Raw genomic sequence first — 56381 nt, 5'->3', positions numbered from 1 at the left:
GGGCGCCGCCGCGGGCCTTGGCCAGGGCGTCGGAGTAGGCCGCGGCCCATGCCTGGTGCCGGGCGGCCGGGGCGGCGTCCCAGGTGGCGAGGGCCGCGGTGACGGCGGGCGGTTCCGGGACGTCGCGCAGCGGACGCAGCACGAAGTCCTTCGCCGTGTCCACCGGGATGCGGACGCCCGCGGCGCTCTGCAGCCCGACCGGGCCGAGCTTCTGCGCCGCGCCCGGCGTGTGGTTGTACGGCGGCCCGTACTCGGCCGTTCCGCTGGTGCCGCCGAGTTCGGTCACGGCGGTCGCGGTGAAGTCGGCGCCGTCGGCCCGCGCCCAGGAGGCCAGGGTCACCGGCTTGACGTCGGGCGAGGAGAAGACGGCGGCCAGGACCGCGGTGAGCAGCGCGACCACGACCAGCGCGATCGTGAACTCCTTGACCAGGTCGTACGGCCTTGTGGGGAAGGCAGCCGGGTCCGGCACGGCGGACTCACGGTGGCGTCCTTTCATCGCGCTGCCTCCCGCGTGGTCGCGTCCGCGGGACCGGTGGTGGCGTCGATCGGTGGCACGATCCCGCGCAGCCGGACCAGCAGGATGTGCCAGACCGTCAGCAGACCGAGGACGAAGGGCAGCAGGACGATGTGCCACATCAGCATCTGGCCGAAGTCCAGCACGTTGAAGAACGCGCCGATGCCGACCGAGTTGAGCCCGTCCTTGGCCTGGCCGGCGATCCACTGGGAGTCGAAGTTCTGCTGGACCAGGTAGCCGGTGAAGGCAGTGCCGATCGAGGTGAAGAAACACACCGCACCGGTGATCCAGGTCGCCGCCCGCCGACCGCGCCAGGCGGCCATGAAGAACTTGCCCCACAGGTGGATGACCATGAAGAACATGAACAGCTCGACGCTCCACAGGTGCAGGCCGTTCACGTACTTGCCGGTTCCCGAGACGTGCCACCACGCGGGCCCCTTCAGGGCCAGGACCCCACCGGTGACCAGGACGACGATCAGCGCGGCCACGGTGAGCACGCCGAAGACGTAGATCCACGAGGCCATGTATGCGGGCTGGGTGTCCGGCAGCAGCTTGTCCGGGGGCAGTGCCCGTACCGCCCGTCGCCGGAGTGCTCCGGTCCAGCCTCCGCCGACTCCGCCTGCCTCGCTCATCCTCGGCCTCGCCCTCGGGGGAACGGGAGGAGCAGAGCCGCCACGAAGACCACCAGCATCACCCCGATGACCACCAGGTTGGCGACAGACAGCTGCACCACACCCCAGTGCACATAGAGCCCGGTACCGTTGAGATCGATGGGCGCGGCAAGGACGCGTTCGACGGAGTGCGGGTGTCCTGTCATGATGCGACTCCTCTCAGAGGCCAAGATCAAGTAGAGCGCCTTGCGAGTCTCCCGGCCTCCCGGCCGACCGGACCGTAGGCCGAACGGCTCAATCGCACAGGAGCGGCCCTGCCCGGGGCGGACCTCTTCCTTCGCCGGCCACTCGCCGGCCACTCCGTGTGAGTCGATGATCGAGATGGATGACGAAAGAGGTGATCGGCGATGCCACCGCATTGCGATTCTCTCGACGGTCCCGTTGTCACGGCCGCGCGTCTGGCATTGGAAGACAAGAACATCGATCACGTGTATCCCTACGTGTCCGCGGAGGGAGAGCCGGAAGTCCGTGAGGCCTTCGGTCTCGCTCTCAAGGCGCGGGCGCTCGGCCGGGAGGCACGGGAAGTGGCCGATCGCTGGTTCTTCGAGACGGCGGTCCGTGTGCACCGTGCTGGTGAGGGCGCTCCTTTCACCGGGCTCAAGCCGGCGGGGCTCGACATCGGTCCGGTGATTCCGGCTGCCGAGCGTGCTCTCGACACCGGTTCCGCGGACGAGCTGACCGCGGTGCTGTGCGAGATCGTCCGGGAGCGGGTAGAAGATCGTCTCGGAGCTGCACTGGCCCTCAAGGAGCACGTCGGTGAGGGAGTGGCTGCCGCTCGCGCATATGTGGAGGCCGGGCTCGGACTGCAGGTATGGGCCCATGGCCTGTACAAGCAGGCGTGTTCCACCTCCGCCACCACGTGAACGGGGATACTGCCTGCCACGCGGTGGTGGCCGGGGTCGTATGTCGGCTCGTCCGGCTCGGCTCGACGGCCGGGCCGGGGCCGGGTCTCAGAGGCGGCTGTACTTCTCGATGTCCTCGGTGAACTCCTTGATCGCCTGTGCGGTGAGCGTCGGCCGGGTGTCGGCGATGGCGGTTATGTAGTCGTCGGTGTTGGCCGGTCGGCCCTCCCGCTCCATGACCTCACGCTCGAACGCCGCCTGCGCGCCCTTACGGGCGGCGAACTCGATGTCGGCAGGGGTGAACAGCTCGCTGGCCTCGACCAGTTGGGTGAGGTCCACCGAATCGCCGGCGGTCCTGAGATAGCGGGTCCAGATCGCCGCGCGGGCGGTCGGGTCCGGCGGGCCGATGGGAATGACATAGTCGAACCGGCCCGGCCTCAGGAAGGCCGGATCGAGCGAACGCACGGAATTGGTGGCGCAGGCCAGCAGCCGCGCGTCGTGCTCGCGGAAGCCAGGGATCAGTTTGAGCAGCTCGTTGGTCACCCCGTGCCCTGGGTCGACCGCTTTCCCGGACCGCACGCCGGCGATCTCCTCGACCTCGTCGATGAAGAGCAGCACCGAGTCCAGTTCCGCCAGATCCGCGAAGGCCTCCCGAAGCGCCGCGGCCAGCCCCTCGCTCGTGTCGGCCGCGAGCCGGGACGGAAAGAGCTCCACGAACGGCCAGCCGAGCCGCGAGGCGACCGCTTTGGCGAAGCTGGTCTTCCCGGTGCCAGGGGGGCCGAACAGGATGATCGCCTTGGGAGGGGCGACACCGTAACGGTCGGCCAGCGCAGGCTCCGTCAGCGGGAGCACGACACGGCGTTCGACCACTTGCTTCTCGCGCTCCATGCCGGCCATGGCGTCCCAGAGCCCCTCGGGGAGCATGCGACCGCCCAACGCCGCGAGAACGTCGGCGTTGGCGGTTCCGGGGGGTTCGAGCTTCTCGTAGTAGGTCAGGTCGTCGCGGAACCGGTAGCCGGAGTTCTCCAGGGCCTTCGTCCCGGCGGCACCGGCGGGCAGAAGCGCGCTGATGTGGCGCGTGCCCAGTGCTCGTAGGCGCCGCTCCAGCTCGGCGAGGAGCGCACTGCCGATCCCGCGCTCGCGCCATCGGGAGGCGAGCGCCACCAAGAGGATCCACCCTCGCTTGCCGTGCGCCTGGGCCACGGCCATGCCCACGAGTTCGTCCCCGACCACTGCGACGACCGCCGTCTGACCGCCCTTGGCCGCAGCCATGACCTCGGATACGGGAAACACCCGGTCCTCGTAGCCCCGGCGGCTCTGGTCCCAGATCTGAATGGCCTGGTCGAGATCGTCGTCGCGATAGTCGCGCAGATGCCAAGCGGGCATGGCCACCACCCTCACCCGGCGGGAGAGTCCCATTATCCCAGCCAGGGCGTTCGGCGACGAACCCAGCCAGTCATCCTTCGGCGGGAGCGACACCTATTGAGGAGCGGGGTGCCCAGGACGCCTGGCACGTCGTCCAACGGCCCGGACCTCCGCCGCATTCCGGTCAGGCCTCTGCCGCCACCGCCCGCACCGTGTCGTTGCGGACCTGGCAGTAGTACGCCGCCGCGCCGTCGCCCCGGTAGCTCCACGGCAGTGCTTCCACGTACCCGTCGACCAGCTTGAACTGCTCCAGCGCCGCCTCGTGCCGGTCCTGGAGGTGGAGGTAGAACGCCAGCAGGTGGCGCAGCTGTGCCAGGCCCGGGTGGGTGGGGTCGGCGGCCGCCGCGTCCGCGAGGCCCGCGTCGACCCTGGCCACCATCTCGGGCGTGTTGTCGGCCGCGGTGTCGGTCGACTCGTCGTGCTCGAAGTGCGCGATGAGCGGCAGCGCCGTCAGCAGGCTGCCCAGCGGGGCCTCGGCGGCCGCACGCTCGGCGAAGTCGAACGCCAGCTGCCGGGAGCCCCGCCACTTCGCGCACCAGTACTGGAGAGCCGAGAAGTGGGCCCCGAAGTGGTGCGGGGCGCGGGTCTTGATCTCTGCCCAGAGCTTGTCCAGCTCGGCGTTCGCGTACCCGAGGCCGAGCGCCACCCAGATCTCCGCGACGTACGGCGTGGGGTCGTCGGGATTGAGGGCGGCCGCCCGCGCGATCTCCTCGCGTGCGCCCACCAGCGTCCGGTGGAAGCCCTGGAACTGCTCCTGCGTCGTGTACTTGGCCTTCTTCGCACCCCGCAGCTCCCAGGCGAGGTACACCGTGCTCTGCGCCCGGACCACGGCCGCGTCCGGGTCCTCGGGGCGCGCGGCCTCCCAGGCCAGCAGCCACTCGTCGTCCTTGGCCGCGAGCGTGGCGAGGTGGCCGGTGAGCGTCGAACGGCGCTCCCAGTCCCGGCCGACGGCGCGCAGCGCCGTCGCGGCGGGCTGCCAGTCACCCCGGCGCACCGCGTCGAGGGCGGCGGCCCAGTCGGCGGGCAGCGGGGCGGAGTGGTCCATGTTCTGCCGTTCGGCGGGCAGCAGCCCGAGCTTCTCGGCGGCCTGCGCGGCCTCGGTGCCGTCATCGGGGCTCGGCTTGAAGAACTCCTTCAGGAACACCCCGGCGATCCACACCACGAAGATGAGCGTGGGGACGGCCAGGACGGCCAGGATCCAGAGCAGCACGGTCATGGAGGGTGCGGTCCGTTTCGTCGAGGGTGAGTCGAGGGGGAGTCGAGGGGGAGTGGCGAAGGGGCGGCTACGGCGCGTAGGGTCTGCCGCTCACGCGGGCTGGGGCGCCACCGGTGGCAGCAGTGCCCGCAGCGGTGCGGTGTCGGGGTGGTCGGCGAGCGCCGCCTCCACCGCCGCGTCGAGCGCGGCCTCGGGGCCGTCGTCCGGTGTGTTCTCCGACGTCCAGCCGGGCAGCCGGACGGTGGCCGCGCAGGACCAGGAGAACTCCCAGTGCAGCAGCGAACGGGCGCTGAACTCGGCCAGCACCATCGTCCGCAGCGAGTCGCGCAGCCGGGGCCGGACGAACTCGCGGAAGGCCCGGCCCTTCGCCGCGGACGCCTCCTCGGACAGCGGCAGCCGCTCCGCCACCCGCCACAGCCGGCCGTCGTCGATGACCTCCAGCAGCGCGGACAGCGTCGCCGGCTGCCCGGTGTAGTCGGCGAGCGCCCGGTGCAGCGGGGTGCGTACGGAGGACATGCCCTCGGCCATGGAGGCCTCCAACAGCTCCTGCCACGTGGCCGTGCGCCCGAAGGCGAGCACCTCGTCCGTCAGGACGGTGTCCTCCAGCGCGGTCAGGGTGCGCCGCGGGTCGGTGAGCAGGGCGAGGGCCGCGACCTCGGCCTCCTCGGTGCGTCCGTCGTCGGGCAGCGCCTCGATCCGGCGCACTCGTTCGGCCGTCGGCGGATGGGAGTCGTACGGCGAGGCGGGCTCGGTCGGCAGATCGGTCCGCAGCTCCGCCAGTTCCTGTTCGCGGGCCGTCAGCAGCCGGCCGAAGCCGCCGAAGAACTCGCCGCGCGGCGGCAGCAGCCGTACGGGCAGGCCCAGGGCGGCGTAGGAGTCGAGGTAGAAGTCGTGGGAGGAGACCAGGGCGGGGATCTCGCGCAGCGCCGAGGCGGTCGCGTCGCGCCCGGCGATGCGGGCGGCGGCCAGGTCGGCCGCGTGCTCCTGGGCGCGGGCCGTGGACAGGGAGGCGCGCAGGTAGAGCTTGCCGTACGCGGCGTAGATCTTCGCCATCATCCTGTACGTCGCCCCGACCCCGCTGGTGTCGACCTGCTTCGCCTTCCTGCCCTTGGCGACCCGCTTGGCCGAGGTCCTCTCCTGGCGGGCGCGGTCGGCGGCCACCTTGTCGTCGGCCTTGGCGTGGAACTGCCCGATGACCCGGGCGATCTGCACCCGGCCGCGCACCACGAGCGCGGACAGCCGGGTGTCGCCGCCGGTGAAGTGGCCGTACTCGTGGGCGAGCACGGCGCGCAGCTGCGCCTCGGTCAGACCGGTCAGCAGCGGCACGCCGAGGTAGAGGCGGCGCGGGCCGGGGAGCAGGCCGAGCAGGCGGGGCTCCTCGCTGACGGCCGCGTTGACGTCGGCGGTGAGCAGGATCCGGTCGGGGGCGCGGGTACCGGTCGCCGCCGCGAGTTCCCGGACCAGCGCCCACAGCCGGGGCTCGTCGGCCTCGGTGACCGGGATGCCGGCCGGCTCCTCGCCCCAGGGCGTGCGCAGCATGAACATGCCTCGTACGACGGGCACGGCGAGCACCGCGGTGACGATGAAGAGCTTGACGGCGGCGGGGCCGCGCAGCCCCCAGCCGAACGCGGCGACGTCGACACCGACCAGCGCCGCGAGCAGCAGCAGGCTCAGCAGATAGAAGCCGCACAGCAGGACCAGGGCGCGCAGCGCGCGCAGAGTTGCGCCCATCGGGCAGATCCCCCCACAGGACCCAGAGACATGGACATGGCGAACACCGCACCACGGTGCTGCCGGTGAGTGTGGGGGGACTCGGAGCACACCCGGAGCCGACCCAAGGCAAAGCAAGAGCAAACTCGGAGCATGCGGAGTATGCCCTACCGCAGGTCAGCAGGGCAATCCACTTGATCCAGGGCCCGGCAGGTCAGCCGGGCAGGGTCGCCGGGCTGCCGCCGTTCGCCTCGTACCCCGCCACCGCCAGCGCGCGGTAGACCGCGAACGCGGCGGCCGGCTCGGCGGACAGCGTCCACGGCAGCGCGCCCACATGGCCGTCGACGTGTATCAGCTGGTCCATGGCCTCCGCCCAGCGCTCGGCGCGGACCAGGAAGAAGAGCAGCAGATGGCGGACGTGCGCCAGCATCGGGTCGTCTGGGCGGGCCGTGTGCACCGCGTGCAGCGCGCCGTGCATCGCCTTGGTGACGACCTCGCTCTGGTAGAAGCTCGCGACCAGGTTCACCTCGGGGAGGTGCTCGAAGACCGCGAACAGCGGCAGCGCGGCGAGCAGCGAGCCCTCGGGTGCGCGGGCCGCCGCGGCCTCGGCGAACGCGTACGCCAGCTCGCGCGAGCCGTGCCACTTCTCGCACCAGTAGTGCAGCGCGGCCAGATGCGCGCCCATGTGGTTCGGGTCGCGGTCCAGGATGTTCAGCCACAGCTTCTCGAACTCGGGCTGCGGATAGGCGAGACCGCGGGCGACGGACAGCTCGACGATGTACGGCACCGGGTCGCCGGGGGCCGCCAGCGTCGCCTGCGCGCAGGCCTGCCTGGCCTCCTCCATGATGATGCGGAAGTCGTCCGTGCCCGGCGTCGACGTCCGCCACGCCTGCTGCACCAGGAACTCGGCGTGCACCGCCGCGCCGCCCGCGTCCTTGGGCTGCTCGGCCCGCCACACCCTGAGCCACTGCCCGCCCGGCGTCTCGTGCACCCCGCCCGGCCGCTGCCTCAGCTCCAGCGCCGCCGCACCGGCGAAGGCCTGCACCCGCTGCCAGCGCGCCTCGCCCTCGGCCTCGGTGCCGGCCAGCAGCTGGGCCGCCGCGCGGTAGTCCTGCGTGCGCTGCACCAGCTCCAGGACCTCCAGCAGGTCCTGGTCGGGGCCGGGCATCCGCACGTCCAGCTCCTCCTGGCGCACGAAGCCGTAGTCCGCCGGGTCGGCGGCGTCCGGGTGGCCCGGGGGCACCAGTCCGACGGCCCCGCGTCTGCGCCGAATGATCGGGAGCAGCACGAAGCCCAGCAGGACCAGCGCCATGAGCAGCCAGAGAATCGACATGACTCCAGCGAACCAGACGCCGCCGACAATTGGCCAACCCCGCCCGCCGGGCCTGTGGAAAACCTCGATGCCCGTGTGCGGACACCGGCATCCGGTCGGGCGCACTACGCTCGGTGGACATGAGCGACAGGCACATCAGTCAGCACTTCGAGACTCTCGCGATCCACGCGGGCAACACCGCGGATCCCCTCACCGGCGCGGTCGTCCCGCCGATCTACCAGGTCTCGACCTACAAGCAGGACGGCGTCGGCGGCCTGCGCGGCGGCTACGAGTACAGCCGTAGCGCCAACCCCACCAGGACCGCCCTGGAGGAGAACCTCGCCGCACTGGAGGGCGGCCGCCGCGGCCTCGCGTTCGCGTCCGGCCTGGCGGCCGAGGACACCCTGCTGCGCACGCTGCTCAGCCCCGGCGACCACGTCGTGATCCCGAACGACGCCTACGGCGGCACCTTCCGCCTCTTCGCCAAGGTCGTCAGCCGGTGGGGCGTGGAGTGGTCCGTCGCCGACACCAGCGACCCGGCCTCCGTGCGGGCCGCGATCACCCCGAAGACCAAGGCCGTGTGGGTGGAGACCCCCTCCAACCCGCTGCTCGGCATCACCGACATCGCCACCGTCGCCCAGATCGCCCACGACGCCGGTGCCAAGCTCGTCGTCGACAACACCTTCGCCACGCCCTACCTCCAGCAGCCGCTGTCGCTCGGGGCGGATGTCGTCGTGCACTCCCTGACCAAGTACATGGGCGGCCACTCGGACGTGGTCGGCGGTGCGCTGATCGTCTCCGACCAGGCGCTGGGCGAGGAGCTGGCCTACCACCAGAACGCGATGGGCGCCGTCGCCGGCCCCTTCGACTCCTGGCTGGTGCTGCGCGGCACCAAGACCCTCGCGGTGCGCATGGACCGGCACAGCGAGAACGCCACGCGGATCGCCGACATGCTGACCCGGCACCCGCGCGTGACCCGCGTCCTGTACCCGGGTCTGCCCGGGCACGCCGGCCACGAGGTCGCCGCCAAGCAGATGAAGGCGTTCGGCGGCATGGTGTCCTTCCAGGTCGAGGGCGGCGAGGAGGCCGCCGTCCAGGTGTGCAACCGCGCCAAGGTGTTCACCCTCGGCGAGTCGCTCGGCGGTGTCGAGTCGCTCATCGAGCACCCCGGCCGGATGACGCACGCATCCGCGGCCGGTTCCGCCCTGGAGGTCCCCGCCGACCTGGTGCGCCTGTCCGTGGGCATCGAGAACGTCGACGACCTGCTGGAGGACCTGCAGCAGGCCCTCGGCTAGACGAGGTTCACCAGCCGGTGATCGGTGGAGTCGTCTGCGAGGGCGGCTCCACCCAGGGATGGACGTTCACCGCCCAGACGGTGAACGCCACCGCCGCGGCGCACAGCAGCAGCCACCACAGGCGGCGGGCGAGCCGCCGGCGGCCCAGCATGCGGTCGCCGCGGCGCACGGCCTCGCCGTACAGGTCCGGCGGCAGGGGTGCCGGGGTCTGCTCCAGGATCCGCCGTACGGCGGCCTCTCGCTGGGGACGGTTCACCTGGGCCTCCCGGCGGGCCGCGAGGCCCAGGACGGCGTCGCCCTCGTCGCGCGCGGGGCGGGCGCGGGCGCCGGATGCAGCACGGTGGCCGTGGCCCGGTCGCAGATCGAGTGCACCCGCTCGACGGGCAGGCCGAGCAGGGCCGCCGCCTGTTCCTCGGCGACTCCCTCGTACATCCGCAGCACCAGGACCAGCCGTTCCTGCGGGTTCAGTTCGACGAGCGGGCTGCGCGGATGCGGCCGGGCGCGGCCGACGGCGCCGTAGTGGTGCCAGGCCCCGCGCTGGAATCGGGTGGCGAGGTACTGGCGGGCGCAGTCGTAGGGGTCGTCGCCGTGCAGCCGGTCCCAGCCGGCGTAGGTGTGGGCGAGCGCCAGCGTCAGCAGGCGCCGCGCGCGCGGGTTGGCGTCCGGCGCCTCCGCGGTGAGCAGCGTGGCGGTGTGCAGCAGCCGTCCTGCCGCGCCCGCGACGAACGCCTCGAACTCCCGGGCCCGACGGGCAGCACGGGATGCCTGCCGATCACGCACCGTGCCTCCCCCCTGAGGAGGTCCTGTCCGGTACGGGACAGGCGAACCGCGCACGACGCAGGACCCGGTCTCATATGAGGCCAGCGGCGGCTCGAGGTCAAGACTCGGGACCGCACCAGTGCGGTCGGCCTCAGGACGTCGGCGGCTGCTCCGAGGACGGCACGTGGACCGCCATCCGCGAGGAGAGCGCGGTGTTGAAGCGCGTGAGGAGCGTGCAGAACTGCTCGCGCTCCTCCGGCGCCCAGTCGTGTGTCAGCTCGGCCATCAACCGACGCCGTGACGAACGCACTTCCTCCAGCCGCGAGGACCCGCGCGGCGACAGCTGGAGCACCACAGCCCGCCCGTCCTCCGGGTGCGAGGTGCGCTTGACGAGCCCGGTGTCGACCAGCGGGGCCACCTGCCGGGTGACCGTGGAGGAGTCGATCCCCATGCTCGCGGCGAGCGCCTTGACGCCCATCGGGCCTTCCTTGTCGAGGCGGTTGAGCAGCAGGTACGCGGCGCGGTCCATGGAGTTGCGCACCTGTCCGACGCCGCCGAGCCGGGTCTGTTCGGCACGGCGGGCGAACACCGCCACCTCGTGCTGGAGGGTGTCGAGAAGACCGGTGTCACCGACGGTCGTCATGTCCATCGACATTTCAGGTGTTGTGGGCATGGCCGGAGGCTCGCTTCATGAAGGGCTGCTGGGTTGGGGGACAGGGTACGCGGCCCGGGGGCGGGCCGTACCGGCCCGGGCCAAACCGGTCTCGGAGCTTGGTCACACCCGCCGTGTGCGACCGTGAACTGCGAGACTTGAGTCATGAGCTACGGCACGACTGACTCCTTGCGTTCCGTCACCCTCGACGATGTGCGCGGAGCCCAGAAGATGCTCTCCGGTGTGGCACGTGTGACGGCGATGGAGGGCAGCCGCCACCTGTCCCAGCTGGTCGGCGCGCCGGTGCACTTCAAGTGCGAGAACCTGCAGCGGACCGGCTCGTTCAAGCTGCGCGGCGCCTACGTCCGGATCGCCGGTCTGCTGCCGGAGGAACGTGCCGCCGGGGTGGTGGCCGCGAGCGCCGGGAACCACGCGCAGGGTGTGGCGCTCGCCTCCGCGCTGCTCGGGGTGCACGCCACGGTGTTCATGCCGAAGGGCGCCCCGCTGCCGAAGATCAGCGCGACCCGGGACTACGGCGCCGAGGTGCGCCTGCAGGGCCAGGTGGTCGACGAGACGCTGGCCGCCGCCCAGGAGTACGCGGAGCGTACGGGCGCGGTGTTCATCCACCCCTTCGACCACCCGGACGTCATCGCCGGTCAGGGCACGGTCGGCCTGGAGATCCTGGAGCAGTGCCCGGAGGTGCGCACGATCGTCGTCGGCGTCGGCGGCGGCGGGCTGGTGGCCGGTATAGCGGTCGCGGTGAAGGCGCTCAGGCCGGACGTGCGGATCGTCGGGGTGCAGGCGGAGGGCGCCGCGGCCTACCCGCCCTCGCTCGCGGCCGGCCGTCCGGTGTCGGTGGAGAACCCGGTGACGATGGCCGACGGCATCCGGGTGGGGCGGCCCGGCCTCGTGCCGTTCGGGATCGTCCAGAAGCTGGTGGACGAGGTACGCACGGTCAGCGAGGACCAGCTGTCGGCCGCGCTGCTGCTGTGCCTGGAGCGGGCCAAGCTGGTCGTGGAACCGGCCGGGGCGAGCCCGGTGGCGGCCCTGCTCGGCGATCCCGGAGCCTTCCCCGGCCCGGTCGTCGCGGTGCTCTCCGGCGGCAACGTCGACCCGGTGCTGCTACAGCGGGTGCTGCGCCACGGCATGGCCGCGCAGGGCCGCTACCTGGCCGTTCGGCTGCGGCTGACGGACCGTCCGGGCGCCCTCGCCACGCTCCTCGGGGTGTTGTCGGCGGTCGACGCCAACGTCCTCGACGTGAGTCACGTACGCACCGATCCCCGGCTCGGGCTCACGGAGGCGGAGGTGGAGCTGCACCTCGAGACGAAGGGACCGGCGCACTGCGCCGAGGTCGGCCAGGCCCTGCGCGAGGCGGGCTACACGGTCATCGACTGAGGCCGGCCGGGGCCTGGAGCGGGCGGGCACTCGGTCGGGGAAAACCAGCGAGAAACGCGTCATGTCGCGTTATGGTGTGTCGTGTGGCGCCGGTCCGTCGGCCGCCTGTCCGCCGGTTCGCGCACGGAAAGCCCCAGGTGGAAAACCGCAGGCGGCGCCGAGCGGACAAACCTGGCCTTTCCGCAGCCCCGCCGTCCGTACGTACCGCTCGGCGACCGCTTGACGACATGGCTGCGCCCCCGGTGTCACGCGGACGCCGGGGGCGCGAGGCGAAGCGGTGAGTGGGATCAGCCCGAGTACGGGTCGGCCTTCAGGATCCGCACCGAGGCCTTCTTGCCGTTCGGCAGCTCGTACTCCGCGTCCTCGCCGACCTTGTGGCCGATCACGCCGGCACCCAGCGGGGACTGCGGCGAGTACGTCTCGATGTCGGTGCTCGCGTACTCGCGGGAGGCGAGCAGGAACGTCAGCGTGTCGTCCTCGTCACCGTCGAAGGCGATCGTGACGACCATGCCGGGCGCGACGGCACCGTCCGCGGAGGCCGGAGCCTCGCCCACCTGGGCGTTCTCCAGAAGCTGGGTCAGCTGGCGCACACGCAGCTCCTGCTTGCCCTGCTCCTCCTTGGCAGCGTGGTACCCGCCGTTCTCGCGCAGGTCGCCCTCCTCGCGCGCGGCCGCGATCTTGGCGGCGATCTCCGTGCGCGCAGGACCAGTAAGGTACTCAAGCTCGTCCTTGAGCTTGTTGTACGCCTCCTGGGTCAGCCAGGTGACGTTCTCGCTGGTCTGGGTCACAGGGTGCTCCTCGTCGGTACTGGGAATACAAAGCATCGCCCTACCCAGAAGAATGTTCCTTCTTGGATGGGCGAAACCACGAGCCTAACAATTCAATGGCGGAAGGGGGAGGACATAAGCCATCAGATTCTCATCAATGCAGCTCAGGGCGTATGCATTGCGAGTGAAGGATCAACCGGTGTGGCAGCCGAGCAGCTCGGCCGTCGTCCCCTTGGCCGTCGTACGGAGCGTGACGACCTTGTCGATGCGCGTGGCCGAACCCGTGAAGCGGAAGTCCGCCCGGCCCACCTCGGCACCGTCCGCCGACTGGGAGCGCAGGGTGCAGTAGCCGTCGGCCCCGGAGTCCTTGTGGACCTCCAGGTGCACCTTGACCGCGTCGTCCGAGGCCCGGAAGGTGATCACCTGGGCGCTGATCTCGTTCTGCGCGACGTAGTGGTAGGCGAAGTATCCGACCAGCGCTAGCAGGGCCGCGCCCAGCACCGAACCGGCGATCTTGAGCTTGCGGTCGGCACGCTCGTCCGAGGAACGGCCGTAGCGGCCCTCGGGCAGCCGCGCGCTCGCCGTGCTCATGATCGTCCTCTCCGCGGAATTATTCGCCCCCCGATTCGGTCACTATAGAAGCCGCCGAACGCACCCCAGGACGCGGGGGCGCCGACATACGAGGATCGAGTCTTGACTGACCAGCTGCGACTGATGGCCGTGCACGCGCACCCCGACGACGAGTCGAGCAAGGGCGCGGCGACCATGGCGAAGTACGTGTTCGAGGGGGTGGACGTGCTGGTGGTGACCTGCACCGGTGGAGAGCGCGGGTCCATCCTCAACCCCAAGCTGCAGGGCGACAAGTACATCGAGGAGCACATCCACGAGGTACGCAAGAAGGAGATGGACGAGGCCCGCGAGATCCTCGGGATCAAGCAGGAGTGGCTCGGCTTCGTCGACTCCGGCCTGCCCGAGGGCGACCCGCTGCCCCCGCTGCCCGAGGGCTGCTTCGCCTTGGAGGACGTCGACAAGGCGGCCGGTGAGCTCGTCCGGAAGATCCGCTCGTTCCGCCCGCAGGTGATCACCACCTACGACGAGAACGGCGGCTACCCGCATCCCGACCACATCATGACCCACAAGATCTCGATGGTGGCGTTCGAGGGCGCGTCGGACACCGAGAAGTACCCCGAGAGCGAGTACGGCTTGGCCTACCAGCCGCTCAAGCTCTACTACAACCAGGGCTTCAACCGCCCCCGCACCGAGGCCCTGCACCAGGCGATGCTCGACCGCGGCCTGGACTCGCCCTACGGGGAGTGGCTCAAGCGCTGGAAGGAGTTCGAGCGCACCGAGCGCACGCTGACCACGCACATCCCGTGCGCGGACTTCTTCGAGATCCGCGACAAGGCGCTGATCGCCCACGCCACGCAGATCGACCCCGACGGCGGCTGGTTCAAGGTGCCGCTGGAGCTGCAGAAGGCGGTCTGGCCCACGGAGGAGTACGAGCTGTCGAAGTCGCTCGTCGACACCTCCCTCCCCGAGGACGACCTCTTCGCGGGCATCCGCGACAATGCCTGACATGAGCGCAAGCCTGGCACTGACGCACCTCGTCCCCCTCGCCAAGGAGGTCGACGAGAACAAGGTCACCCCCGGCGTCCTCGGCTTCATCGTCTTCGCGGTGATGGCCCTGGCGGTGTGGGGGCTGATGAAGTCGATGAACAAGCACATGCAGAAGGTCGCCTTCACCGAGTCCCCGGCCGCCGGGGCCGACAAGACGGCCGACCCCACGGAACAGCGGGCCTGACCGCTCAGCGCCCGGCCGGAACCGCCACCCCCATCACCTCCCGGGCGTGGCGGTCCGGCGTCATGCGCAGCCGCCACGCCTGCCAGCCCGCCTCCAGGCTCACGCCCCGCTCCAGCAGCAGGGCGTAGGCCGGCACCCACTCGGCCAGCTTCTCGTCCCGCAGCGGATGCGTGGCGCGGGCCAGCTGGGCCAGTTCCTCCTGGGCGACGGCCGTACCCACGTCGACCCCGCCCGGCGCCGCGTACGGCAGCAGGGTGCAGCGCAGGAAGCGGGCCCAGTCCTCGCCGCGCCGGTCGCCGTAGGACGTGAACAGGGTCAGCGCCTCGTCGCACAGGGCCAGCGCCTGCGGGATCCGGGCGTTGCCCGCGTCCACCACCGCCAGCTCCAGGCAGGTCCAGGCCTCGCCGTGGGCGACGCCGATGCGCTGGAAGTCGGCGCGGGCGTCCACGAGCAGCTGGCGGGCGAAGCCCGAGTTGCGCAGCGAGCCGGTCTGCGCGGCCCGCTGGTCCCGGGTGGCCCGGGCGGAGTGGTGCCGGGCGCAGGCCAGGCCGTAGACGTCGCGCATCCGGGAGAACATCTGCCGGGAGCGTTCGAGATCGCGGACCGCGTGGTCCAGTTCGCCCGTCTCCTCCAGAGCCTGGCCGAGGTAGTACAGCGTCCAGGCCTCGCCGCGCGCGTCCTCGTTCTCCCGGTGCCTGGCCGCCGCTTGGCGCAGCCCCTCCACGGCGGGGGACGCGTCGCCGTCGACCAGCCGCGCCCGGGCCAGCTGGGTCAGCGCCCAGGCCTCCCCGCGCGCGTCGTGCGTACGGCCGTACCGCTCCAGGGCGGCCCGCAGCTCCGTCTCCGCGCGCGGCACGTCACCCATCCGCAGGGCCAGCTGGCCGAGCTGGAAGTGCGCCCAGGCCTCGCCGTGCAGGGAGCCGCCCTCGCGGTGCTGGACCAGGGAGCGGGTGAGCAGGTCCAGGGCCTCCGACAGCCGGGCGCGGTCGCGCTGGACCGCCGCCAGCGCGTGCATCGTCCAGGCCCGGTCCGTCGCCAGCTCCTCGGCCGCCTGCAGATCCAGGGCCTCCTGGAGCCTGGCGGCCGCCTCCGTGAGGTTGCCCTGGTGGTGCAGGGTGATCCCGAGGGAGCACAGGGCGCGGGCCGCGCCCGCGTCGTGGTGCGCCTCCCGGTAGAGGTCCACGACCGAGGCGAGCGTGGTGCGTGCCTTGTCCAGCTCGCCCAGCTGGCGGGCCGCGATACCCGTGCGCCACTGCACGGAACGCACCAGCAGGCCCTCGTCGACGGCTTGGGCCAGCTCGCTGATCTCGCCCAGCCGGTACAGATCCCCGCGCAGCAGGCAGTAGTCGCACAGGGCGCCGAGCAGGTTCTGCACGGCCGCCTGGTTCACGCCCTCCGCGTGCCGCAGGGCCGCCGTGATGAAGCTGGACTCGTCGTCCAGCCAGCGCAGCGCCTCGTCCAGCGAGGTGAAGCCGTGCGGGCCGAACCGGTCCGAGCGCGTCGACATGTTGCCGTCGACCAGCCGCAGCACCGAGTCGGCCAGCTCCGCGTAGTTCACGATCAGCCGCTCCTGCGCGGCCGTGCGCTCGGCCGGGTCCTCCTCGTCCAGCAGCCGGGCCTGCGCGAAGGCACGCACCAGGTCGTGCAGCCGGTAGCGGCTGCCGCGCACATGGTCGATCAGACCGGCCCGGGCGAGCGCGGCCAGATGCCGGGTCGCCTCCGGCTCGTCGGTGGCCAGCAGGGCGGCGGCCGCCGCCGCGCCCAGCGAGGCCCGGCCGGCCAGCGCCAGCCTCCTCAGCAGCCGGCGCGCGCTCTCCGACTGGTCGGTGTAGCGCAGCCACAGCACCCGCTCCACCGGCTCCACCGGGCCGTACGCGCCGAGGTCCGTGGCCAGCTGCCGGGGCGAGCGCGGGCCCAGCGCCGAGCCCGCGACGCGCAGCGCCAGCGGCAGGCCCCCGCACAACTGCCGGATCCGGTCGGTGGATTCGGCGTCGTACGGTCCCGACGCGTCCTGCGCGGCCGCGCCCAGCAGCTCCTCGGCGCCCGCCGCGTCCAGCGCCTCCACCGGCAGATGGTGCACCCAGGCCACCAGGTCCGCGGGCAGCTCCAGCGGGGTGCGGGCGGTGACCAGGACCAGGCTGTCGGAGTGCTCCGGCACCAGCGCCCGCACCTGCTCCGGGTCCGAGGCGTCGTCCAGCACGATCGTCACGGGCAGGCCGGTCAGATGCCGGTGGTACAGCTCGCCGAGCCGCTTGACCTGCTGGTCGGGGGAGGAGCGCTCGCGGAACAGCAGCTGCTCGCGGGGCGCGCCGAGCCGGTTGAGCAGGTGCAGCAGGGCGTCCCGGGTGGGCAGCGGCGGCTCCTCCCGGCTGCCGCCGCGCAGGTCCACGACGACCGCGCCACGGAAATGGTCCCTGAGGTCGTGCGCCGCACGGACCGCGAGCGTCGTACGGCCCGAGCCCGGCTCTCCGTGCAGCACGACCACCGTCGGCCGGGTCTCGGTGGCCGCCCGGGCCGACTGCGCCCACTGCCTGATCCGCGCCAGCTCCTGGCGGCGCCCCGCGAACGGGCCGTCCGGCTCGGGCAGTTGCCCGAACGACTGCTCCAGCACCGTACGCCTGCGGGCCGCCGCGCTCTTGTCCGCACCGCGCAGCGCCGGGCCGCTCGACTTCTTCGGTCCCGTGGAGGCGCTGAGCACCCGCTGCTGGTCCAGGAACGGGCGGATGCCGCGCACCTCCAGCGCGGTCAGCCACTGCAGCCGCAGCTGCTCCGGGCCGCCGGGCTGGCCGGCCGCGCCCGCGTGATGGTGGGCGGCGGGCAGATGGGAACCGGCCACCTTCACCACGGTCGCCGCGGCCCCCGCCACACCCACGGCGACACCCGCGCCGACGGCCGTACCGGTGCCGGTGCCGAGGGACAGGTCGGCGAGGGCGGCGGCCGCCGCGGCAACGCCCGCCACCAGTAAGGCGGTTCCGGCGCCCTCGCGTGCGTACCGCTGGCCGAAGGTGAGGCGGCCTGCCTCGGCCTCGTCGAGCGCGTGCGTGTAGGCCTCGTACTCCTCGGCGGCGGTCTGCGCCATCGCGTCCAGTGCGCCGCGCCCGCGCGACAGGAGCAGCTGCGCGTCGGACCTCCCGCCGGAGCGCCGTACCTCCTCCTCCACGGCCCGCCCCAGCAGCCGCTCGGCATCCGCCCGGTGGCTGTCCCGCATGTCCCGTCCCCCTCCGGTGGCAACTCCTTTGCCTACGAGTGTCCTTCGGGGATGGCGGGAACGCGAGGGGCGGAGATCAGGGGGTGGGTGAGGGTTTTGTGGGCGTAACTCCCTTGTGTGCGGCCGACTTCCGGTGTGCGGCCGACTTCTGGTGTGCGGCCGGTTTCTGCGGCTCCGACAACGCCATGGCCACGCACGCCCCTGCCAGCGCCGTCTCCACCACCGCACACCCGAGAGCCATCGCCAGGTCGCCGCCCGACCGGGACGTCGTCACGTCGAACCACGCGTCCAGCACTGCCGTCGCCGCCGTCGCCGCGGCCGTGAGGCGGGCCCGGGGGTCGGCGCGCAGGCCGAGTAAGGCCGTTGCGGCGCAGCCCGTCGCCATGAGGACGTCGAGGCCGATCCAGGCCAGCGACCAGTGCCGAACCTCCGTGCTGCTCGGCAGGGTCAGGGCGAGCACCACCACCCACGGCACGAGCAGGACGGCTCCCGTCCCGAGCAGGATCAGCGTCCACTTCTTCAGCGTTGTCTTCATCGCGGCCCCCGTTTCGTCCTCGTCTGCCCTCACCGTAGACCGCAGAGAATATTCTGCAAAGAAAATTCGGCAGACATCAGGGACGCCTCAGGGTTCTCAGGGTTACGGTGGCCGCATGACCGACGGCATGCCCGAGATGACCAGCCTTGAGCGCACGGCTCTCTACAAGTCCCTCGGCAACCCCCTGCGCCGCCGGATCCTCGACTACCTCGGCCGGCACGGCGAGGCGAACTCCACCGTCCTCGCCCGCGAACTCGGCGAAAGTTCCGGCACCACCAGCTACCACCTGCGCAAACTCGCCGAGCAGCGGCTCATCGAGGAGATCCCGGAGAAGTCCGGCGGGCGCGAGCGCTGGTGGCGGGCGCTGCCCTTCAGCCACACCACACCCGACCCCGCCACGATGTCCCCCGAGGAGTACGCGGCCGCGGCCCAGCTTGCGCATCTGAAGATCGAGTTCGACACCGCCCTGTACCGCCGCGCCCACCAGGAGTACCGCGGCCCCGAGGGCTGGGCCCAGGTCCAGCGCCACGGCACCTGGATGACCAGGGAGGAACTCCTCGCCTTCATGCGGGAGTATCACGCCCTGCTCGACCGGTACGGCCACCCCCGCGAGGAGGCTCCGGACGGGGCGCGCCCGGTGCTGGTGCGTTTCTACGCCGTCCCCGAGCCCGTGGACGAGCGAAGCGGCGAGCCGGTCTCCGACGGCGCCTCCGCCTGACCGGGGATCTGGCGCCCCCAGCCAGAGCGCCCCACTGCCCGGCTCGGGAGCCCCCGCCCACCGGTCTGGCGAAACTCGAGGTCACCGTCTGGGCCTGACGTCCGCGTGCGGGGTACTGCGGCAGGATGGGGTCATGCCCAACCGACTGGCCCATGAGACGTCCCCGTATCTGCTCCAGCACGCCGACAACCCCGTCGACTGGTGGCCCTGGTCGGCCGAGGCCTTCGACGAGGCGCGGGAGAGGGGTGTGCCCGTGCTGCTGAGCGTCGGCTATTCGAGCTGTCACTGGTGTCATGTCCTCGCGAGCGAAAGCTTCGAGGACGAGGTGACCGCGGCCTTCATGAACGACCACTTCGTCAACATCAAGGTCGACCGAGAAGAACGCCCCGACGTCGACGCCGTCTACATGGAGGCCGTCCAGGCGGCCACCGGCCAGGGCGGCTGGCCCATGACCGTGTTCCTCACCCCGGACGCCGAACCCTTCTACTTCGGCACCTACTTCCCGCCCGTGCCCCGGCACGGCATGCCCTCCTTCCGGCAGGTGCTGGAGGGTGTCCGGCAGGCGTGGGGCGACCGGCGCGACGAGGTCGGCGAGGTCGCCGGGAAGATCGTGCGCGATCTCGCCCAGCGGGAGATCAGCTACCAGACCGACCGGGTTCCCGGCGAGCCGGACCTCGCCCAGGCCCTCCTCGGGCTCACCCGCGAGTACGACCCGCAACGCGGCGGATTCGGCGGCGCGCCGAAGTTCCCGCCGTCCATGGTCCTGGAGTTCCTGCTGCGCCACCACGCCCGCACCGGCGCCGAGGGCGCCCTGCAGATGGCCCAGGACACCTGCGAGCGGATGGCCCGGGGCGGGATCTACGACCAGCTCGGCGGCGGGTTCGCCCGCTACTCCGTCGACCGCGACTGGGTCGTGCCGCACTTCGAGAAGATGCTGTACGACAACGCTCTGCTGTGCCGCGTGTACGCGCATCTGTGGCGGGCCACCGCCCGCGGCGGAGCCGCTGATGGACACAGCGACCTGGCCCGGCGCGTCGCGCTGGAGACCGCCGACTTCATGGTGCGCGAACTGCGCACCGGCGAGGGCGGGTTCGCCTCGGCGCTCGACGCCGACAGCGACGACGGCAGCGGGCGGCACGTCGAGGGCGCGTACTACGTGTGGACCCCCGAGCAGCTGCGGGACACCCTCGGGGACGAGGACGCCGACCTGGCCGCCCAGTACTTCGGGGTGACCGAGGAAGGCACCTTCGAGCACGGGCAGTCGGTCCTCCAACTCCCGCGGACCGATCGTGTCTTCGAAGCCAAGAAGATCGCGTCGATCAAGGAGCGCCTCCTGGAGAAGCGCGCGCAGCGGCCCGCACCCGGACGCGACGACAAGGTCGTCGCCGCCTGGAACGGGCTGGCGATCGCCGCCCTCGCCGAGACCGGCGCCTACTTCGGGCGGCCCGACCTCGTCGAGGCCGCCGTCTTCGCCGCCGACCTTCTCGTGCGCGTGCATCTCGACGACCACGCGCGGCTCGCCCGTACCAGCAAGGACGGACGGGTGGGCCCGAACGCCGGCGTGCTCGAGGACTACGCGGACGTCGCCGAGGGCTTCCTCGCGCTCGCGTCCGTGACCGGCGAGGGGGTCTGGCTGGACTTCGCCGGACTGCTCCTCGACCATGTGCTGGCCCGCTTCACCGACCCTGACAGCGGCGCCCTCTACGACACCGCCTCCGACGCCGAGCGGCTCATCCGCCGGCCCCAGGACCCCACCGACAACGCCACCCCGTCCGGCTGGACCGCGGCGGCCGGCGCTCTGCTGAGCTATGCGGCCCACACCGACTCGGAGCCCCACCGGGCGGCGGCGGAACGGGCGTTGGGCGTGGTGAAGGCGCTCGGGCCGCGCGTGCCGCGGTTCATCGGGTGGGGACTGGCCACCGCCGAAGGGCTGCTCGACGGGCCCCGGGAGGTCGCGGTCGTCGGGCCGTCCCTCACCGACGAGCGGACGAGCACCCTGCACCGTACGGCACTGCTCGGCACCGCGCCGGGCGCCGTCGTCGCCGTCGGGACTCCGGACAGTGACGAGTTCCCGCTGCTCACCGACCGTCCGCTCGTGGGCGGTGAACCGGCGGCGTACGTCTGCCGTAACTTCACCTGTGACGTCCCGACGACGGATCCGGAGCGGCTGGGGGCAGCGCTGAACACTCGCTGACCGGCCAGAATGCGCGGGGGAGCGGGCCATGCGAACTGTCCAAATGTGAGCAGGTGTTCGGAAAGATCCCGCTACCCGTAGCACCGTTCCGAAACACGTTATTTATCGGAACAGCTCCCGCGCTTCACAGATCCCCCCTAGTCTCTCCACAGCGGCGCGACGGGTGTGACTGACCGTTGCGCGCACAGGGGGTATCGGGGATCTGGGGGGATCTTTTTGCTGACGTCTGTCTTCATTGCTGCTGTCTCGCTGGCTCTGTTCTGGATGGCGGCCTTCACTCTGTGGTGGCAGATGCACGCGTGGCGCACGCCCGAGGTGCTCGCCTCCACCCGGTTCAGCAGACCGGACGGGGACGAGCACCTGTCCTTCTCGCTGCTCCTGCCGGCCCGGCACGAGCAGGCCGTGCTCGACCACACCATCCAGCGGCTGCTGGAGTCCACGCACACCGACTTCGAGATCATCGTGATCGTCGGGCACGACGACCCGGAGACCACCGAGGTGGCCCGGGCGGCGGCCGAGCGCGACGAGCGTGTCCGCGTCGTCGTCGACACCCACGAGAAGAAGAACAAGCCCAAGGCCATGAACACGGCGCTGCCGCACTGCCGCGGCGACGTCGTCGGGGTCTTCGACGCCGAGGACCAGGTCCACCCGGAGCTGCTCGCCCACGTCGACCACGCGTTCCGGACCACGGAGGCGGACGTCGTCCAGGGCGGCGTCCAGCTCATCAACTTCCACTCCAGCTGGTACAGCCTGCGCAACTGCCTGGAGTACTTCTTCTGGTTCCGCTCCCGGCTGCACCTGCACGCGCAGAAGGGGTTCATCCCGCTCGGCGGCAACACCGTCTTCGTGCGGACCGACGTCCTCAGGGAAGCGGACGGCTGGGACCCCAACTGCCTCGCCGAGGACTGCGACCTGGGGGTTCGCCTGTCCAGCGTCGGCAAGAAGGTCGTCGTCGCCTACGACTCCGACATGGTCACCCGTGAGGAGACCCCCGGCTCGCTGATGTCGCTGCTGAAGCAGCGCACCCGCTGGAACCAGGGCTTCCTGCAGGTCTACCGGAAGAGGGACTGGAAGCAACTGCCCGCCCTCAGGCAGCGGTTGCTCGCCCGGTACACACTCATGACCCCGTTCCTGCAGGCATTCTCCGGTGTGATCATCCCGGTGAATGCGGCCGTCGCGCTCTTTCTCGACGTGCCCGTAGGGGTCGCCTTCCTCACCTTCCTGCCACTGGTCACCGCCGCCGTCACCTTCGTCTTCGAGGTGGTCGGACTGCACGACTTCGGCAAGCAGTACGGGCTCAGGGTCCGCTTCGTCCACTACGTGAAGCTCATCGTGGGCGGCCCCTTCTACCAGGTCCTCCTCGCCGGAGCCGCGATCCGCGCCGTGTGGCGCGAGCAGCGCGGCCGGAACGACTGGGAGTTGACCACTCACGTCGGCGCGCACCTCACCGCGGCCGAGCCGATCCGAGAGGACGTTCCCGCGTGACCTCCACTCTTCCCGCGGTGACCACTCCGACGGTCCCCGCGCAACGCAAACCTGCGCCTGACAGGCGTTCGACCGGCCGAACAAGCCCCCCGGAGCGGCTCCGCTCCTCCCGCTCCGACCTGCTGCTGTGCGGTCTCCTGCTCGTGGCGATCCTCGTCGTCCAGGGCTGGAACATCGCCGACTACCCGACCCTCAGCGACGACGAGGGCACCTACCTCGCCCAGGCCTGGGCCGTCCAGCACGGCAAGGGCCTGGCCCACTACACCTACTGGTACGACCACCCGCCGCTCGGCTGGCTCCAGATAGCCCTGCTCACCTGGATACCCTCGGCGATCAGCCCCGGCTCGATGACCGTCGGCTCCATGCGGATCACCATGCTGGTGATCAGCGGCATCAGCGCGGTGCTGGTGTACGTCCTCGGCCGCAGGCTCTCCCTGCCCCGCTGGGCCGCCGGGCTCGGCATGGCCCTCTTCGGGCTCTCCCCGCTGGCCGTCGTGCTCCAGCGGGAGATCTTCCTCGACAACATCGCCGTGATGTGGCTGCTGCTGGCGTTCTGCCTGGCCGCCTCGCCCAGTCGGCACCTGTGGCACCACTTCGGCGCGGGCCTCGCGGCCGCCGCGGGCGTGCTCACCAAGGAGACGATGCTCGTCGTCCTGCCCGCCCTGTTCGTCACCATGTGGCGGCACAGCCACCGCGACACCCGCAAGTTCGCCCTCACCGGAGCCGTCACCGCCTGCGCCCTGATCGGCTTCTCCTACCCGCTCTTCGCCCTGCTGAAGGGGGAGCTGCTCCCGGGCAGCGGGCACGTCTCGCTCTGGGACGGCATCAAGTACCAGATGTCCAGGCCCGGTTCGGGCTTCATCCTGGACACCTCCTCCGGCTCCTACGGCGTCCTGCACTCCTGGCTGTACTACGACCGGGTGCTGCCCCTCGGCGGCCTCGCCGGAGCCCTGCTGCTGATCGTCACCTGGCGCTGGTCGGTCACCGCCCGCGCCCTCGCCGGACCCGCCCTGACCGTGGCGATCCTGGCCGCTGTGGCCATGCGGCCCAACGGCTATCTGCCCGCCATGTACATCATCGGCGCGCTGCCCTTCCTCGCCCTGGTACTGGCCGGCGGCGCCGCCTCCGTCACCCACGCGGTCGTGCGTCGCTGGCGCGCCGACGGGGAGAACCGGTACGTCACGGGCGGCCGGTACGCGCTGGCCGCCGTCCTGGCCGTCGCCGCCGGCGCCTTCGTCGTACCGCACTGGTACGACGGCGACCGCACCGCCCTCACCGCCGACGCCAACAGGCCCTACCGGCAGGCCTCGAAGTGGCTCGGCAGCAAGGTGGGCGACCCGGAGCACACCCGGGTGCTGGTCGACGACGCGCTGTGGCTGGACCTGGTCCAGCACGGCTACCAGCCGGGGCTCGGCGCCATCTGGTTCTACAAGGCCGACCTCGACCCGGCCGTGACCAAGACCATGCCGCACGGCTGGAAGGACCTCGACTACGTGGTCGCCTCGCCGACGGTCCGGCGCGACGCCCGCGACCTGCCCAACGTACGGGCCGCCATCCGGCACTCCACCCCGGTCGCCACCTTCGGTACCGGACCCGACCGCATCGAGATCCGGCAGATCCAGACGGCAGCCGCGGGAGGCGAGCGATGAGCAGCCACGAGTACACCGTTCCCGGCGAGCTGGGCGATCCGGCCGTACAGGCGGCCGAGGTCGCCGAGCCCGGGGCCGTCACCATCGTCGTACCGACCTTCAACGAGTCCGCGAACATCCGGCAGTTGCTGCACCAGATCACCGAGTCGGTGCCCGCGCGGTTGCCCTGCGAGGTCGTCTTCGTGGACGACTCCACCGACGACACCCCCGAGGTGATCCGCGCGGCCGCGCAGGACTGCCCGTTTCCGGTGGCCGTGCTGCACCGCGAGGAGCCGGTCGGCGGGCTCGGCGGGGCGGTGGTCGAGGGACTGAAGGCGGCGTCCTCGGACTGGATCGTCGTGATGGACGGCGACTGCCAGCATCCGCCGTCCCTCATACCGGAGCTGGTGGCGACCGGCGAGCGGACGAACGCCGGGCTCGTCGTCGCCTCCCGGTACATCAAGGGCGGCAGCCGGGCCGGGCTCGCCGGCAGCTACCGGGTCGCCGTCTCGCGCGGCGCGACCTGGCTGACCAAGGTGCTCTTCCCGCGCCGGCTGCACGGCATCAGCGACCCGATGAGCGGCTTCTTCGCCATCCGGCGCAGCGCGGTCACCGCCGACGTGCTCAAGCCGCTCGGCTACAAGATCCTCCTGGAGCTGGCCGTACGCAGCCGTCCCCGGCAGGTCGCCGAGGTGCCGTTCGTCTTCCAGGACCGGTTCGCGGGCGAGTCCAAGTCGACCGCGCAGGAGGGCTTCCGCTTCCTGCGCCACCTGGTCGGGCTGCGCACCGCCTCGCCGGTCGCCCGCATGGTGGGCTTCGGGCTGATCGGGGCGAGCGGCTTCGTGCCGAACCTCGTCGGGCTGTGGGCGCTGACCGTGCTCGGCCTGCACTACGTCCCCGCCGAGATCCTCGCCAACCAGCTCGGCGTCGCCTGGAACTTCCTGCTCATCGAGCAGTTGCTGTTCCGCGACCGGCGGGCGCACCGCCGCTGGTGGGACCGGCTCGGCCGGTTCGCGCTGCTCGCCAACGCGGACCTGGTGCTGCGTATCCCGCTGATCGCGCTGCTCGTCGACCGGTTCGGGATGGGCGCGCTGCCCGCCACCGCGCTCGCGCTGGTGACGACGTTCGTCCTGCGCTTCGTCGGGACCGAAGCGCTGGTCTACCTCCCGCGCCGTGGGGCGGGCGTAGGGGCGCGTCGGCGTCGAGAGACCGAACGCGCGGAGGCTCGAAGGGCTGAGCACGATCGGGCTCTCGACGGCGACTGGAGCGCCCCGGAGTCCGCCCGATGAAGGGCAGCCGTACAACCGCAAGGAGAGCCGTGTGAACAAGCACCGCAGACGGACCGCGCTGGTCGGGGTGGGGGCCCTGACCGCCGGTCTGCTCCTCGCCTCGCCGCAGAGCGCCGAGGCGGCGAACCTGGTCAAGAACCCGGGCTTCGAGACCGCCGGCACGGACGGCATGCCGTACTGCTGGGAGAGGTCCGGCTGGGGGGACAACGACTTCAGCTTCCAGACGACCTCCGACGCCCACTCCGGCACCAAGGCCATGAAGGTCACGCTGACCCGCCGGGTGGACGGCGACCGCAAGGCGCTGATCACCGAGTCCACGGACTGCGCGCCGGTGGTGTCGGCGGGCAAGCAGTACGACCTGGGGCTCTGGTACAAGACCACCACCCCGGACGCCGGCATCACCCTGTTCCGGCACGACACGACAGCCGGCTGGCAGTACTGGACCGACCTCAAGACCCTGGACATGACGTCGGGTTGGACGCAGGCCACGGTCCGCACACCCGGGATCCCGGACGGCACCGACCGCATCACCTGGGGTGTGTCGGTGTACGGCACCGGCTCGGCGACCACCGACGACTACACCATGGAGCAGGTCCCGGACACGCTCCCGCCCCCGTCGTGCACGGCCACGAAGCAGATCTGCGCCAACGGAAGCTGGTCCGTGCTGCCGACGCAGAACCCGGTCCGTTCCATGCACTCCGTCGTCCTCAACAACGGCAAGGTGCTGCTGATCGCCGGCTCCGGCAACAGCGAGGAGAACTTCGACGCGGGTACGTTCACCTCGGCGGTGTACGACCCGGCCAACGGCACCTACAAGGTGATCCCGACGCCGAAGGACATGTTCTGCGCGGGCCATGTGCAGCTCCAGGACGGGCGGGTGCTCGTCATGAGCGGCAACAAGGCCTACCCGGTCCCGGGCGGGCACGGCTACGAGGGGTTCAAGGACTCGTACATCTTCGACCCGAAGACCGAGACCTACAGCAAGACCAACGACCTCAACGACGGCCACTGGTACCCGTCGGCGACCGAGCTGGGCAACGGTGACGTCGTCTCCTTCGGCGGTCTGCGCGAGGACTCCAGCGGATCGGTGACCGCCGAGCGCTGGTCGGACAAGGACCAGCAGTGGCTGCCGCTGTCCCAGGTCAACCAGACCTGGTCGTACTGGGGTCTGTACCCGTCGATGGTCCTCATGCAGGACGGCCGCCTCTTCTACACGGGCAGCCATGTCTTCGGCAACAACATCCCCGGCACCGGCTCGGCGATCTACGACTACGACGCCAACACGGTCACCCAGATCCCTGGGCTGCAGAACAAGGACGAGCGGGACCAGTCGGCGAGCGTGCTGCTGCCTCCGGCGCAGGACCAGAAGGTCCTCACCATCGGCGGCGGCAACATCGACTCCAACCCCGAAGCCAACCGCCTCACCGACCTGATCGACCTCAAGCAGGCGAACCCGTCGTACGTCGCCGGCCCGCCGCTCCCGCAGGGCACGGTCGACCTCGGCAACGGAAAGGTCGCCGAGACCGGCAACCAGGGCAAGATGTACGTCTCCGCCGTCCTGCTGCCCGACGGCAAGGTGCTGGAGACGGGCGGCGCCCTGCACAACCGGGCCAACCCCGTGTACGAGTCCTCGATCTACGACCCGGCCACCAACCGCTTCGAGGCCGTCGCCGCCGACCCCGAGTCCCGCGGCTACCACTCCTCGGCGTTCCTTCTGCCCGACGGCCGGGTGATGGCCACCGGCGACAACCCGGGCAACGGCACCTGGAACCACAACGTGTCGATCTACACCCCGCCCTACCTCTACAAGGGCACCCGGCCGACGATCACCTCGGTGATCAACCAGGAGTGGAAGTACGGCGACACCCAGCGGATCACGGTCGACCGGCCCATCGCCAAGGCCGAGCTGATCCGCCCGGCCGCGGTCACCCACTCCTCCGACCCGAACCAGCGCTTCGTCGACCTGCCGCTGTCCGTCGACGGCAACAACGTCGACCTGAACGTGACGAGCAACCCCAACCTGGCCCCGCCCGGCTGGTACATGCTCTTCGCGGTGGACGCCAATGGGGTGCCGTCGGTGGCCAAGTGGGTGCACCTGCAGGGACCGGCCGCTCTCAGCGCCTCCGCCGCCTCCCCGCACGTCCACTCCTTCGCCGACGCCCTGTCGGGCAAGGTCTCCGGGCCCGGCAAGAAGCGGACGTCGCAGCAGGTCAGCCCGACGATCTCCGGCTGCGACCGGCACTACGGCTCGGTCAACGTGTGCGTCCCTACGGTCTTCCCGGCCCAGGTGAAGAAGACGACCGCGGCCCGCTGCACCTGGCTGAAGCAGAACCACTACGGCCGGCTGAAGGTCAACGGCGGGGACGATCCGCTGGGACTGGATCCGAACCGCAACGGCGTCGCCTGCGACCGGACGGACCTCAGGCGCCGCTGAGGATCATCGCCCCCAGGGTGAGCTGAGCTCCCCACTGCACCAGCACGGCCCCGAGCCTGAGGTGGGTCCACCGGGCCCGGGGCCATGCCAGTGCACCCACACCGGCGGCGAGCGCCAGCCAGAAGGCTCCGTAGAGGGCCGGGCCGGGAATCGTCGAGCACTGCTCGCCGTACATCAGGCAGCGGCTGCCGCGCTCCCCGGAGAGCACGACGATCCAGGCCAGGCCGACGATCGGCAGCAGCGAGGCCAGGCCGGTGACGGCCAGCCCGGTGATGAGACCGTCCTTCTGCCGTGCGGTGAGCGCGACCTGTTGCGGTGTCGTGGTGTCCATGGACACCATCCCATCGCGCCGCCCGGCCCCCGGGGATCGGCGTGCGTACTCAGCCGTGCTGGGTACGCATGCTCAACGCCCGCTCCACGACCGCCTCCAGCTGGTCGTGGTGGGCGCCCTTCCAGTAGGCGCGGCCGCATGCCGAGCACTGCGCGAAGACGTCGTACGACCGTTGCGTGCCGCCCTTGAGCTGGTGGGCCACCTCTTCCTTGGTGGCCTCCTTCAGCAGGCCGTTGCAGGCCGTGCAGCGGGTCCAGGGGCGGAGGTCGGGGTCGAAGCGGTCGAGGACGTCCCGCAGCTGGTCCTCGGGGCGGGTGCTGTAGACGTACGCGCCGGCCCACAGCTCGCGGCGGCGCAGCAGGCCCCGGTCGCGGCTGAGCATGACCCGCTTCTCGGCCGCCGAGCGGGCGGCCAGTGCCGGGTCGCCGATGTCGGTCGACTCGTACGCCGTGTCCACGCCGAGCAGGCGCAGCCGGCGGGCGAGGGTGCCGAGGTGGACGTCGAGGAGGAAGCGGAGCGGGGCGCCGGGGACCTGCTGGGGGCGCTCGACGGAGCGGACCTCCACCCGGTCCCCCGCAGCGGGGACGTACGACGTCGGTACCTCGCGGCCGTTGACCCACAGGGCCCCGACCTCGGTCAGCGGGACGCCGGCCGACTCGACGACGTGGCCGAGGGTGGAGGCGCCGTCGGTGGTGAGGGGGGTGGAGCCGCGGCGCCGGGCGCTCGGGACGAACAGGGCCAGGCCGGGGGCGAACTCGACGTGGATCTCGGGACCGTTCACCCGGTCAGGATGTCACGCAAGCGATCGCCGGGCTCAGCGGTTTTCGGTGGGGAGACCGTGCTCCAGGACGTCCAGCGCCCGCTCCACGCGGTCGCGGAGGTCGCCCTCGAAGTCGTTCTCCGCCCAGTACATGTAGACCTCCATCAGACCGCCGATGAGGGACATCGCGTAGACGCGCACCTCGAGGCCGTCCGGATCCAGGCCGGACCGCTCGGCGAGGGCCCCGCGGAGCAGGCGCCCGGTCTCCGACATGCTCTCGAACATGCGGGCGCGGACGGCGGGGACCTGGACCCCGAGGTGCGCCCGCATCCGGAGCACCTCCGGGTCCTCGTTCACGCTCGCGTTCAGGGCCCTGTGCATCACGTGCCGCAGCGAGTCCGTCAACGACTCGTCGGCGGGCCGGGCGCGCAACTCCTCGGCCAGCAGCGGGTCGTACTCGTCCGTGAGGACGATGTCCTCCTTGGTCGGGAAGTAGCGGAAGACGGTCGACGGCGACACCTCGGCCCGTTCGGCGATCTGCTCGATCGTCGTGGCGTCGTACCCCTGCTCCTTGATCAGCCCGTACGTGGCGGCGCGGATCGCCTCGCGGGTCTTGATCTTCTTGCGTTCCCGCAGGCCCAGCGGGGGGCGGTCGGCGGGGGAGAGGGGAGAGCGTGCGGCCGTCATGGGGTTCATTGTCGGGCATCCTCCGCCGGGGCAACCAGGTCGGGCCCGGCGCTCTCCGCGTGCCGCTCGGGCGTCGCCCTGGGCAGGAAGGCCGCCGCCAGCAGCGCGGCGACCAGGGCGGCGATGCCGCACACCAGCAGAACCACGCCCATGCCGTGGACGTACGCGCCGTCCGCGGAGGCGCCGAGACGGGGCGCTCCGGTCCTCTCGGCGATCAGGTGGGCGGCGACCACGGAGTCACCGGCGGCGTCGGCGGCCTGCGCGGGCAGGCCCGCGACGTCGAGCCGGTCGCGGAAGATGCCGGCGAGCAGGCTGCCCAGCAGGGCGATGCCGATCGCGGCGCCGACCTGACGCAGCGTCATCAGCAGCCCCGAGCCGCTGCCGGCCCGGTCGCGGGGCAGGGTGCCGAGCGCGCCGTCCATCGCCGGCACGACCGAGAAACCGAACCCGACGCCGGCGATCGAGAGCCACAGCGCGGTGAAGCCGTAGCCGGAGTCGACCGTCGTACGGCTGCCGAGCAGCGCGGCGAAGGCCAGCACCACCAGGCCGGCACTCACCACGGCGCGCGGGCCGAACCGCGTGACGACCGGCTGTGCACCCCTCGCGGCGACCAGCAGGCCGCCCATCATCGGCAGCAGGCGCAGGCCGGTGCCGAAGGCGTCATGGCCGAGGACGGCCTGGAGGTACGGGGGCAGCACGAACAGCAGGCCCGACAGGACGAACATCACCAGGGTCGCGGCGAGCGTGTTGAACAGGAAGCCGCGATGGGCCAGCAGCGTCATGTCGAGCATGGGGCGTGCGGCCCGCCGCTCGCGCAGCACCAGCGCGGTGAGCAGCACCACGGCCGCGCCCGACATCGCCGGCACCAGCGGGTCGCCCCAGCCCCGGTCGGGCGCCTCGATGATCGCGTAGACGAGGGTGCCGAGCCCGGTCGCGGTGAGCGCTGTGGACAGGGTGTCGACCTTGGGGGAGGCGGGGTCGCTGGTCTCGGGGAGCAGGAGGACGCAGGCGGTGATGCCGATCGCGGCCATCGGGATGTTGACCAGGAAGACCGAGCCCCACCAGAAGTGGTTCAGCAGCCAGCCCCCGATGATCGGGCCGAGCGGCAGGCCGAGCGCGGAGGCGGCCGAGATGATCCCGATGGCCTTGGTGCGCTCGTCGGGGCCGAAGAGCGAGGGCAGCACGGAGAGCGCGAGCGGGGTGACGAGCGCGGCGCCGATGCCCATGGCCGCGCGGGCCGCGATGACCCAGTGCACGTCGCCGGCCAGTGCGCCCACCAGCGAGCCGGCGAGGAAGACGCCGAGTCCGGCGATCAGCATCCGGCGTCGCCCGAAGCGGTCGCCGAGTAGTCCGGCGGGGAGCATGAGCGCGGCGAAGACGACGACGTACGCGTCCGCCGTCCACTGCTGCTCGCCGGTGGTGGCACCGAGTTCGGCGGCCATCGTCGGCAGCGCCACGTTGAGGATCGTCATGTCGAAGCCGAGCGTGAGCATGCTCGCGACCAGGGCCCCCAGGGCCCACCAACGCCGAGGATGGTGCGTGACAGTAGCCATGGAATGACAGTAGCTGTCAAAATGAAGTGACTGTCAATAGGTTGATGGCGTCAGCATGGCGGATCTGCTGCGGGCAGGCGAAAGAAGGCCACACGAAAAATGGCCACGGCTCGCCAGCCGTGGCCATGGGGTGGGAAGGGTTTACGCGTGCTGGTACGCCACCAGTGAGATGCCGACGTAGTGGACGACGAACGCGGCGAGGGTGAAGGAGTGGAAGACCTCGTGGAAGCCGAACCAGCGCGGTGAGGGGTTCGGGCGCTTGATGCCGTAGATCACGCCTCCGGCGCTGTAGAGCAGACCGCCGACGATCACCAGGACCAGGACGGCGATACCGCCGGTGCGCATGAAGTCCGGCAGGAAGAAGACGGCGGCCCAGCCCATCGCGAGGTAGCAGGGGGTGTACAGCCAGCGAGGCGCGCCGACCCAGAAGACGCGGAAGACGATGCCCGCGGCGGCCGCGGCCCAGATGCCCCACAGCAGCCACTGGCCCTTGGCTCCGGGCAGGAGCAGCATGGTCAGCGGGGTGTAGGTGCCCGCGATGATCAGGAAGATGTTGGCGTGGTCGAGGCGGCGCAGGACGCCGTCCATCCGGGGGCTCCAGTTGCCCCGGTGGTAGAGCGCGCTGACGCCGAAGAGCAGGCATGCCGTCAGGACGTAGATCCCGCAGGCGATGCGGCCTCTGGTGGAGTCGGCGAGGGCGGTGAGCACCAGCCCCGCGATGAGTACGGCCGGGAACATTCCGAGGTGCAGCCAGCCGCGGAGCCTGGGCTTGACCGGATGCGACAGGGAGAGCGCGGTGGGACCGCGGCCGGCGGCCGGCGAGTCCGTGGGCGCGTCGGGGACGGGCGCAGTCATGCGGGGCATGGTACCTACGGCTCCGTAAGTCGCGTGTCAGTGAGCCCTTGTGAGTGGTCGTAACGCAAAAAGTCCTCCTGTTGAACTTCATGTGCACGCAAAGAATCACGGAAACCGTGGGATTCCTCACGTCGCTCACCTGTGATGCCCTCTGGACAGATGCGCACTAGAATCGGATGATCAAATGAGTGCGGTCGGCACCGGATGAGCAGCTACGAAGCGTCCGGGTCGCAGCCCCCACGGGGCGACAAGACAAAAAATCCCTCAATTAGGAGCAATCGTGGCGCGCGACATCGCGGCTCCCACCGTCATCCCCACCAACCACCAGGAACTGATCTCGTGGGTCAACGAGATCGTCGAACTGACCCAGCCGGACAACGTGGTCTGGTGTGACGGATCCGAGGCCGAGTACGAGCGACTGTGCGAGGAGCTCGTCGGCAAGGGGACCTTCAAGAAGCTCGACCCGATCAAGCGCCCGCACTCCTACTACGCCGCCTCCGACCCGACCGACGTCGCGCGCGTCGAGGACCGGACCTTCATCTGCTCGGAGAAGGAGGAGGACGCCGGCCCGACCAACCACTGGAAGGCCCCCGCCGAGATGCGGGAGATCTTCGCCGGTGAGAAGGGCCTGTTCCGCGGCTCGATGAAGGGCCGGACGATGTACGTCGTCCCGTTCTGCATGGGCCCGCTCGGCTCCCCGCTGTCCGCGATCGGCGTGGAGATCACCGACTCCGCCTACGTCGCCGTCTCCATGCGCACGATGACGCGCATGGGCCAGGCCGTCCTGGACGAGCTGGGCGACAGCGGCTTCTTCGTCAAGGCCGTCCACTCGCTCGGAGCCCCGCTGGAGCCCGGCCAGGCGGACGTCCCGTGGCCCTGCAACCAGACCAAGTACATCTCCCACTTCCCGGAGAGCCGCGAGATCTGGTCGTACGGCTCCGGCTACGGCGGCAACGCGCTGCTCGGCAAGAAGTGCTACGCCCTGCGCATCGCCTCCGTCATGGCCCGCGACGAGGGCTGGCTGGCCGAGCACATGCTGATCCTCAAGCTCACCCCGCCGCAGGGCGAGTCCAAGTACGTCGCCGCCGCCTTCCCGAGCGCCTGCGGCAAGACCAACCTCGCCATGCTGGAGCCCACGATCTCCGGCTGGACCGTGGAGACCATCGGCGACGACATCGCCTGGATGCGGTTCGGCGAGGACGGCCAGCTGTACGCGATCAACCCCGAGGCCGGCTTCTTCGGCGTCGCGCCCGGCACCGGTGAGCACACCAACGCCAACGCGATGAAGACGCTGTGGGGCAACGCGGTCTTCACCAACGTCGCGCTCACCGACGACGGCGACGTGTGGTGGGAGGGCATGACGGAGGAGACTCCGGCCCACCTGACGGACTGGAAGGGCCGGGACTGGACGCCGGAGTCCCCGGAGCCCGCCGCGCACCCCAACTCCCGCTTCACGGTCTCCGCCGCCCAGTGCCCGATCATCGCGCCGGAGTGGGAGGACCCGAAGGGTGTGCCGATCTCGGCGATCCTCTTCGGCGGCCGCCGCGCCACCGCGGTGCCGCTGGTGACGGAGTCCTTCGACTGGAACCACGGCGTCTTCCTCGGCGCCAACGTGGCCTCCGAGAAGACCGCCGCGGCCGAGGGCAAGGTCGGCGAGCTGCGCCGCGACCCCTTCGCGATGCTGCCGTTCTGCGGCTACAACATGGGCGACTACATGGCCCACTGGGTCGACGTGGCCAAGGACAAGGACCAGTCCAAGCTGCCGAAGATCTACTACGTCAACTGGTTCCGGAAGAACGACGAGGGCAAGTTCGTCTGGCCGGGCTTCGGTGAGAACAGCCGCGTCCTGAAGTGGATCGTGGAGCGCCTGGACGGCAAGGCCGAGGGCGTCGAGACCCCGATCGGCATCCTGCCGACCCGGGACGCGCTGGACACCAACGGTCTGGAACTGGCCGAGTCCGACCTGGACTTCCTGCTCACGGTCGACAAGGAGATCTGGCGCGAGGAGGCGGCCCTCGTCCCCGAGCACCTCAACACCTTCGGCGACCACACGCCGAAGGAGCTGTGGGACCAGTACCGCGCGCTGGTCGAGCGCCTGGGCTGAGACCCGCGGACAAGACTCCACGGCCGGTTGGGATGCCCTGACCAGCGATCGTCACGGCCGGCCGTGGTGACGGCAGCACGAAGAGGCCCGGGGCCCGCACCGTACAACGGCGTACGGGGCGGGCCCCGTCGACGTACGGCCCGGCGCAGACGCAGGTCGGTACGCGCCACGCGTCGCGCAAAAGGTGTATCTGTGGGCAATTCGCCTATGGTGATCCCGTGCGCGGAATTCTGCTGGCCGGGGGTACCGGCTCAAGGCTGTGGCCGTTGACCCGTTCGGTGTCGAAACAACTGCTGCCGGTTTTCGACAAGCCGATGATCTACTACCCGCTTTCCACACTGCTGATGGCCGGCGTCCGGGAGATTCTGATCATCACCACCCCGGAAGACCAGGACCAGTTCCGCCGGTTGCTCGGCGACGGCACTCAACTGGGCCTGCGGCTGGAGTACGTGGCACAGGAGCACCCGAAGGGCATCGCTCACGCGCTCGTCCTGGGGGCCGACTTCATCGGCGGCGAGCCGGTCGCGCTGATTCTGGGTGACAACATCTTCCACGGCACCGGCCTCGGTACACGGCTGGCCCGTTACGACGATCTGAAGGGCGGCAGGGTGTTCGCCTACCAGGTCGCCAACCCCTCGGCCTACGGCGTCGTGGAGTTCGACGAGCGGGGCCGGGTGCTGTCCATCGAGGAGAAACCGGTCCGGCCGAAGTCGCGATACGCCGTGCCCGGACTGTACTTCTACGACAACCGGGTCGTGGAGATCGCGCACGGCCTTCGGCCGAGCGCCAGGGGCGAGTTGGAGATCACCGACCTCAACCGCGTCTATCTGGAGGCCGGAGAACTGAACGTCACCCGGCTCGACCGGGGCACGGCCTGGCTGGACACCGGGACCTTCATCTCCATGGTTCAGGCGTCGGAATTCGTCCGGGTGATCGAGGAGCGCCAGGGCTTCAAGGTCGGCTGTATCGAGGAGGCTGCCTGGCGGGCCGGCCTGATCGACGACGGCCGGCTCCGGGAGCTGGCCCGGCCGCTGCTCAAGAGCGGGTACGGCCATTACCTGCTGGGGCTTTTGGAGGAATACCCGTGCCTCGTCGCGCCCCGACGGAGTGGCGGGGGCACCGGATCGCGTGACGAGGAACTGCTGGGCACCGGTCCGGGAGTTCTTGCGTGACGGCATCCTTCTCCTGACTAAAGTCTCGCGGCTGATGTCCCGAAGACACGGACGTCAAGTTCGGCAAGAACAGCTGCGTGAGGGAAGGAAGTGGTCACGTGCGACCACTGGGCATTGAAGGAGCCTGGGTGGAAACCCCCACTGTCTTCGCGGACAACAGGGGCCGGTTCCACGAGTGGTTCAAGGCCGAGAGATTCCTCGATTCCCTCGGCCAGGGGCTCCGCCTCGCGCAGGCCAACTGCTCCCGCTCCGTTCGCGGTACTCTCCGCGGTATCCACTACGCGTCGGTTCCGCCGGGACAGGCCAAGTATGTGACGTGCGTCAGCGGCGCCGTCCTCGACGTGGTGGTCGACATCCGCACCGGTTCCCCGACTTTCGGGAAATGGGAGGCGGTTCGGCTGGACGACACCACACACCGTTGCGTCTATCTGTCGGAAGGGCTGGGTCACGCCTTCATCGCACTGGAGGACAACTCCACGGTCATCTACCTGTGTTCGGAGGGGTACGCGCCGCAGAGGGAGTTCGGGATCAATCCGCTCGACCCTTCGCTGGCCATCGCCTGGCCTGAGGATCTCGTGCCGTGCCTTTCCGGCAAGGACGCGGCGGCGCCCACGCTGGAGGAAGCCGAACGGGCGGGCCTGCTGCCCTCCTTCGAGGCCTGCAGCGCGTATCGCGGAAGTCTCGCAGTCGCCGAGTTCCATTGAGCCGGAATTCTTGCCGCCCGGTGCACTATTTCGGCTCACTGCAGCCACCCGGGTGATTTTGGACTATGCCAGGGGCTGATGCCTAATCATTCCGTGGCCGGATGTGAACAATAGCTGTGCCAGTGACCGCGGCCGTGTGAGCGTATTCAGCGCGTGCACTTCCGGTGCGGTCACTTCACCCAAGTTCCGCGAGGAAGGTTCTCAGTGAGCCGTAGGACAATGCGAAGTTCACGCGTGAAATCCGCGACCATGGTCTCGGTGGGCGCGCTCGCCGTCGTGCTCAACATCGCACCGAGCGCGGTGGCCGTCGCCGACGCGATCCACCGGTCTGGCGCGGCCAGCGGTGTGGGGCTGCCCGGCCCGAACGGCGCCGTGAGTGCCGACCGCGACCAGGGCATGAGCAGCAGCACCAAGGCCGGCCGCGACCGTGGCCCGCAGGGGCCGCGCGGCGAGAGGGGCCCCCGGGGCCCGCAGGGGCACGACGGCGAAACCGGCCCTCAGGGTCCGCAGGGCTTCCAGGGTGTCCCGGGTGTTCAGGGGCCGAAGGGCGACAAGGGCGATAAGGGAGACAAGGGAGACAAGGGCGACACCGGTCCGCAGGGTGCTTCCGGGGGTGTCCAGGGAACGCCCGGCGTCCAGGGTCCGCGGGGCTTCCAGGGCTTCCAGGGCTTCCAGGGCGGCCCGGGCGCGCAGGGTACTCAGGGGGTCACCGGTGCCGCGGGTGCCACTGGTCCTACCGGCCCGCAGGGTGACACGGGTGCCACGGGTGCCACGGGTGCCACTGGTCCTACCGGCCCGCAGGGCGCCACGGGTTCGACCGGTCTGACCGGTCTCACGGGTCCGCAGGGTGTTCAGGGCGATGTCGGTGTCCAGGGTGTTCAGGGCGATGTCGGTGCTCAGGGCTTCCAGGGTGATGTTGGTGCTCAGGGTGTCCAGGGTGACGTCGGTGCTCAGGGTGCTCAGGGCTTCCAGGGTGATGTTGGTGCTCAGGGTGTCCAGGGCGATGTCGGTGCTCAGGGCTTCCAGGGCTTCCAGGGCTTCCAGGGTGATGTTGGTGCTCAGGGTGTCCAGGGTGACGTCGGTGCTCAGGGCTTCCAGGGCTTCCAGGGCTTCCAGGGTGATGTTGGTGCTCAGGGTGTCCAGGGTGACGTCGGTGTCCAGGGTCCGCAGGGCTTCCAGGGCAACACCGGGGCCACGGGTGCCTCGGGTGCCACCGGTCCTACGGGTCCGCAGGGCGCCACGGGTTCGAGCGGCCTGACCGGTGCCACGGGTCCGCAGGGTTCTCAGGGTGCCACCGGCAGCACGGGTGCCACCGGTCCCACGGGTTCGCAGGGCGCCACGGGTCCGCAGGGCACCCAGGGCACCCAGGGTGTCCAGGGCGCCCAGGGTTCTCTGGGTACCACCACCGTCGTGACGGACCCCGCCGGTCCGCAGGCGCAGTCGACTGCCACGTGCCCCGCGGGCCAGGTTGCCGTCGGCGGCGGATACCAAGGCGCTGCCACCACCAGCACCGCGTACCAGAGCCAGCCGGTCGGCGGCAGCCCTGCCACCGGGTGGCAGGCCGCCACCACTGACCCGGCAGGACTGACGGCCTACGTGATCTGCGGTCCGTGACCGCCCGTGGGGCGGGCTGCGGTGCGATATCGATGGCCCGCCCCACCTCGGAAGAGCGACGGTGCCCCAGGCTTCGGCCTCGGGGCACCGCCCGCGTTCTCAGTACGAGGCGGTCCAGCTTGCCGGAAATGTGTCGCGGGCCTGAGTAGCGTGAGAGGCAGGTTCCGCGGAGCGGACAGGTCCCCGATTCCGGACGCTGGACGGCAAGAAAAACGGAGAGCCATGCATATCCTTGTGACCGGCGGCGCCGGATTCATCGGTTCGGAATATGTCCGCAGACGGATGGAATCCGACCCGGCGGCGCGGATCACCGTTCTCGATAAACTTACTTATTCGGGAAACGAGTCCAATCTGGCGCCGGTGGCGGAAAACCCGGGTTACTCGTTCGTCCGGGGCGACATCTGTGACCCGGACCTGGTCGACCAGGTGATGGCGGGCCAGGACGCGGTGGTCCATTTCGCCGCCGAGTCGCACGTGGACCGGTCGATCGACGGGGCCGGTCCGTTCGTCCGTACGAATGTGATGGGCACGCAGGTGCTCCTGGACGCGGCCCGCCGCCATCGCGTCGGCCGCTTCGTCCACGTGTCCACCGACGAGGTGTACGGCTCGATCGGCGAAGGCTCGTGGACCGAGGGATGGCCGCTCGCGCCGAACTCCCCTTACTCCGCCTCGAAAGCCGGCGCCGACCTGCTGGCGCTCGCCTACCACCGCACCCACGGCCTGGACGTCGTGGTCACCCGGTGCACGAACAACTACGGGCCCTATCAGTTCCCCGAGAAGGTCATCCCGCTCTTCATCACCAACCTGCTCGACGGGAGGACGGTCCCCCTGTACGGCGACGGCCGCAACATGCGTGACTGGCTGCACGTCTCCGACCACTGCCGGGGCATCGACCTGGTCCTGAACGGCGGCAGGGCCGGAGAGGTCTACCACATCGGCGGCGGAACCGAGTTGAGCAACCACAAGCTCACCGGCCTGCTGCTGGACGCGGTCGGCGCGGGCTGGGACCGGGTCGCGTACGTGGCCGACCGCAAGGGCCACGACCTGCGTTACTCGCTGGACGACAGCAAGATTCGCGAACAGCTCGGATACGCACCGCAGGTGGACTTCGCCGAGGGCCTGGCCGCCACGGTCTCCTGGTACCGGGCACACCGCACCTGGTGGGAGCCGCTCCAGGAGAGGGCCGGGCTCCGGTGAGCACCGCATGGCTGGTGACCGGAGCCCGCGGGCTCCTCGGGCAGGACGTGCTGGCCGAACTCGCCGCCCGTCCGGACGACGTGGTGACGGGACTGGGCCGTGACCAGTTGGACATCACCGACCCGGCCGCCGTCCGCGCGGCCGTCACGGGCCACCGCGTGGTCGTCAACTGCGCGGCCTGGACGGACGTCGACGGCGCCGAGCGGTCCGAGGCAGCGGCCACGGCCGTGAACGGCACGGGCGTCCGCCACCTGGCACAGGCCTGCGCGGACAGCGGCGCGCTCCTGCTGCACGTCTCCACCGACTACGTGTTCCCGGGCGACAGCCGTCGGCCCTACCCCGAGGACGCGCCGACGGGGCCCGTCAACGCGTACGGGCGCAGCAAGACGGCGGGGGAGCAGGCCGTCGCCGAACTGCTGCCGCACTCCGGCCACATCGTGCGCACCGCCTGGCTCTACGGCGCGCACGGCCCCAATTTCGTGGCCCGCATGCTCGAACTGGCGGGCCGGCGCGAAACCCTGGACGTGGTCGCCGACCAGTACGGCCAGCCGACCTGGTCCCGTGCGCTCGCCCGGCAGCTGGCCGCCCTCGGCCGTGCGGCCCTGGCCGGGCGGGCGCCGGCGGGGATCTACCACGGCACGGCGGCCGGCCGCACCACCTGGTACGGCCTGGCGCGGGAGACCTTCCGCCTCGCCGGCCTCGACCCGGAGCGGATCCGCCCGGTCGGCTCGGAGAAGTTCCCGCGCCCGGCCGCCCGCCCCGCGTTCGGTGTCCTCGGTCATGGAAACTGGGCCCGAGGCGGCCTCGCCCCCCTCCCACGGTGGGACGACCAGCTGACCGCAGCACTGGCCACGCCCCCCTTCGCCGCCCTGGTCGCGACGGCGCGCACGAACAGCGCACGCCTGTCGTCCTGACCGGTGAGAGTGCGGCCCCGAACACCGGAGCGCCCTGCGGAACCTGACGGCTCGCAGGGCGCTCCTTTCCACCTACGGGCCCTAGACCAGCAGCGGCCCTCCGCACCGCTCGGCGCCCTCCTTCATCGCGATGAGGTTGGCGACGACGTAGGAGATGTTGTTCCGGGAGTGCCACTCGGTCGGGAAGTAGGTGACCAGTCGTGACGATTGGAACTTGGCCTCGATCTCGGGCACGAAGGCGCGGTACTGGTTGTCCGTGTAGTACCAGAACGAGTTCTCGTTGTAGTAGGCCACGTGGGTCGGGTCCTGGTACGCGCCGCGGCCGTCGGAGCTGGGCGTCATGGTGAGGAGCATGCCGCCGGGTGCCAGCAGCCGGTACAGCTCGTTGATCAGCGGCACCTTCGCCGGCACGTGCTCCAGGAAGTCCACCGCCCGCATCAGGCCGACCGAGTTGTCGGGCAGGTCGAGCTTTCCGGGCAGGGTCGCGACGATGTCGACGCCCTCACCGGGGTACTGGTCCACGCCCAGATAGCCGGGCGGCTTCCGGTGGGCCGCGCCGAGGTCCAGCGCGAGGAGTTCACGCCGGTGCGTCCAGGCGAGGGCGTTGGCCTCGATGTACTTGTCGTACAGGGCGACCGTCTCGCGCTGGATGTGCGCGTTGATCTCCGGGTCGCGCTGGGTGTTCGCGGGGTGCATCCGCTGCAGGTACAGGCAGCGGGGAATGTGGTGGAAGTCGCCGAGGTGGAAGAGGCGGCACATCAGGTCCTGGTCGTCCAGCACGGTGCGCGTCGCGTCGTAGCCGCCGGCCTTCTCGTAGCTCTCCTTGCGGAACGCCCGCACGTGGTTCGGCGCGTACCAGATGTAGGAGACGTTGTGCGGCGTCGGCTCCATGGAGACGGCCTGGAGCAGCTTGCGGCCGTCGACGCGCACGTCCTCGTATTTCCAGCCGTGCGCCTCGTTGAAGCGGGTGTCGTCCCGCTTGCCGTCCTCGGTGATCTGGGCGGTGTTGCTGTAGACGAAGACGGCGTCGGGATGGGCGTCGAACGCCTTGGCCAGTTCCGCCAGGCATGCCTTCGCCAGGAGGTCGTCGTGGTCCAGTTCGACGAGGATCTCGCCGCGTGCCAGTTCGCAGGCCCTGCGCTTCGCCGCCCCGACACCGCGGATGCTGTCCGCGATCTCCACCCGGACCCGGTCGTCGTGTCGCTCCGGCCGCCACCGGGCGCCGTTGTTGAGCAGGACGATCCACTCCCAGTCCCGACAGGTCTGCGCCTGCAGGGACTTGAGGCACTCGTCGAGGAAGCGGGGCTGGTGGCTGGGGGTGAAGACGGAGAACCTGGGGGTTGCGGTCGACGTCATTCGGTGGCACCTGCCTGACTCGGTGTCGGTGTGGGGCTTACGTCGTCCCGGAACTGTTCCGGGACCTGGGAAAGCAGCGAGGGATCGGCCGCGACTGCACGGCGGAACTCGTCCTCGGCCTCGTCGTCACGGTGCTTCTGCTGCAGAATCCAGCCGAGTTGGAGATGGGCCGTGGCGGCCCTGGGCGATGCGGCGATGGCACGCTTCAGGAGTTCGACGGCGCGGTCGGTGTCGCTCGACTTCAGCAGGATCGCCTCGTTGTAGAGGGCCGAGGCGTACTTCGGATCGATCTTCAGAGCCTTGTCGTAGGCCTTACGGGCATCGGCTGTTCTGCCGCCCCGTTGCGAGATGACCCCCAGGTTGTACCAGGCCAGTTTGTTACGAGGGTCGAGCTGCAGCACCCGCTGATAGGTTCTGGCCGCCCCTTCGGGATCCTGGTACTTCTCCTGCAGCAGGGCGCTCTGGAAAAGCGTACTGGCCTCCTGGGCCTTTCGGTTCACCGAAGTGGCCTCGGATACCGGGGTCGTTGCCGACTGGGACTGAACCGCCCAGGCGGTCACTCCGGTCGCAACCGCGGCCGCACCGGTAAGCCCCGCCCACAATCGCCTGCGTCTCATTTTTTCACATCTCGTAGAAATAGTGAGGGACCACGGATGTGGCTGAACTCAGGCGGCCGACACCGAAAAGACCGTGGCGGTGCCTGCAGTGCCGAAGTCCGAACCACCATCATTTCCACCGACGTTACGAGTCGTTCGTGATGGTGCAGCCGTTTGGCAGGCAATTGTGGTGTGCAGTCCACCCGAATGCAGGCATCAATGCCGTGGGAGGGAAGGGGATGCGCAGGGGATGCGCCAAGAGCCGAGGCGAGGCATCGAGGGCCGGCGTCAACGGCTGCTCGCGGGTGACGAGTTGTTCCGCACATCACGCCACGGGTCATGGCGCCCGGTCCGCGCGTCGCTGCGGGTGCACGCGGACCGGGGCCGTCGAGGGGACCCCGGGGGAGGGGTCAGCGGGCCGTGCTGAGTTCCTTCGGGTCGGTCAGTGCGGCGGTGTGCGCGTCCATGCGCTCGGCGGACAGGATCGCCGCCGCCGTGTCGGCGCGGGAGGCCGCGACGACGAGGGCGCGACCGGCGAGGGTGTGCGCCCGCTCGTGCAGGGCCGTCACCCGGGGGTCGGTCGGGGTGCCGGATGCGCGGGCCGGCGTATGTCCGCCCCGCAGCCGGGCCACCTGCCCGGCGAGCCGTTCGGCCGCCAGGTCCAGGTCGGTGGAGGGGGCGAGTGCCCGCAGCTCGTCCGTGACGGCGAGCAGCGCCGCGAGGTGCCCGGCGAGCTGGATGTCCAGCTCCTCCTCGCGTGACCGGTGGGGGAAGTCCGAGGTGGTGCCGGCCATCGTGGTGTGCACCGACTTGGTGCGGATCGGCTCGTACATGGGATGGCCTCCTGTGCTCTGACAGGAAGCCATCCTAGCTTAGATTTCGTCTAAAGTTGAGTCTGATCACGGATTGCGGTCCGTCGGCTACGGCTGACCGTATCCGTCCAGGAAGGTGCCGATCCGGGTGACCGCGTCGCGCAGGTCCCCGACCGTCGGCAGTGTCACCACCCGGAAGTGGTCCGGCTCCGGCCAGTTGAAGCCGGTGCCCTGGACGACCATGATCTTCTCCCGGCGGAGCAGGTCGAGGACCATCTGGCGGTCGTCCTTGATCTTGAAGACCTGCGGGTCCAGGCGCGGGAAGAGGTACAGCGCGCCCTTCGGCCGTACACATGTCACGCCCGGGATCTGCGTCAGCAGCTCGTAGGCGGTGTCCATCTGCTCCTTCAGCCGCCCGCCCGGCAGCACCAGGTCGTTGATCGACTGGCGGCCGCTCAGCGCGGCCACGACCCCGTGCTGGCCCGGCATGTTCGCGCACAGGCGCATGTTCGCCAGGATCGTCAGGCCCTCGATGTAGGAGTCGGCGTGCGCGCGCGGGCCGGAGATCGACATCCAGCCGACCCGGTAGCCGGCCACCCGGTACGCCTTCGACATCCCGTTGAAGGTCAGTGTCAGCAGGTCGGGGGCCACGGCCGCGGTCGGGATGTGCGTCGCGCCGTCGTAGAGGATCTTGTCGTAGATCTCGTCCGAACAGACCAGCAGGTTGTGGCGGCGGGCGATGTCCGTCAGGCCCTTGAGCATCGCCGCGTCGTACACCGCGCCTGTCGGGTTGTTCGGGTTGATGATGACGATCGCCTTGGTGCGGTCGGTGACCTTGCGCTCGATGTCGGCGAGGTCGGGCATCCAGTCGGACTGCTCGTCGCAGCGGTAGTGGACCGCCGTACCGCCGGAGAGGGAGACGGCCGCCGTCCACAAGGGGTAGTCCGGAGCCGGTACGAGGACCTCGTCGCCGTCGTCCAGCAGGCCCTGCATCGCCATCACGATCAGCTCGGAGACGCCGTTGCCGATGAAGACGTGCTCGACGTCCGTCTCGATGCCGACGGTCTGGTTGTGCATGACGACCGCGCGGCGGGCGGCCAGCAGGCCCTTCGCGTCGCCGTAGCCGTGCGCCGTGGAGACGTTGCGGAGGATGTCCTCCAGGATCTCGGGCGGGCACTCGAAGCCGAAGGCGGCCGGGTTGCCGGTGTTGAGCTTCAGGATGCGGTGACCTGCCGCCTCCAGGCGCATCGCCTCCTCGAGAACCGGGCCCCGGATCTCGTAACAGACGTTGGCGAGCTTGGTCGACTGGATCACCTGCATGTCCGTGAGCTTACGGCCCGGTAACGCCTCACGGGTCGTGTTTTCCGACACGTGAGACGCGGAGCTTTGTGCTGTTATCGCCGGTAGCTGTCTCAGGAGTCACACACGTCTCTACAATTCCCGGCCATGTCCACCGATCGCGAGTACGAGGCGGAGGCGTACGGCGCGCACGGAGCGGGTGGCGAGCCGGGGGGCGCGCCGAATGTGTACCACCCGCAGGCCGCCCCGTCCCCGTCGTACGAGGAGTACGCCGATCCTGCCGTCGCCCATGGCTGGCAGAGCGCCTACGACGAGACCCGTGAGCTGCCCCCTGTACCCGCGATCCCCGCGATCCCCGCGATGCCCGCGATGCCCGCGCTGGATGATCCCGCCGGGCCGCCCCCTCCCGTGGCGGGCGTAGGCCGGGCCGATCTCCGGCGCCGGAGGAAGCAGGGCGGCCGTCGTCGGGTGGCCGTCGCGGGGGCCCTCGGTGCGGCCGGTGTCGTCGCCGTGATCGTCGGCCTGACGGGCGGCTCGGATTCCCCGGCCGGACAGCAGCCCGCGAAGGACGGCCGTGTCACCTCCGGCGGCTCCGGCGCCGCGACCACGCGGCAGGACAGCGGCACGCCGAGCGGCACGGCCACCGCCGGCACCCCCGGCGGGGCCTCGCCGACCCCCACGTCCACCGCCACCTCGGCGGCCGGGTCGACGGGTGCGGCCACCTCTCCGGGCGCGCAGACCTCCTCCGCGCCCACGTCGACGGCGACGGGCGTGTCGCCGACCGCATCCGCGACAACGACGGAGCCCGGCGTCCCCGGCGGCCGGGGGCACGGCCGAGGTGTCACCAAGAAGCCCAGATAGACTGAGGGTTGACGCCCCGTCAGGAAAACAGTTCGCATACAACTGCTTGCTCACGCATGCCCCTCTCGTGAGAATGCTCATGACAAGACAGGGGGCGGCCGGAAGATCTCCGGTCGCTTATGTCTGCAGAGGGGACCCCCACATGAACAAGCCTCTCCTGGCCGCGCTGTCCGCCCTGGCGATCGCCGGGCTCGGCGTGACCCCCGCGGTCGCCGCACCCCAGGCCAAGGCGGCCAAGGCGGTGACCGTCACCTATGCCGGCACCGTCTCGCTCAGCAACTGCTCCGGCTCCGTCATCCGCTTCCCCAGCTCCGCGGACAGCGACCCGGCGCTCGTGATGACCAACGGCCACTGCCTGGAGACCGGCTTCCCGGACCCGGGCGAGGTCATCACCGGCCAGTCCTCCAGCCGTTCCTTCGGCCTGCTGAACGCCTCCGGCAGCCGGATCGCCACGCTCCGCGCCAACCAGGTCGTCTACTCGACCATGACGGACACGGACGTCACGATCTACCGGCTGACCACCACCTACGCGGCGATCAAGAGCTCGTACGGGATCAGCCCGCTCACCGTGCAGAACACGCACCCGGCCACCGGTACCGCCATCAAGGTCGTCTCCGGCTACTGGAAGCGGACCTACGGCTGCAACGTGGACGGGTTCGTGTACCGGCTGAAGGAGGGCGGCTGGACCTGGAAGGACTCGATGCGCTACACCTCCGCCTGCAACACCATCGGCGGCACCTCCGGCTCCCCGGTGATCGACACGGCCACCGGCAACGTCGTCGCCGTCAACAACACGGGCAACGAGGACGGCGAGAGCTGCACCGAGAACAACCCGTGCGAGGTGGACGAGAGCGGCAACGTCACCGTCCGCCAGGGCATCAACTACGCCGAGGAGACCTACCAGATCCCGGCCTGCTTCACGACCGGCAACAAGCTCGACCTGAGCGCCTCCGGCTGCACCCTGCCCAAGCCGTAGACCCTCCGGGCCGGACGGTCACACCGGTGTGCGGCGCACCGCTCGGCCCGCCAGTACGTCCGTTCGCCGGCCGTCCTCGATGACGAACCTGCCGTCGACCAGGACGTACGGGATCCCGGTCGGGAGCGTGCGGGGCTCGGCGAAGGTGGCGCCGGGCGACACCGTCTGCGGGTCGAAGAGCACCAGGTCGGCCCGGTATCCCTCGCGCACCAGCCCGCGGTCCGGCAGTCGCAGCCGGGCCGCGGGCCGGGCCGTGAGGTGCGCGACGCACTCCTCCAGCGTCAGCACGCCCAACTCCCGTACGTAGTGACCGAGATAGCGGGGAAAGGTGCCGTAGGCCCGGGGGTGCGGCTTGGTGCCCCGCAGGATGCCGTCCGAGCCGCCGGTGTGGGCGCGGTGCCGCATGATCGTGCGGACGTTCTCCTCGTGGCCGACGTGCTGCAGGATCGTCGTACCGAGCCGGTCCTCGGTCAGCAGGCGGTGGGCGGTCGTCCAGGGACTCTCGCCGCGCAGGTCCGCCGACTCCCGGACCGTACGGCCGACGTGGTCCGCGAGGGCCGGTGCGGTCACGCCGGAGATCTCGACCGTCTCCCACTCCACGGGCACGCCGTGGCAGCCGTCCGCGCCGGTCACCTCCAGGTCGTGCCGGATCCGCGCGGCCGTCGCCGGATCGGCGAGCCGGGCCAGGACTCGCTCCGGGCCACCCTCGCTCGCCCAGCTGGGCAGCAGCGCGGCCAGGGTGGTCGAGCCGGGGGTGTACGGATAGGTGTCCAGCGTGATGTCCGCGCCGCAGTCGAGCGCCTCGTCGAGCAGGGCCAGCAGTTCGGGCGCCCGCCCCCTGTTCACGTCGAAGTTCATCGTCGCGTGGGCCAGGTGCAGCGGGCAGCCCGCCTCCCGGGTCAGCGCCACCATCTCGGCGTAGGCCTCCAGGGCGCCGGCGCCGTAGGAGCGGTGGTGCGGGCAGTAGTAACCGCCGTACTCCGCCACCACCCGGCACAGCTCGGTCAGTTCGGCGTCCGCGGCATACATCCCGGGCGTGTACGTGAGCCCCGAGGACAGGCCGACCGCGCCCTGCTCCAGCCCCTCCGCCACCAGCTGACGCATCCGCTCCAGCTCCGCGGGCGTGGCCGGGCGGTCCTCCCAGCCGACGGCGAGCGCGCGGACCGTGCCCTGGGGGACGAGATAGGCGGCGTTGACGGCGATCCCCCGGTCCAGCCGGTCGAGATACTCGCCGACCGTCCGCCAGTCCAGGTCGAGGTCGTCGCCGTACCCGTTCCAGCCGGTGATCGCCCGCCGGACCTCCTCCAGCGTGCGGTCGTCCACGGGCGCGTACGAAAGACCGTCCTGGCCGATCACCTCCAGCGTGACCCCCTGCGCGGCCTTCGCGCTGTGGTCGGGGTCGCGCAGCAGGGCCAGATCGGAGTGGGCGTGCATGTCGATGAAGCCGGGGGACAGGACGAGCCCCTCCGCGTCCAGCTCCCGCCGCGCCCCGGGCCGCTGACAGCCCGCCGCCGCGGCCTCCTTGACGATCGAGACGATCCGGCCGTCGTCGACCACGACATCGGCGCGGTAGGAGTCCGCACCGCTGCCGTCGACGACGTCCGCGTCACGGATGACGAGATCTTCCACGGCGGCGCTCCCCGGTTCTCTAGAAGAACGTACGGATGAACTCGACGACCGTCCCGTCCGCCTCGGCCACCGGGATCAGCTGCCACTTGTCGAACGACGTGCAGGGGTGGGACAGGCCGAAGCCGATCCAGTCGCCGACCTCGACGTCCGCCTCCGGGGCGGTGTCGAGCCAGAGGTGCTGGTCGGACAGGGCGGTCACCTCGATGCCGGTCGCCGGGTGCTCGCCGCCGTCCCGGCGCACCACGTGGGCCACCGGGTGGTCGAGGTCGTAGGCCGCGTCCCGCTTGCCCGCGTTGACGAAGGCCTGCTCGGGGGAGGGGCGGGAGACGACCTGCGCCCACAGCCGGAACGCGGGCTCCAGCGCGCCCTCCTCGGGCACCCGGTTGAACGGGGTGAGCCTGCGGTAGTGCACGTCGTCGTGCGAGACGTACGCGCCGGAGCGGAGCAACTTCAGGACGGGAAGGGAGAGCTCGGGGATGTCGGCGAAGACGTCGGCGACCGCGTCGAACCACTCGCTGCCGCCCGCGCTCACCACGATCTCCTCGGCCCCGGCGAACCGCCCCGCCTTGTCGAACTCCGCCGCGAGCGCGACCATCCGGCCCAGCCAGGCCCGCACCGGCTCGGGAGCGGCCCCGGGCACCTGGGCCTCGTAGCCCGCCACGCCCACCAGCCGCAGCGTCTCCACGCCCGCCACCGCGTCCGCGACCGCCCGTGCGTCCGCCTCCGTGCGCACACCGGTACGGGCACCCTCGCCCGCGCCCAGCTCCACCACGACGTCCACCGGGCGGGTCGCGCCGCGCAGGGCGGCGTCCATCAGCTCGACCCCGCGCACGGAGTCGACGTAGCAGACGAAACGGAAGTCGGGGTCGGCCGCCAGGTCGGCGGCGATCCGGCGCAGGGCCGCCGGGTCGACGAGCTCGTTGGCCAGGAAGATCCGCTCGGTCCCGAACGCCCGGGCCACCCACACCTGGTGCGGGACCGCGAGGGTGATGCCCCACGCCCCGTGCTCGATCTGGCGCCGGAAGAGCTGGGGTGCCATGGAGGTCTTGCCGTGCGGGGCGAAGGCGAGGTGGTGCCGGGCGGCGTACGTCTCCATGAGCCGCAGGTTGTGCTCCAGGCGCTCGGCGGAGAGCGCGAGCACGGGGGTGGTGAAGCCGTCGGTGAAGAGGTTGCGGCGCTGGGCGGCCAGCTCGGCGACGGTCAGGCCCACGGCGTCCGGCGGGAGGCCCTTGAAGCGGTGGTCGACCCGTTCCTCGGCGAGGCGGGCGAGTGCTTCGGTACCGGCTTCCTGGGCCATGAGGCCTCCCCAATCTGGTGCGTTGCACTCTCTGCAACACTCATTGCGCATGTCGCTCACTGCTGTCTAACATCTCGGCCACGCGGGGTCAACGGACTCCCACCACCGAGGAGCTACGACGATCGTGACCGCCACCGGAGCCCGCAACGCCCCCGACATTGTGGACGTCGTGGCGCTCGGCGAGTCCATGGTCACCTTCCTGCCCACCCGCCCGGGCCGCCTCGCCGACGTCCCCTCCTTCGAGCGGGGGATCGGCGGAGCCGAGTCCAACGTGGCATGCGTGCTGGCGGCCTCCGGGCATTCGGCGCGGTGGGTCAGCCGGGTCGGCACGGACAGCTTCGGGGACCACCTGGTCGAGGCGATCGGGGCGTACGGCGTCGATGTCGCCCACGTCCGGCGGGACGCGGGGCGGCCGACCGGCCTGTACTTCCGCACGGCGGGGGACCGGGCGACGGACGAGCACGAGGTGGCGTACTACCGGACGGGGTCGGCGGCCTCCGCGATGACCGTGGACAACGTGGACGTGGAGGCGGTGCGGGCGGGGCGCGTGCTGCACCTGTCGGGGATCACGGGGGCGTTGTCCGAGGGGTGCCTGGAACTTGTACGCGAGCTGGTGAAGCCCGGCGAGGGGCGGCCCTTGGTCTCCTTCGACGTGAACTACCGGCCCGGACTGTGGCGGGACGCCGATGACGCCCGGGTGCTGCTGGAGCTGGCGCGCGGGGCCGACATCGTGTTCGTGGGACACGACGAGGCACGCCAGGCCTGGGGGCTGCACGGTGGCCGGGCCATTGTGGAGGCGCTGCCCGAGCCGGAGATCGTGGTCGTGAAGCAGGGCAGGGGTGGAGCGGTCGCGTTCGACAGGAACACCGACGGGACGGAGGACGCCGACGGTACGGCAACCCTCGTGCGGGCACCGCGGGTCGATGTCGTCGCCCACGTCGGCGCCGGAGACGCCTTCGCCGCCGGATTCCTCTCCGGCACCCTCCGCGGCCTCCCGATGCGTGACCGCCTCCGGCACGGCCACCTCATGGCCGCAGCCACCCTCACCACCCCCGGCGACCTCGCCGCCGCTCCCACCGCCCCTCAAGAAGCCTCCCCCAGAGCTCAACGCCTGGGGGGATCCCCATCGCGGCGCCCCTCCTGGACGAGCCACGCCGACCGCCTCGCCGCCCTGGACGACGACGCATGGGGGAGACTTCGACTCGGCCCCGGCTGGACGCAAGCCGACGAGGCCCCGGAGGAGGCGAACACCCCATGAGCCAGACCGTCGACCGCGCCCTGAGCATCCTGCCGCTGCTCGCCGAGGGCCCCGCCGACCTCGGCCAGGTCGCCGACCGGCTCGGCGTCCACAAGTCCACGGCGCTACGACTCCTGCGCACCCTGCACGAGCACGGCCTGGTCTACCGCCAGTCCGACCAGCGCTACCGCCTCGGCGCCCGCCTCTTCGCCCTCGCCCAGGAGGCGATGGAGAACCTCGACATCCGCGAGATCGCCCACCCCCACCTCGTCCGGCTCAACGAGCAGTGCGGCCACACCGTCCACCTCGCCGTGTACGAGGAGAACGAGGTGCTGTACATCGACAAGGTCGAGAGCCGCTACCCGGTCCGCATGTACTCGCGGATCGGCAGGCCCGTCGCCATCACGGTCGCCGCCGTCGCCAAGCTGCTCGTCGCCGACCTGCCCGAACCCGAGCGCCGCGCCCTCGCGGACAAGCTCGACTATCCCCTGTACACGGCCCGGTCCACCCCCAACGCCACCGCGTTCCTGCGGGAGTTGGAGCAGGTGCGCGAACAGGGCTGGGCCACCGACCTCGGCGGCCACGAGGAGTCCGTCAACTGCGTCGCGGCCCCCATCCGCGGCGCCGACGGCCGGGTGGTCGCCGCGATGTCGGTGTCCGCGCCGAACGTCGTCGTCACCGCCGAGGAACTCCTCACCCTGCTCCCGCAGGTGCGCCGTACCGCGGACGCGATCAGCGGCGAGTACTCCGGAAGGACGCCAGTGAAGGGCACCCCCGAATGACCGAGAAGACCGCGCTCACCCCGAAGACCCACACCACCCCGCCCGCGAAGTTCTCCCACGGCGTGAAGAAGGGCAACATCCTCCAGGTCGCCGGCCAGGTCGGCTTCCTGCCCGCCGAGGAGGGCAAGCCCCCGACGCCGGCCGGTCCCACCCTGCGCGAGCAGACCCTGCAGACCCTCGCCAACGTCCAGGCGATCCTCGAAGAGGGCGGCGCGGGCTGGGACGACGTGATGATGATCCGCGTGTATCTGACGGACGTGGACCACTTCGCCGAGATGAACGGGATCTACGACGCGTACTTCGAGGAGCAGGGCCTCACCCAGCCGCCCGCCGCCCGGACCACGGTCTACGTCGGTCTGCCCGCCGGCCTCCTCATCGAGATCGACGCGCTGGCGGTACTCGACTGATTGATCGGGACTCGAACCCGTGACCTTTTCGCGTCGACGCCGTTGACGACATCAAGGGAGTTGACGAGGAGGGGACATGGGGCCGAGGGTGACGCGCCATCGCGGTTACCCTGCGCGTCTTGCTCTCAGAACGGCCCAAGAGGCATGTTCTAGACCAGCACGCGCACGCCGCACGAGCGCGGCGGCCACTGTTTTCCTGCCTGGACAGCGAGATCCGTCGGGCGCGAGCCAACGTCGACCGGCTTGCGGTGTTTCCGGCGCAGGCGGCGCTGAGGACGTAGAAGACTGCGCGACCGGAGCCTGCCCGGTGCGGTTGGTCAAGCAACGGGCGTCCCCGGCGGGTTCGGGGGGAGCCTGAGGCGGGGCGCGCGGCCTGGTGTCGGTGAACTCGAGGAGGCCGATCACCGTGGCGGAGTCGAAGAACACGGCCACCCATGCGGCGCAGCCCACGACCAGGCAAGCCCAGCCGCTGGCGCCCCTGACCATGTTGTCCATCGCGAGTGCAGCGGCGAGGCCAGCGATGATCGTTGCTCACGAACCTCTGTTCGCTGCGCCTTGTTCCATGGTCGAGTTCTGCCGCAGCAGTCCACCTGCGAGCACAACCCACTTGCTCTTTGCGGACGTCAACCACCGATTGCCGGGGATTGCCCTCCCCGGCATCGTGACCGGTTGCCACGGCCGCGCTCTCTACCTTCCTGGAGCCCCGGTGAACTACGTCCGGGGTCCATAAGACACCGCTACGAGAGCGGCGCGGACAGAAGATGACATAGCGTCGCCAGTTGATTACAAAGAGAGACCATCCGGTCAAGTGGCCAGGGGGTCGCGCAGTTCGGGGCGGCTCAGCGGAGGCTGTCCTCAACCGCCTCGAAGATGTCGCTGTCCGTCTCCTTCTGCCAGTCCGGCAGGTCGGGCCAGTCGGCCACGTACGCCGGCTTCGGGTCTTCGAAGTGCCTGAACATCTGCGCCGTCCAGCACGTCGCAACGAACCGGCCCTTCTGCTCGCGCGACAGGCGAGAGGCGTGGCCGTCGCTCAGTTCGAGGAACTGGCGCACCTGCTCGTACACGGCGCCGGCCGCCCCACGCTCCCACTCGGGCGTGTCCTCCCACGGGGTCACGTAGCTCAGCTTCGGCTCGCCAGGGAAGTGCTTGCGCACTCCAGCGATCCACGCCTCGCGGAAGACCCGCGCGCCCTCAATCGTCATGCCATCCCCTTGTCGTCATGCCGTCAGGGTGCCGATCTCGGCCTTCAACTCGGCGATGTGCCGGTCGCGCCCGAAGTTGCCCAGCTCGGCAGTCAGGGTTTGGAGTCTACGGGCGACGTATCCGGACCCGGAGGCTCGTGCCAGCCGCAGGGCTTCGAGTCCGTACTGCATGACCTGCTCCGAGTCTTTGCGCTTGGCGCCGATGGTGGCCAGGTCGACGAGCACCGCGCCCCGGCGTCGAAAGGAGTGGCCGGCGGCCAGGGGAGCGAGCGTCAGCGCATCTTTCAACGCGGTCTCGGCCAGGCCGAGCCGGTTGAGTTGCAAGTACCGGGCGCCTCGCTCCTCCGCCAGGCGCGAGCCATCGAAGCGCAGCCACCCGCCGTTCGACACCTGACCGCCCAGGCTGGCTACCTTCTCGGCCTCGTCCAGGGCCTCCTCGCAGGCGTCGAAGTCGCCGAGCCAGGCAAACGCCTCTGCCTGCACGGCGGCGGCCCAGTGCTTGGTCGCAAGGCTGCTGTCCCCGCGCAGAGCGACGCGGCGCGCGGCTCCCAGGATGTCCGCAGCCTGCCGGTAACGACGCTCGGAGAGGTCTACGCAGGCGCTGCGGATCAGGGCGCACGCCCACAGGTCGTAGGCGCCGGCCTCCTTGCTCGCGCTGGCCGCAAGCGAGTACGAGGCGGCGGCATCGTGGTACCGGTTGACGTCGAAGGCCAGCTCGCCCGCCAACTGGAACAAGTCGCCGACCGCGATGCAGAGCGGTCCCGTCTGGGCACGCCCGTCCCGCAGCGCATCGTTCAAGGCAGTGAGCTGAGACTGCACAACCGGGTACACCGAGTGCTTGGCACGGGCGAGTTGGTAGACCTGCCAGAGGTGGCCGTTCATGCGCCCGAAGTCGTCGGCGCTGTCGTCCAGGGCCTCCGCCTCGCCCACAGGTATGGCGGCGACCGCACCGGACACCGCCATGAGGCGCAGAAACTCGCGTCGGATCATCTCGTCTGGGTCCCCTGGGCCGTCGTGGGCACTCGACGCTGACCGTACGGGCTTCGACTGCACCTCGGCTGAAGTAAGCAACGCATCGAGTTCGTCGAGGTCCATGTGTAACACCTCGGCAACCTTGGGCCGCTGGGGAGGCTGGGGCTTGGATCTGCCTGTCTCCCATCGACCTACGGTGCGCCGATCGACGCCTACCGCGAAGGCGAACCCCTCCTGGGTGAAGCCCAGAGCCCTACGCCTGTCGGCGATGCTCATGCAGGCCCCCTTCCCCGGGTTGCCGTGCCCAACCATGCCGCCTGTCCCATGTCCCAGAGATGTCCCAACACTGACCCATGAACGCCGTGGTCCGCACACCTTTCGCGCGGAACGCTGGTCTCCATCCGGTGCAACCGCCGTCAGCCAGCGAGGGATACGCCGTGAAGACCGAGACGAGCAGATTCGAAGTGACAGAGTCGGCCGAGGACGGCGTACCGATCGACGTCGAGCTGATCCAAGACAGCACCGACGCCGCCCTCTCGGCGAGGCTCGGCACCTCGACCCGCGCCGAGATCGACGCCAAGACGCCGGCCTTGACCGGGCACCTGCAACTGCTCCTCGGCGAGGAGCTGGGCGCCGATGAGGACGAGCTGGTCATGCAGCAGTTCCGCAAGGCGTACTCGCTGCTCGACCTGAAGAACCGCCCCACCGCGGAGGCCCCGACCTTCACGGCCTACTTCTTCATGCGCGAGGTCGCCGACCTGACCCGCCGCCTCCTGTGGATCTACACCCAGAGGAGCGGGACGGGTCCAGCGTGAGCCCCAAGACGCAACAGGTCGTTTATGTGATCGCACTGCTCGGACTCATGGCCGCTGTCGCGATCGGAATCCTCGCCGGTCCGGAAGGAAGCACAGACGCCCGCTCGGCCGGCGCCAGTGGCTTCTCCGGGGGCTCCTGATCGCGGCGTCCGTGTTGCTCGTGGCGGCCTACTGGCAACTGACCACCTGAACTTCCGTCCCCGAGGTGACTCCCCGGTCGCTCTCCCACGGCCAACACCCCTCGGAGGCGGAGCCAAGCGCCCACCCCGGCCAGGAACAGGAAGGCCGGGCCGGGGTGGGTCGGCAAGTGCACCACGGCGCGGAGAGCGCATCTCCGCAACGTTGCACCAGGAAGGACTACCCGATGGACGGCAACCTCTACACCCTGCCGGCGGACGGCGTCGAGACGACGAACTTCTGCGGCGGCCCCTGCACCGAGGGCTGCGTCGACTTCGCCGCGATCCCCGGCGCCGCCGACTCGTACGTGGTCCGCGACTCCAAGCCCGAGGGTGCCGGCAAGGAGCTGCGGTTCACCGCGGCCGAGCTCGACGACTTCGCCCTCGGCTGGGTGAAGGACCGCGGCCTCACCGCCTGACCCTGCTACACCTCTCATCCCTGGCGGGTCGTCCTACGCGCATGAGGGCGGCCCGCCCTCCCCTCTCGGAAGGCGCGCATGAGCTGGACAGGACACTTCCACGGCTACGGTCCGTGGATCGGATCGCCCGACAGCTACCACCGGGAAGGCGACCGGCGGCCTGCGCATCCTGACCCCCCTGCGCCTCCCGCCTCCGACGACGACAAGGTGGCCATCCGCATCCTTCAGCGGTATCGCGAAGTGATGGCCGAGTTCCCGACCTCGAACCTGCCGCCCATGATGTCCGGGCACTGGCTGATGAAGCGGAACCAGGCGGCCCATGAGCGCACCTGGACGGACGCCACAGCCGCTCTCGACTGGATGGTCAAGCACTTCCTCGACATCCCGCCGATGGAGCGCGAGGACGGGGGTCAGGCTTACGCGAGCCTGGACACGAGAGGGGGGTACGCTCTGGATGTCCTGCCGGTCGGCGTGGACGTGAGCTGGGTGTCCTACAACCGGCCGGGCAACATCGTCTCGCTCAACCTGGTGTGCTGCCCGAACCGACACCACCCCGATCTCGCCTGCCCGCTTGCCTGACGTCGCGACCTCGCACCCGACGCAGGCCCCCGCCTTACGGCAGGGTCCATCGTCTGCCCAGGTCAAGGCGCCTTGGTGCTGGCGATCTCGAAGGTGAAACCCGAAGCGTCCGAGCGAATCCCCTTGGTGTAGGCAGTATGGGTACGTGACCTCCTCCGACCTCTCCGCCCAGCCGGCCGACCTGATCGGTGAACTCACCGCCGAACGGGACGCCGTACTCGGTGAGTTGGCACAGTTGTCCGCCGGTGACCCGGAGGCCGTCGCGCTGTGCGGGTACGCCGGTGAGCTGAGCCACCGGCTGTACCTGCTACGGGACGACGACGGCCGGGACGAGGAAATCGTCCTGGCCGCCGAGGCGTTCGAGCATGCCTTCCGCGCTCCGGGGGACGATCCGCTGTGGTCGTCCTGGCGGGTCCGGTTCGGGCATCTGCGGGGGGTGCAGTACGAGGACGGCGGCGACCGACAACTGCTTGAGCACTCCTGGGAGTTGCTGGTCAAGGGCGTCGAGGGGCTGCCCGCCGACGACCCCGACTTCGCCTGGGAGCGGGAGTGGGGCCGGCATGTGCTCGCCCTCTGCGCCAAGCTGCGCTCCCTCGCCGCACCGGACTCCGCCGAGCTGTCGCAGGAGGCCCTGCGCCGGCACACGGACGCGCTGGAGCACGCCGAGCCGGGCAGCGAGGAGGAGGCCGGTCTGCGGGCCGGGGCCGGGTACCTGTACATGCAGCGGGCCCTGCGGTACGGCGACCTCGACGCCGCCGACGAGTCGGCCCGCCACTACCGCGCCCTCCTGGAGAACGCCGAGCCCGCCGACGTCCCGCACCTGCGCTACAGCCTGGGCCTCGCCGGCCTGGTGCAGGGCCGCGCCCGGGGCGACCGCGAGCGGCTGGAGTCCGCCCTGGACGCCTTCGACACCGCCCTCACCGAGGCCCGCCGGGCGGGCGGCCCCGAACCCGAGTGGGCGTTCGAGGCCGAGGCCAACGCCCTCTTCGTCCGCGCCATGATCTGGTCCACCTGGAAGGACCTCGGCCACAGCCTCGCCGCCGAGGTCGAGCTGCGCCGCCTGCTGGAGCGGCCCGGCGCCGAGGAGCAACTGCTGCCGCAGTACCTGGACGTGTTCGGCCGGCTGCTGTACGAGCGGGCCGAGCGTCTTCGCCGCCAGCTCCCGGTTCTCCCGCACCGCCGCCGGGTCGTCCCCGACCGCGCCGCCGAGGTTGAGCTCCTCATA

Annotated in this window: 52 protein-coding genes and 1 pseudogene (1 of these 53 running past the window's edge); 24 read left to right on the top strand and 29 right to left on the bottom strand. The window is 70.6% G+C overall.

Annotated features, from left to right (window positions below):
* The 3 genes in view from ACWC5O_RS24150 to ACWC5O_RS24140 are tightly spaced (each overlapping or abutting the next) and all read right to left on the bottom strand, a layout consistent with a single transcriptional unit that may run on beyond the window.
* Window positions 1–496, bottom strand: the 5' portion of a protein-coding gene (locus tag ACWC5O_RS24150) for a hypothetical protein (RefSeq protein WP_450583881.1). Its footprint begins 461 nt before the window's first position; the window shows 496 of its 957 coding nt (coding positions 1–496); it begins with the start codon at window positions 494–496; its stop codon lies beyond the left edge, outside the window.
* Complete coding sequence (locus ACWC5O_RS24145) at window positions 493–1146, bottom strand: cytochrome b N-terminal domain-containing protein (RefSeq protein ID WP_450583879.1); 654 nt, start codon at window positions 1144–1146, stop codon at window positions 493–495. The genes ACWC5O_RS24150 and ACWC5O_RS24145 overlap by 4 nt, the downstream gene beginning before the upstream one ends.
* Window positions 1143–1331, bottom strand: a complete 189-nt coding sequence (locus ACWC5O_RS24140; RefSeq protein WP_450583877.1) for a hypothetical protein — start codon at window positions 1329–1331, stop codon at window positions 1143–1145. The genes ACWC5O_RS24145 and ACWC5O_RS24140 overlap by 4 nt, the downstream gene beginning before the upstream one ends.
* Window positions 1332–1532: 201 nt before the next feature.
* On the opposite strand from ACWC5O_RS24140, the gene ACWC5O_RS24135 reads away from it, so the two are divergent.
* The gene (locus tag ACWC5O_RS24135; RefSeq protein ID WP_450583875.1) at window positions 1533–2048 is read left to right on the top strand and encodes a DUF6448 family protein; all 516 of its coding nucleotides are present in this window, start codon (window positions 1533–1535) and stop codon (window positions 2046–2048) included.
* Between the two features lie 87 nt (window positions 2049–2135).
* On the opposite strand, the gene ACWC5O_RS24130 is transcribed toward ACWC5O_RS24135, so the two are convergent.
* The 4 genes from ACWC5O_RS24130 to ACWC5O_RS24115 form a co-directional block, all read right to left on the bottom strand.
* The gene (locus ACWC5O_RS24130; protein ID WP_450584165.1) at window positions 2136–3422 is read right to left on the bottom strand and encodes an ATP-binding protein; all 1287 of its coding nucleotides are present in this window, start codon (window positions 3420–3422) and stop codon (window positions 2136–2138) included.
* 154 nt (window positions 3423–3576) lie between these two features.
* Window positions 3577–4668, bottom strand: a complete 1092-nt coding sequence (locus ACWC5O_RS24125; RefSeq protein WP_450583874.1) for a hypothetical protein — start codon at window positions 4666–4668, stop codon at window positions 3577–3579.
* A gap of 90 nt (window positions 4669–4758) precedes the next feature.
* Complete coding sequence (locus tag ACWC5O_RS24120) at window positions 4759–6399, bottom strand: M48 family metallopeptidase (RefSeq protein ID WP_450583873.1); 1641 nt, start codon at window positions 6397–6399, stop codon at window positions 4759–4761.
* A 193-nt stretch (window positions 6400–6592) separates the two neighbouring features.
* Window positions 6593–7711: a hypothetical protein gene (locus tag ACWC5O_RS24115; protein ID WP_450583871.1), complete on the bottom strand. Its 1119-nt coding sequence runs from the start codon at window positions 7709–7711 to the stop codon at window positions 6593–6595.
* 119 nt (window positions 7712–7830) lie between these two features.
* Between ACWC5O_RS24115 and ACWC5O_RS24110 the strand changes: the two genes are divergently transcribed.
* The gene (locus ACWC5O_RS24110) at window positions 7831–8985 is read left to right on the top strand and encodes a cystathionine gamma-synthase (RefSeq protein ID WP_450583870.1); all 1155 of its coding nucleotides are present in this window, start codon (window positions 7831–7833) and stop codon (window positions 8983–8985) included.
* Window positions 8986–8992: 7 nt separating this feature from the next.
* Here ACWC5O_RS24110 and ACWC5O_RS24105 read toward each other — a convergent pair whose 3' ends face one another.
* The 3 genes from ACWC5O_RS24105 to ACWC5O_RS24095 form a co-directional block, all read right to left on the bottom strand.
* Window positions 8993–9241, bottom strand: coding sequence for a hypothetical protein (locus ACWC5O_RS24105; RefSeq protein WP_450583868.1), 249 nt, complete (start codon window positions 9239–9241; stop codon window positions 8993–8995).
* Window positions 9238–9765 (bottom strand): sigma factor-like helix-turn-helix DNA-binding protein, encoded by a 528-nt coding sequence (locus tag ACWC5O_RS24100; RefSeq protein ID WP_450583867.1) that lies wholly within the window; start codon window positions 9763–9765, stop codon window positions 9238–9240. The genes ACWC5O_RS24105 and ACWC5O_RS24100 overlap by 4 nt, the downstream gene beginning before the upstream one ends.
* Before the next feature lie 130 nt (window positions 9766–9895).
* Window positions 9896–10399, bottom strand: a complete 504-nt coding sequence (locus ACWC5O_RS24095) for a MarR family winged helix-turn-helix transcriptional regulator (RefSeq protein WP_450584163.1) — start codon at window positions 10397–10399, stop codon at window positions 9896–9898.
* A 162-nt stretch (window positions 10400–10561) separates the two neighbouring features.
* Here ACWC5O_RS24095 and ilvA point away from each other — a divergent pair, with 162 nt between their 5' ends.
* Entirely contained in the window at window positions 10562–11791 is a 1230-nt protein-coding gene (gene ilvA, locus ACWC5O_RS24090; RefSeq protein WP_450583865.1) for a threonine ammonia-lyase, read from the top strand.
* A gap of 287 nt (window positions 11792–12078) precedes the next feature.
* Here ilvA and greA read toward each other — a convergent pair whose 3' ends face one another.
* Window positions 12079–12579, bottom strand: coding sequence for a transcription elongation factor GreA (greA, locus tag ACWC5O_RS24085; RefSeq protein ID WP_450583863.1), 501 nt, complete (start codon window positions 12577–12579; stop codon window positions 12079–12081).
* A gap of 171 nt (window positions 12580–12750) precedes the next feature.
* Window positions 12751–13149 (bottom strand): DUF4307 domain-containing protein, encoded by a 399-nt coding sequence (locus tag ACWC5O_RS24080; RefSeq protein ID WP_450583862.1) that lies wholly within the window; start codon window positions 13147–13149, stop codon window positions 12751–12753.
* A gap of 123 nt (window positions 13150–13272) precedes the next feature.
* On the opposite strand from ACWC5O_RS24080, the gene mca reads away from it, so the two are divergent.
* Complete coding sequence (gene mca, locus ACWC5O_RS24075) at window positions 13273–14133, top strand: mycothiol conjugate amidase Mca (RefSeq protein ID WP_450584161.1); 861 nt, start codon at window positions 13273–13275, stop codon at window positions 14131–14133.
* Complete coding sequence (locus ACWC5O_RS24070) at window positions 14126–14359, top strand: hypothetical protein (protein ID WP_450583860.1); 234 nt, start codon at window positions 14126–14128, stop codon at window positions 14357–14359. The genes mca and ACWC5O_RS24070 overlap by 8 nt, the downstream gene beginning before the upstream one ends.
* Before the next feature lie 4 nt (window positions 14360–14363).
* Here ACWC5O_RS24070 and ACWC5O_RS24065 read toward each other — a convergent pair whose 3' ends face one another.
* The gene (locus ACWC5O_RS24065; RefSeq protein WP_450583859.1) at window positions 14364–17567 is read right to left on the bottom strand and encodes a tetratricopeptide repeat protein; all 3204 of its coding nucleotides are present in this window, start codon (window positions 17565–17567) and stop codon (window positions 14364–14366) included.
* 76 nt (window positions 17568–17643) lie between these two features.
* On the bottom strand, window positions 17644–18102 hold the full coding sequence (locus ACWC5O_RS24060; RefSeq protein ID WP_450583857.1) for a hypothetical protein: 459 nt from the start codon (window positions 18100–18102) through the stop codon (window positions 17644–17646).
* Window positions 18103–18217: 115 nt separating this feature from the next.
* Here ACWC5O_RS24060 and ACWC5O_RS24055 point away from each other — a divergent pair, with 115 nt between their 5' ends.
* From ACWC5O_RS24055 to ACWC5O_RS24030, 6 genes are all read left to right on the top strand, one after another.
* Window positions 18218–18820, top strand: a complete 603-nt coding sequence (locus ACWC5O_RS24055; RefSeq protein WP_450583855.1) for an ArsR/SmtB family transcription factor — start codon at window positions 18218–18220, stop codon at window positions 18818–18820.
* 133 nt (window positions 18821–18953) lie between these two features.
* Entirely contained in the window at window positions 18954–21014 is a 2061-nt protein-coding gene (locus tag ACWC5O_RS24050) for a thioredoxin domain-containing protein (protein WP_450583854.1), read from the top strand.
* 216 nt (window positions 21015–21230) lie between these two features.
* Window positions 21231–22499 carry a glycosyltransferase gene (locus tag ACWC5O_RS24045; RefSeq protein ID WP_450583852.1) on the top strand — a complete coding sequence of 423 codons (1269 nt, stop codon included), beginning with the start codon at window positions 21231–21233 and terminating at the stop codon, window positions 22497–22499.
* Entirely contained in the window at window positions 22496–24148 is a 1653-nt protein-coding gene (locus ACWC5O_RS24040) for an ArnT family glycosyltransferase (protein WP_450583850.1), read from the top strand. The genes ACWC5O_RS24045 and ACWC5O_RS24040 overlap by 4 nt, the downstream gene beginning before the upstream one ends.
* Window positions 24145–25416: a glycosyltransferase gene (locus ACWC5O_RS24035; protein WP_450583848.1), complete on the top strand. Its 1272-nt coding sequence runs from the start codon at window positions 24145–24147 to the stop codon at window positions 25414–25416. The genes ACWC5O_RS24040 and ACWC5O_RS24035 overlap by 4 nt, the downstream gene beginning before the upstream one ends.
* A gap of 31 nt (window positions 25417–25447) precedes the next feature.
* Window positions 25448–27850 (top strand): galactose oxidase-like domain-containing protein, encoded by a 2403-nt coding sequence (locus ACWC5O_RS24030; protein ID WP_450583847.1) that lies wholly within the window; start codon window positions 25448–25450, stop codon window positions 27848–27850.
* Here the strand turns inward: ACWC5O_RS24030 and ACWC5O_RS24025 are convergent.
* The 5 genes from ACWC5O_RS24025 to trhA all read right to left on the bottom strand — a co-directional run bounded on the left by ACWC5O_RS24025 (window position 27837) and on the right by trhA (window position 32036).
* Window positions 27837–28181, bottom strand: a complete 345-nt coding sequence (locus ACWC5O_RS24025; RefSeq protein ID WP_450583845.1) for a hypothetical protein — start codon at window positions 28179–28181, stop codon at window positions 27837–27839. The two genes, ACWC5O_RS24030 and ACWC5O_RS24025, sit on opposite strands and share 14 nt — an antisense overlap.
* Window positions 28182–28230: 49 nt before the next feature.
* Window positions 28231–28962, bottom strand: a complete 732-nt coding sequence (locus ACWC5O_RS24020; protein ID WP_450583843.1) for a Mut7-C RNAse domain-containing protein — start codon at window positions 28960–28962, stop codon at window positions 28231–28233.
* A 33-nt stretch (window positions 28963–28995) separates the two neighbouring features.
* A complete protein-coding gene (locus ACWC5O_RS24015; protein ID WP_450583841.1) occupies window positions 28996–29628 on the bottom strand; it encodes a TetR/AcrR family transcriptional regulator in 633 nt (210 codons plus the stop codon).
* A 5-nt stretch (window positions 29629–29633) separates the two neighbouring features.
* Window positions 29634–31181, bottom strand: a complete 1548-nt coding sequence (locus ACWC5O_RS24010) for an MFS transporter (protein ID WP_450583840.1) — start codon at window positions 31179–31181, stop codon at window positions 29634–29636.
* 141 nt (window positions 31182–31322) lie between these two features.
* Window positions 31323–32036: a PAQR family membrane homeostasis protein TrhA gene (trhA, locus tag ACWC5O_RS24005; RefSeq protein WP_450583838.1), complete on the bottom strand. Its 714-nt coding sequence runs from the start codon at window positions 32034–32036 to the stop codon at window positions 31323–31325.
* 280 nt (window positions 32037–32316) lie between these two features.
* Here trhA and ACWC5O_RS24000 point away from each other — a divergent pair, with 280 nt between their 5' ends.
* From ACWC5O_RS24000 to ACWC5O_RS23990, 3 genes are all read left to right on the top strand, one after another.
* The gene (locus ACWC5O_RS24000; protein ID WP_450583836.1) at window positions 32317–34140 is read left to right on the top strand and encodes a phosphoenolpyruvate carboxykinase (GTP); all 1824 of its coding nucleotides are present in this window, start codon (window positions 32317–32319) and stop codon (window positions 34138–34140) included.
* A gap of 218 nt (window positions 34141–34358) precedes the next feature.
* Window positions 34359–35312 carry a glucose-1-phosphate thymidylyltransferase RfbA gene (gene rfbA, locus ACWC5O_RS23995; RefSeq protein ID WP_450583835.1) on the top strand — a complete coding sequence of 318 codons (954 nt, stop codon included), beginning with the start codon at window positions 34359–34361 and terminating at the stop codon, window positions 35310–35312.
* Window positions 35313–35410: 98 nt separating this feature from the next.
* Window positions 35411–36016 carry a dTDP-4-dehydrorhamnose 3,5-epimerase family protein gene (locus tag ACWC5O_RS23990; RefSeq protein WP_450583834.1) on the top strand — a complete coding sequence of 202 codons (606 nt, stop codon included), beginning with the start codon at window positions 35411–35413 and terminating at the stop codon, window positions 36014–36016.
* Window positions 36017–36244: 228 nt separating this feature from the next.
* On the opposite strand, the gene ACWC5O_RS23985 is transcribed toward ACWC5O_RS23990, so the two are convergent.
* Entirely contained in the window at window positions 36245–37507 is a 1263-nt protein-coding gene (locus ACWC5O_RS23985; protein ID WP_450781064.1) for a hypothetical protein, read from the bottom strand.
* 345 nt (window positions 37508–37852) lie between these two features.
* On the opposite strand from ACWC5O_RS23985, the gene rfbB reads away from it, so the two are divergent.
* Window positions 37853–38827: a dTDP-glucose 4,6-dehydratase gene (gene rfbB, locus ACWC5O_RS23980; RefSeq protein WP_450583831.1), complete on the top strand. Its 975-nt coding sequence runs from the start codon at window positions 37853–37855 to the stop codon at window positions 38825–38827.
* Window positions 38824–39741 (top strand): dTDP-4-dehydrorhamnose reductase, encoded by a 918-nt coding sequence (gene rfbD, locus ACWC5O_RS23975; protein ID WP_450583829.1) that lies wholly within the window; start codon window positions 38824–38826, stop codon window positions 39739–39741. The genes rfbB and rfbD overlap by 4 nt, the downstream gene beginning before the upstream one ends.
* A gap of 81 nt (window positions 39742–39822) precedes the next feature.
* Here rfbD and ACWC5O_RS23970 read toward each other — a convergent pair whose 3' ends face one another.
* From ACWC5O_RS23970 to ACWC5O_RS23955, 4 genes are all read right to left on the bottom strand, one after another.
* Window positions 39823–41097: a glycosyltransferase gene (locus ACWC5O_RS23970; protein WP_450583827.1), complete on the bottom strand. Its 1275-nt coding sequence runs from the start codon at window positions 41095–41097 to the stop codon at window positions 39823–39825.
* Entirely contained in the window at window positions 41094–41597 is a 504-nt protein-coding gene (locus ACWC5O_RS23965; RefSeq protein ID WP_450583825.1) for a tetratricopeptide repeat protein, read from the bottom strand. The genes ACWC5O_RS23970 and ACWC5O_RS23965 overlap by 4 nt, the downstream gene beginning before the upstream one ends.
* A 506-nt stretch (window positions 41598–42103) precedes the next feature.
* Window positions 42104–42526, bottom strand: a complete 423-nt coding sequence (locus tag ACWC5O_RS23960; protein ID WP_450583823.1) for an SCO4983 family protein — start codon at window positions 42524–42526, stop codon at window positions 42104–42106.
* Between the two features lie 87 nt (window positions 42527–42613).
* Window positions 42614–43825 (bottom strand): pyridoxal phosphate-dependent aminotransferase, encoded by a 1212-nt coding sequence (locus ACWC5O_RS23955; protein WP_450583821.1) that lies wholly within the window; start codon window positions 43823–43825, stop codon window positions 42614–42616.
* Between the two features lie 126 nt (window positions 43826–43951).
* On the opposite strand from ACWC5O_RS23955, the gene ACWC5O_RS23950 reads away from it, so the two are divergent.
* Complete coding sequence (locus tag ACWC5O_RS23950) at window positions 43952–44665, top strand: hypothetical protein (protein WP_450583820.1); 714 nt, start codon at window positions 43952–43954, stop codon at window positions 44663–44665.
* Between the two features lie 142 nt (window positions 44666–44807).
* The gene (locus ACWC5O_RS23945; protein ID WP_450583818.1) at window positions 44808–45641 is read left to right on the top strand and encodes a trypsin-like serine peptidase; all 834 of its coding nucleotides are present in this window, start codon (window positions 44808–44810) and stop codon (window positions 45639–45641) included.
* An 18-nt stretch (window positions 45642–45659) separates the two neighbouring features.
* Here the strand turns inward: ACWC5O_RS23945 and ACWC5O_RS23940 are convergent, their stop codons facing one another.
* Window positions 45660–47270: an N-acyl-D-amino-acid deacylase family protein gene (locus ACWC5O_RS23940; RefSeq protein WP_450583817.1), complete on the bottom strand. Its 1611-nt coding sequence runs from the start codon at window positions 47268–47270 to the stop codon at window positions 45660–45662.
* A 19-nt stretch (window positions 47271–47289) separates the two neighbouring features.
* The gene (locus ACWC5O_RS23935; protein ID WP_450583815.1) at window positions 47290–48567 is read right to left on the bottom strand and encodes an alanine racemase; all 1278 of its coding nucleotides are present in this window, start codon (window positions 48565–48567) and stop codon (window positions 47290–47292) included.
* 124 nt (window positions 48568–48691) lie between these two features.
* Here ACWC5O_RS23935 and ACWC5O_RS23930 point away from each other — a divergent pair, with 124 nt between their 5' ends.
* The 3 genes from ACWC5O_RS23930 to ACWC5O_RS23920 are packed head-to-tail and all read left to right on the top strand — an operon-like array spanning window position 48692 to window position 50993.
* A complete protein-coding gene (locus ACWC5O_RS23930) occupies window positions 48692–49825 on the top strand; it encodes a sugar kinase (RefSeq protein ID WP_450583813.1) in 1134 nt (377 codons plus the stop codon).
* Window positions 49822–50586 (top strand): IclR family transcriptional regulator, encoded by a 765-nt coding sequence (locus ACWC5O_RS23925; RefSeq protein ID WP_450583811.1) that lies wholly within the window; start codon window positions 49822–49824, stop codon window positions 50584–50586. The genes ACWC5O_RS23930 and ACWC5O_RS23925 overlap by 4 nt, the downstream gene beginning before the upstream one ends.
* Window positions 50583–50993 (top strand): RidA family protein, encoded by a 411-nt coding sequence (locus ACWC5O_RS23920; protein WP_450583809.1) that lies wholly within the window; start codon window positions 50583–50585, stop codon window positions 50991–50993. Before ACWC5O_RS23925 ends, ACWC5O_RS23920 begins: the two co-directional genes overlap by 4 nt.
* A gap of 839 nt (window positions 50994–51832) precedes the next feature.
* Here the strand turns inward: ACWC5O_RS23920 and ACWC5O_RS23915 are convergent.
* On the bottom strand, window positions 51833–52195 hold the full coding sequence (locus ACWC5O_RS23915) for a hypothetical protein (RefSeq protein WP_450583808.1): 363 nt from the start codon (window positions 52193–52195) through the stop codon (window positions 51833–51835).
* A 15-nt stretch (window positions 52196–52210) separates the two neighbouring features.
* Window positions 52211–53443 carry a helix-turn-helix transcriptional regulator gene (locus ACWC5O_RS23910; protein WP_450583806.1) on the bottom strand — a complete coding sequence of 411 codons (1233 nt, stop codon included), beginning with the start codon at window positions 53441–53443 and terminating at the stop codon, window positions 52211–52213.
* A 161-nt stretch (window positions 53444–53604) separates the two neighbouring features.
* Between ACWC5O_RS23910 and ACWC5O_RS23905 the strand changes: the two genes are divergently transcribed.
* From ACWC5O_RS23905 to ACWC5O_RS23895, 3 genes are all read left to right on the top strand, one after another.
* The gene (locus ACWC5O_RS23905; RefSeq protein ID WP_450583805.1) at window positions 53605–53982 is read left to right on the top strand and encodes a hypothetical protein; all 378 of its coding nucleotides are present in this window, start codon (window positions 53605–53607) and stop codon (window positions 53980–53982) included.
* Between the two features lie 364 nt (window positions 53983–54346).
* Window positions 54347–54577, top strand: a complete 231-nt coding sequence (locus ACWC5O_RS23900; protein ID WP_450583804.1) for a DUF397 domain-containing protein — start codon at window positions 54347–54349, stop codon at window positions 54575–54577.
* A gap of 78 nt (window positions 54578–54655) precedes the next feature.
* Entirely contained in the window at window positions 54656–55156 is a 501-nt protein-coding gene (locus ACWC5O_RS23895; protein ID WP_450583803.1) for a hypothetical protein, read from the top strand.
* A 1138-nt stretch (window positions 55157–56294) separates the two neighbouring features.
* On the opposite strand, the pseudogene ACWC5O_RS23890 reads toward ACWC5O_RS23895, so the two are convergent.
* A pseudogene (locus ACWC5O_RS23890) lies at window positions 56295–56381 on the bottom strand (laccase domain-containing protein); the annotation flags it as partial.

The sequence above is a fragment of the Streptomyces sp. NPDC001450 genome (assembly GCF_053597295.1).
This window is presented reverse-complemented; position numbering and strand designations above follow the sequence as displayed.

What these genes read in the sequence shown, in the direction of transcription:
- ACWC5O_RS24035 (WP_450583848.1), top strand. Translation starts at nt 24,145, where the DNA reads ATGAGCAGCCACGAGTACACCGTTCCCGGCGAGCTGGGCGATCCGGCC.
- rfbB (WP_450583831.1), top strand. Translation starts at nt 37,853, where the DNA reads ATGCATATCCTTGTGACCGGCGGCGCCGGATTCATCGGTTCGGAATAT.
- ACWC5O_RS23950 (WP_450583820.1), top strand. Translation starts at nt 43,952, where the DNA reads ATGTCCACCGATCGCGAGTACGAGGCGGAGGCGTACGGCGCGCACGGA.
- ACWC5O_RS24120 (WP_450583873.1), bottom strand. Translation starts at nt 6,399, where the DNA reads ATGGGCGCAACTCTGCGCGCGCTGCGCGCCCTGGTCCTGCTGTGCGGC.
- ACWC5O_RS24015 (WP_450583841.1), bottom strand. Translation starts at nt 29,628, where the DNA reads ATGACGGCCGCACGCTCTCCCCTCTCCCCCGCCGACCGCCCCCCGCTG.
- ACWC5O_RS23935 (WP_450583815.1), bottom strand. Translation starts at nt 48,567, where the DNA reads ATGGCCCAGGAAGCCGGTACCGAAGCACTCGCCCGCCTCGCCGAGGAA.
- ACWC5O_RS23895 (WP_450583803.1), top strand. Translation starts at nt 54,656, where the DNA reads ATGAGCTGGACAGGACACTTCCACGGCTACGGTCCGTGGATCGGATCG.
- ACWC5O_RS23970 (WP_450583827.1), bottom strand. Translation starts at nt 41,097, where the DNA reads ATGACGTCGACCGCAACCCCCAGGTTCTCCGTCTTCACCCCCAGCCAC.
- ACWC5O_RS24010 (WP_450583840.1), bottom strand. Translation starts at nt 31,181, where the DNA reads ATGGCTACTGTCACGCACCATCCTCGGCGTTGGTGGGCCCTGGGGGCC.
- ACWC5O_RS24140 (WP_450583877.1), bottom strand. Translation starts at nt 1,331, where the DNA reads ATGACAGGACACCCGCACTCCGTCGAACGCGTCCTTGCCGCGCCCATC.
- ACWC5O_RS24065 (WP_450583859.1), bottom strand. Translation starts at nt 17,567, where the DNA reads ATGCGGGACAGCCACCGGGCGGATGCCGAGCGGCTGCTGGGGCGGGCC.
- trhA (WP_450583838.1), bottom strand. Translation starts at nt 32,036, where the DNA reads ATGACTGCGCCCGTCCCCGACGCGCCCACGGACTCGCCGGCCGCCGGC.
- ACWC5O_RS23920 (WP_450583809.1), top strand. Translation starts at nt 50,583, where the DNA reads ATGACCGAGAAGACCGCGCTCACCCCGAAGACCCACACCACCCCGCCC.
- ACWC5O_RS23955 (WP_450583821.1), bottom strand. Translation starts at nt 43,825, where the DNA reads ATGCAGGTGATCCAGTCGACCAAGCTCGCCAACGTCTGTTACGAGATC.
- ACWC5O_RS24095 (WP_450584163.1), bottom strand. Translation starts at nt 10,399, where the DNA reads ATGTCGATGGACATGACGACCGTCGGTGACACCGGTCTTCTCGACACC.
- ACWC5O_RS24050 (WP_450583854.1), top strand. Translation starts at nt 18,954, where the DNA reads ATGCCCAACCGACTGGCCCATGAGACGTCCCCGTATCTGCTCCAGCAC.
- ilvA (WP_450583865.1), top strand. Translation starts at nt 10,562, where the DNA reads ATGAGCTACGGCACGACTGACTCCTTGCGTTCCGTCACCCTCGACGAT.
- ACWC5O_RS24145 (WP_450583879.1), bottom strand. Translation starts at nt 1,146, where the DNA reads ATGAGCGAGGCAGGCGGAGTCGGCGGAGGCTGGACCGGAGCACTCCGG.
- ACWC5O_RS24025 (WP_450583845.1), bottom strand. Translation starts at nt 28,181, where the DNA reads ATGGACACCACGACACCGCAACAGGTCGCGCTCACCGCACGGCAGAAG.
- ACWC5O_RS23925 (WP_450583811.1), top strand. Translation starts at nt 49,822, where the DNA reads ATGAGCCAGACCGTCGACCGCGCCCTGAGCATCCTGCCGCTGCTCGCC.
- ACWC5O_RS24125 (WP_450583874.1), bottom strand. Translation starts at nt 4,668, where the DNA reads ATGACCGTGCTGCTCTGGATCCTGGCCGTCCTGGCCGTCCCCACGCTC.
- ACWC5O_RS23910 (WP_450583806.1), bottom strand. Translation starts at nt 53,443, where the DNA reads ATGAGCATCGCCGACAGGCGTAGGGCTCTGGGCTTCACCCAGGAGGGG.
- ACWC5O_RS24060 (WP_450583857.1), bottom strand. Translation starts at nt 18,102, where the DNA reads ATGAAGACAACGCTGAAGAAGTGGACGCTGATCCTGCTCGGGACGGGA.
- ACWC5O_RS24070 (WP_450583860.1), top strand. Translation starts at nt 14,126, where the DNA reads ATGCCTGACATGAGCGCAAGCCTGGCACTGACGCACCTCGTCCCCCTC.
- ACWC5O_RS23960 (WP_450583823.1), bottom strand. Translation starts at nt 42,526, where the DNA reads ATGTACGAGCCGATCCGCACCAAGTCGGTGCACACCACGATGGCCGGC.
- ACWC5O_RS24135 (WP_450583875.1), top strand. Translation starts at nt 1,533, where the DNA reads ATGCCACCGCATTGCGATTCTCTCGACGGTCCCGTTGTCACGGCCGCG.
- ACWC5O_RS24115 (WP_450583871.1), bottom strand. Translation starts at nt 7,711, where the DNA reads ATGTCGATTCTCTGGCTGCTCATGGCGCTGGTCCTGCTGGGCTTCGTG.
- ACWC5O_RS23915 (WP_450583808.1), bottom strand. Translation starts at nt 52,195, where the DNA reads ATGACGATTGAGGGCGCGCGGGTCTTCCGCGAGGCGTGGATCGCTGGA.
- mca (WP_450584161.1), top strand. Translation starts at nt 13,273, where the DNA reads ATGGCCGTGCACGCGCACCCCGACGACGAGTCGAGCAAGGGCGCGGCG.
- ACWC5O_RS24055 (WP_450583855.1), top strand. Translation starts at nt 18,218, where the DNA reads ATGACCGACGGCATGCCCGAGATGACCAGCCTTGAGCGCACGGCTCTC.
- ACWC5O_RS23945 (WP_450583818.1), top strand. Translation starts at nt 44,808, where the DNA reads ATGAACAAGCCTCTCCTGGCCGCGCTGTCCGCCCTGGCGATCGCCGGG.
- ACWC5O_RS24110 (WP_450583870.1), top strand. Translation starts at nt 7,831, where the DNA reads ATGAGCGACAGGCACATCAGTCAGCACTTCGAGACTCTCGCGATCCAC.
- ACWC5O_RS23900 (WP_450583804.1), top strand. Translation starts at nt 54,347, where the DNA reads ATGGACGGCAACCTCTACACCCTGCCGGCGGACGGCGTCGAGACGACG.
- ACWC5O_RS24080 (WP_450583862.1), bottom strand. Translation starts at nt 13,149, where the DNA reads ATGAGCACGGCGAGCGCGCGGCTGCCCGAGGGCCGCTACGGCCGTTCC.